Source organism: Pantoea sp. V106_11 (assembly GCF_029967885.1).
GTDB lineage: Bacteria > Pseudomonadota > Gammaproteobacteria > Enterobacterales > Enterobacteriaceae > Pantoea > Pantoea ananatis.
In genome coordinates this window covers 1-54,635 of record NZ_JASCAK010000001.1, presented here as the reverse complement: position 1 = coordinate 54,635, position 54,635 = coordinate 1, and the positions used below count along the sequence as shown (strand labels likewise).

The window sequence follows — 54,635 nt, the reverse complement described above, 5'->3', positions numbered from 1 at the left end:
GAGCGGTAGTTCAGTTGGTTAGAATACCTGCCTGTCACGCAGGGGGTCGCGGGTTCGAGCCCCGTCCGTTCCGCCACTTAATTGGAAAGCCCTGACTTAACGGTCAGGGCTTTTTCCATTTCTGAGCCAAAATAATTGCCATTACTCCTCCACACGGCAACGTCTCACAGGCTGTAGCGAGCACAGCCCTTCAGGGCTTTATAGAGAGGTGTTGCTGCAAATCGTTTTGCACATGCCAGGGCTGTCTGACCACCCACTCACTGAGAAAATCAATAAAGGCACGCACGCGCTGGGTTACGCCGAGATCGCTGTAATACACGGCGTTAAAGGGCATCTCAACCGGCAAACGCTGATCGGCCATGATCTCCACCAGGCTGCCTTCTTCAATTTCTTTATGCACCATGTAATCTGACAGACAGGCGATACCATTCCCTTCCAGGCAAAGCTGCTTGATGGTCTCTCCGCTATTTGAATCGAGCTCAGAACGAATGCCATAAAGTTCGCCGCCTTCACAGGCCACAGGCCAACGATTAAGGCGCGGTGCATCAATAAAACCAAGACACTGATGATTATCCAGATCGGCCGCCCGCAAAGGTATACCGTGTTTTTTCAAATAGTCGGGAGAGGCAATGAGACGGCGATAGCTAATAAAAAGCAGTCGCGCTCTGAGGCCAGAATCCGTCAGGCTGCCTGCCCGAATTGCCACATCGACTTTTCGCTCAATCAGGTTGATAAAGTTTTCAGAAGAAATCAGCGAAAGCGCGATGTCCGGATAGCGTTCCCGAAAGGACTTTATCATCGGCATGATGAGATGCAATATGACTGGCGTAGCTGCGTCTATCCGCAACAGCCCTTTGGGCACATCACGGCTTTCCATCAACTCGTTTTCCGCCGCGGTCATCACCTGAAGAAAATGTTGGACCTGCTGAAAATAACGTTCGCCTTCCTGCGTTAATGCAAGATTGCGGGTCGTTCGCGTAAGTAAGGCCAGCCCCAGCTTAGTTTCCAGCTTCTTAATCGTACGGCTTACGGCAGAGTTGGCCATCTCTAACGTCTCGGCAGCCCGGCTGAAGCTTCCACTTTCAACCACGCTCACAAATACTTTCAGTTCTTCAGACGATGCCTTCATGGTGTCTCTTCACGCCAAATAGCCTGTAGGCCGATAGAACTGTTATTAAAGCACAGCACTGACCTGGCCCCTTGGCGCGAAAGGCTTTTTCCCGATAAGACAGATGATAAATTATGCCGCGCTTGAGCAGACCGGCCCACAAGACAGCGTATCAATACAGCCCGTTATGATTAAAATAAACAGAGTGGGTTTGGAACAATCGGCAGCATCCATTGAAACCGCGTACTAAAATCCCTATAACAGATAAGTCATACGACTTTTTGAACGATTAGCCAGGCGGGAAAGTGCGCAAAAAAACCTACGCGATGAGATATGTAGCCGGACAGCCAGCGGAGAGGATCTTTCCCCCGGGTGCAACGTTTCATCTCGGCCAGGCGCTGCCTCCCGGCGCGCCGCTCCCCGCTCACCCCAATCTTAAAGTGCTGGTATGGAATATCTTTAAACAGCAGCGTGCCGACTGGATGTCCGTACTGGAAGGCTTTGGTAAAGATGCGCATCTGGTTCTGCTCCAGGAAGCGCAAACCACGCCAGAGCTTATCCGGTTTGCGACCAGCAACTATCTGGCGGCCGATCAGGTTCCGGCATTCGTGTTGCCTCAGCATCCCTCTGGCGTGATGACACTGGCTTCCGCTCACCCAGTCTACTGTTGCCCTTTGCGCGAGCGAGAGCCGCTTCTGAGGCTCTCTAAATCGGCTTTAGTCACGGCCTATCCGTTACCCACGGGTGAAACGCTTATGGTAGTCAACATTCATGCCGTAAACTTTAGTCTGGGCGTGGATGTCTACAGTAAACAACTTGGGCCTATTGGCGAACAGATCGTTCACCACCGTGGTCCGGTTATCATGGCTGGCGATTTCAATGCGTGGAGTCGTCAACGGATTAACGCGCTTTACCGGTTTGCTCATCAGATGCAGCTGGAAGAGGTGATGTTCACCGCGGATCATCGACGTAAAGCCTTTGGCCGGCCGTTAGATTTCGTCTTCTATCGCGACATGCACGTTAGTGAGGCGTCAGTGCTGGTGACGCGCGCATCCGATCATAATCCCTTACTGGTCGAATTTAACGCCAGTCGGTGAGGAGAATCGCGGAGAGACGTTCTGTCAGGAGGAGAGGGCGAAACGCCGGGAGATCATGCAAAGTGCAGAAGAATCGAATAAGAAAAAAGGCTGACATTTGTCAGCCTTTTCAACGTATCAGGTATCTGGCGTTGCGTTATTCTTAACAAACAACGTTAGCTCATCGCCAGGCTGAATATCTTTTGCATTACTCACAACACTGTTCCAGCGCATCACGTCTTTAATATTCACGCCGTGACGACGGGCGATACTGTCAAGAGAATCACCCTTACGAACACGATAGGTGATGCTGTTGCCATTATCCGCCAGGCTCGTGCCGCTCGATCCGACGGTCAGTATCTGGCCCGGACGAATGCTGGCACTGCGCAGGTTATTTTGCTGCTTCAGTGTTGCAACGCTGACGCCTAACTTATTGGCAATGCCCGACAGGGTATCGCCGCTTCGCACTTTGTAGCCACCATCATTACTGGCCTTCGCCAGTTGGGTGGGCTGCACTGCAGAGATATCACCGGAAGCCAGTGAATCCCGCAACTGTGCGACGTTAGCTTTCGGCACCATAATGTAGTGTGGCCCATTAGGTGCTGTCGCACCGCCTTTATACCCGGTATTGAAGCTCTTCAACTTAGTGAGCGACATACCGGCCATTTCAGCGGCTTGCGTCAGTTTTATCTGCTGACCCACTTCAACACGTGCCAGTGCACGGTTTTCGTTAGGCGTCGGCAGTTTGATACCGTAACGCTTGTTGTTCTTAAGCAACTCGCTCAAGGCCAACATTTTTGGAACATAAACCGTCGTTTCACGTGGAAGCGAAAGATGCCAGAAGTCGGTAGGCTTACCGCGTGCCTTGTTCTGCTTAATCGCTTTGAGCACGCGTCCTTCGCCACTGTTGTAAGCCGCAACTGTCAGAAGCCAGTCACCACCGAACATGGTATTTAGACGCTGCATCATATCCAGCGCTACTTTGGTTGAAGCGACAACATCGCGACGACCATCGTAGTAACGGTTTTGTTTTAAACCATAGTTTCGACCCGTACTGCCAACAATCTGCCAGATGCCAGCGGCATTTGCAGATGACGTTGCGTGAGGATCAAAAGCGCTCTCCACTATGGGTAGCAGTACTAGTTCCATCGGCATCTTACGTTTCTTAATCTGCTCGACTATCCAGTACATGTACGGCTCTGCCCGTAATGTTACATCGTGGAGATAGCTCTTATTTTTTAAAAACTTTAATTTCTGTTCGCGGATCCGGGGGTTTTCCGGAATCCCCATCTTCAACTCGTCACTAATGAAACTCCAGAGATCACTATCTTCTGCGAGGCCAGTTCCATCTTCCTGCCATCGCGGCGATAAAAGTCGATCACCGTACTTTCCATTTTCACTTTGACCAGCTGAAGACAGACTCTGTGCATGCTGTTCGGGGATATTGGCGTCATTCCGTGATGCCTCACATCCTACCAGCAAGACCGAGGCGAGTAATATCGCTTTAGCCTTCATGTGTGTGTCAATAGTTCGCTTAAAAGACGAGCAACTATACGTGACGGTCCTTCACAACACAACCTGAAAAATCAAAAACGGTCTTTCTTCTCGCGTAGAACGGCAAATGTCTTCCATACAGGCTCTACCTCTGAATCAACGCTCAAAGCATGTTGTAAATCAGGATCTTGCGTTCTGAGAAATAAATTTATCACACGCTCGTGAGCCAGTTTTGTAGGTAAAGTAATGCGATTTTCGGCCCGTAAGTCCTTAATTTTATGGTATTCAGCCGTTATTTGCGGATCGTGGGGTAAAATTGCAGCAGCAAACTTCAGATTGGATAAAGTGTATTCATGTGCACAGCACACCAGGGTATCCTCTGGGAGTTGGTTAAGCTTCTGAAAAGACTCAAACATTTGCTCTGGCGTACCTTCAAATAATCTACCGCAGCCTCCCGAAAACAGAGTGTCACCGCAGAAAAGATAAGGCGAACTGTAATATGAGATATGTCCTAAAGTGTGTCCCGGCGTAGCGATAACCTCGAAAGACAGACCCAGAACGTTAAATTTATCCCCTTCGCTGACCCGAACGGTTGCACCTTTGTCCGCTGTTTCTTGCGGACCATAAACGGCAATGTCAGGAAAATGTTCGCAGAGGGTTTTAACACCGCCTGTGTGGTCATTATGATGATGGGTTAACAAAATCGCTTCAGGCTGCCAGCCGTTAGCTTTGATCTTCTCCAGTACCGGCAGAGCTTCACCGGGATCGACAATAAGGCATTTTCCGTTGTCATCTGTTAACGTCCAGATGTAGTTATCTTGTAATGCAGGAATACTGGTAAGATTCATAGATACCTCTCGCTGGCCGTATAAAAAGGAAAATGGTAAAGCATGAAGCCCGCTAAAACACGCCAAATCCTGAACGCGCCACGCTCATGGCACGATATGCCCTGGGGCGTCTATTTCCGCGATGCGCTTACACAGCAGCTTCAGCCTTACCTGGGAAAGCTGTACGGCTTTCATATGCTTAAGCTTGGCAACCTCAGCGCAGAAATCAATACGGAAAATTGTGCAATCTCACATCAGGTCAGTGTAGGCACTGAAGGGGAACAGCTACAGGTGCTGGCAAATCCGGCACAGCTGCCGTTTGAATCGAAGTCTGTTGATGCCTGTTTACTGGCCCACACGTTATCCTGGAGTCAGGATCCGCACCGGATATTGCGCGAGGTTGATCGCGTTCTGATCGATGACGGTTGGATGATCATCAGTGGCTTTAATCCGTTCAGTCTGCTGGGGATCAGTAAGATGGTGCCGGGCATCCAGCGTAAAGCGCCCTGGAGCAGTCGGATGTTTAGTCAGATGCGATTACTGGACTGGCTGGGCTTGCTGAATTACGAAGTGGTTTATCGCACGCGTTTCCAGGTGCTGCCCTGGCATCGGCAGGGGGGGAAAATGATCAGCGCCCATCTTCCCGCGTTAGGTTGCCTGAACATTGTTGTGGCGCGTAAACGAAGTTTTCCCCTTACGCCCACCAAGGCGCGGATGAGCCTGAGCAAAAGACAATTGCCCCAGACGGTCAACGCGACGCGCCAGTTCCGACACGTCAAAGATCAGGATTCTGGCTGATAGCCAATATCATCAAAGGCCGGGTTGTTCGCTGCGCTGCGCGCCAGTTCATCACAACGTTCGTTTTCGGGATGGCCGGCATGACCTTTAACCCATTCCCACTGAATCTGGTGTGTGCTGAGCGCGGTATCCAGCCGTTGCCACAAATCGACGTTCTTAACCGGCTTCTTCTCAGCCGTTTTCCAGCCACGCTTTTTCCAGTTGTGTATCCATTGTGTAATACCCTGGCGCACATACTGACTGTCGGTACTTAACACCACATCGCAGGGTTGCGTCAGGGCTTCAAGTGACACGATGGCCGCCATTAACTCCATGCGATTATTGGTCGTCAGGCGATAACCCGCACTGAAGGTTTTTTCATGCTGCCCGTAACGCAAAATTGCGCCATAACCACCGGGGCCCGGGTTGCCGAGACAAGATCCATCGGTGAAAATCTCTACCTGTTTACGCATCTCTGGTAGACTTCCTTCTGACAAAACGCCAAGTCTGACATAAAACGAGGCCTATGAGCACTGCAAATAACCGTCAAATTGTTCTCGATACTGAAACCACCGGTATGAATATGATCGGGGTACATTATGAAGGTCACCGCATCATTGAGATTGGTGCCGTCGAAGTCATTAACCGCCGCCTGACGGGCAATAACTTCCATATGTATCTCAAGCCCGACAGGCTGGTGGATCCTGAAGCGTTTGGCGTTCACGGTATCGCCGATGAATTCCTGCTGGATAAGCCGACCTTCAGCGATATTGCCGATGAGTTTCTCGATTACATCCGCGGTGCGGAGTTGGTGATTCATAACGCGTCGTTTGATATCGGCTTTATGGATTACGAATTCGGTAAACTGCAGCGCGGTATCGAGAAAACCGAAACCTTCTGCAAGATTACCGACAGCCTGGCAATGGCGCGCCGCATGTTTCCCGGCAAGCGCAACAGCCTTGATGCGCTGTGCTCACGTTACGAAATAGATAACAGCAAGCGTACGCTGCACGGCGCACTGCTGGATGCCGAGATACTGGCCGAAGTTTTCTTAACGATGACCGGCGGGCAAACTTCGCTGTCGTTCTCATCGGAAGAGGAACGAGCACGTCAGCAGCAGAGCGAAGGTATTCAGCGTATTGCTCGCCCCAACTCGGGATTGCGTGTGGTTACCGCCAGCGATGAGGAAGTTAACCAGCATGAGTCCCGGTTAGACCTGATTATGAAGAAGGGCGGCAGCTGTCTGTGGCGCGCCTGAGTCGCAAAGATTTGTGTGTAAAATCAACATTGGGGCGAAAATAGCAGCAAACAGAATGTTGCACGGGGAAAAGCGTTGACGCGTACTCTTGTTGTGATTAATATGCGCCTCGTTCCCGACGGGGAACAAAGCGCGGAGCGGTAGTTCAGTTGGTTAGAATACCTGCCTGTCACGCAGGGGGTCGCGGGTTCGAGCCCCGTCCGTTCCGCCAAATTTCGACGCCATGCTGGTTATCAGCATGGCGTTTTTGCTTTTCTAGCGTCGAAAACTCCGAAACAATTTCCTTTCATTCAGGCAACCAAAGTATTAATGCTGCCAAATAAAAACGTTGTCTCACGCCAGCACGATTAACATCTTCGCACCACTAAATCATTAACTGCAAACGGTTAAACGCCCGATTCCAGTCATGACTGAAATCATCAATGGCATGCTTTGCCAGAGGGGAGTTAAACATTTCGCACATCACATCGACAGGTAAGGTGACAGCCGCCGCGCCAGAGAGCAGGCAGTCCGCTACCTGCGTCGTGTTTTTAAAGCTGGCTGCTAATATCTTGCACTCCATCTTATGCAGTTGAATAAATTGCTGCATATCTGAAACGGCCTGCTTTGCATTGATATTATTATTTTCCATACGGTTAAAATAGGGCGCAATATAATCAGCGCCAGCAAAGGCCGCCAACATCGCCTGTGAGGTAGAGTAAATCGCCGTGCCTAAAGTAGGAATGTTACGTTGTTTCAACTGGGTAATCGCGGCGAGTCCGGCCCGGTCGACGGGGATTTTCACGACCATATTGGCGCACAGCTCATGGAGGTACTGCGCCTCGCGAATAATCGTTGGTGTATCCTTTGCCAGAACCTGAGCAAAGATAAGCTTCTCGTTCCCTAAAATCGTGCGTAGCTCGCTGATTAACTTCGTCAGTTCGACGCCAGATTTGGCGACGAGCGAAGGGTTGGTGGTCACGCCATTAACGGGTAAAACGTTGACCAGATCGTGAATAGCTAACGTATCTGCACTATCGATATACAATTCCATATTCCCTCCCAGGTGGCTGATAGATTAAAAACGGGCTAAATAAATGTTATTTATGCAAATCATAGAGATTGATGGCTCCAACTAACTGACCCTGTTGATTGACGACTGGCGCCGCGCTAATGCGTCGGTCATATAATTTCTGCGTAGCGGCCGCAACGCTAAGGTGTTCGGCCAGTTTGTAGCCGGGGCGCGTCAGGAGAGGATCAAGCCGATCGTCCAGCTTTTTACCGGCTAACAGCGCGCGGCGCAGATCGCCGTCAGTAAAAATACCCTCGATAGCGTTGTCGTCATCACAGGCAATCACAATCCCCATACCGGTACGGGTCAGTTCTTCCATGGCATCTAACACGGAGGCGTTTTTATTTACGCGAGGAATGCGTTCGCCTTTTCGCATACATTGCGCAACCGAATTAAGCAGGCCTGCGCCCAGGCTGCCTCCGGGATGGGAGCGGGCAAATTGCTCCTCATTAAAATTACGTGAACGCATCAGCGCCATTGCCAAAGCGTCACCCAATAACAGGGTATTCACGGCGCTCGACGTGGGCGCAAGCCCCATCGGGCAGGCTTCCCGATTAACAGCAAGATGCAGTACGTGGTTGGCCTGCTGGGCCAGAAAGGAGTGGGCGACATTAGTGATCGCAATAATGGGAACGTTGAGCGCCTTAAGGGCAGGAACAATAATCTGTAATTCAGCCGCGCTGCCGGAATTCGAGATAAAAATAAACACGTCCTGCGAAGTGATCATGCCCAGATCGCCATGCAAGGCCTCAGCAGGATGCACAAAAAAAGCGGGAGTGCCGGTACTGGCCAGCGAAGCGGCGATTTTTTTTCCAATATGGCCAGATTTACCGATGCCAGAAACAATCGTTTTGCCCTGACATTGCAGAATTAATTCACACGCATTGATAAACGCGTCATCTAAGCTGTAAAACAGATTCTGAGCCTCGGCAATTTCAAGCGACAGCGCCTCTCTGGCATACTCGAGCAGCACCTCATTATTCTTCATCCTCCCCTCCTGCGACAATGACGTTGATTTTTTTGTCCACGAGTCGCTGAAGGTAATGAGGCGTAATACCGGCATCCGTGATAATGGTATCCACTTTATCCAGACTACACACCACATTTGGGCTTTTACGACCAAACTTGGATGAATCAGCAAGAACAATAATCCTGTCAGCCGCCGCGCACATCGACGTGCTGACGGCATGAACTTCGTTAAAGGTGGTGATCCCCATATCCAAATCAATACCATCGGCGCCAATAAATAACTTATCGAAGTTAAAAGAGCGGAAGGCTGACTCGGCAAGTCCGCCATGAAATGAGGCGGACTTTTTTCGTAACGTTCCGCCGGGCATTAAAATGGTCTGATCGCCATCTAATTCCATTAACGCATTCACAATGTGCAGGCTGTTTGTCATGACGGTAATGTTATTGAAGGGTTTGAGATGCCTGACCATTTGAAGCACGGTGCTGCCGGTATCCAGGATTAGCGAATCACCATCGTTAACCAGCTGTATGGCCGATTCAGCAATGTGCCTTTTTCTGTCACTGTTGATATGCGTTTTATGGTCGATAGGTTGATCGCCTTCTTCATGGCTCAGAATGACGCCACCGTGAATACGAATCACCTCGCTGCGCTTTTCCATTTCGGTCAGATCTTTGCGAATCGTCGTGCCTGTTGCTTTGAAATAGTCGATCAGATCGCCAATGGTGGTTTTGCCATTTTTTTGGAGATAGGCAAGGATAGCTTCCTGTCTTTGTTGCGGTTTCATCAGTAACGCCTTATCTGAAAGGGGTTTTGTCAAAATTAAAGCAGCGCTAAAATTTTCATCCTGCTTTCAATTTAACACATCACTCTTTCATTGATATGGCGGAAAGTAAGGCTTTTTGACACGTTTCACGTTCGGGAAAAATTTTTTTCGCATCGATATCATCAAGATAACAGTCGGTTAACAAAGGCAAGGCATGTGGACGCGCAAAAACGGTGAAGCCTTTCATAATGACAGCCGCCAGGATTCGTCCTTCGGGATTGACCGCGACTGCGATAATTACGCGGGGTTTAACGTTGAAGCGGTTTGAAGCCGATCGCCCGATGCCAACCCGACCTTGCTGAAATAACCCCTCCAGCATATGGTTAAAGCGTTGTAACTGATACCAGCCAAACAACGAATGTGCCAGCCACGCCAACAGTGCTACAGCAATTATCCCGCTACTCATCTTCGTCTCCTGAGCAAGGCCAACATACCAGGCCAGCGATATTGAAGGGGGCAATCAGAACATCACCTGGCCGCCCGTGATATTGATAGACTGCCCGGTGCAATATGAGGCCTTGTCACTTGCATAAAACAACAAGACGTTCAGCACATCCTGGTATTCACAACCGCGCTTGAGTGGCACTTTTGCAATATAGCTGGCTTCAACTTCCTCGGGCGAGATGCCCAGTTTTTTTGCATACTGAGGAAGCAGAGACTGAAACATCGGCGATTTAAGCAAATTACCCAGCATCAGCGAATGTACTCTGATGCCATAATCCGCTAAATCGAGGGCCAGTGACTGTGTTAATCCCACGCCGCCAAATTTAGCCGCGCTGTAGCCCGAATTATGTTTACTGCCTGTTTTGCCCGACTTCGAATTGATCTGAATAATGCGGCCCGGAATATTATCGCGAATCATCAGTCGGGAAAATTCACGTGCACAGAGAAAATACCCAACCAGATTGACCTGCAAAGATATTTCAAAATCTTTTAAGGCGAAATCAGTGACAAAGGACGCTTTTGCCATGCCGGCACTGTAAATCATCACATTGACCTGTTTAAAGACCTTATCGATATTGCCAGCAAGCGCAATAACACTCGCCTCATCTGTTGCATCAACCTCAAAACCCACGGCCCGATCGGCGCCATATTCGGCGTTAATTTCTGAGGCGACCTTTCGGGCGTTTTCCCCTTTCAAATCCGCGACGGCAACGCGGTAACCTGCTTCGGCCAGCCCTTTTGCCAGAAATGCCCCTAGCGTTTGCCCACCACCGATAACCACAGCAACTTCAGACATAACTCGCTCCTATGCAAAGAGTTTTACGGATGTTTCCGTCGTAATTCTGTCGGGCGCTTTTCCACTAACATGGATTGAACCAGGCAGTTGCGCGGTTGGCTGCCCGTCGAAAACAACGGTGATATGGCCCAGTTCGCGCAAGTTTTCGATCGCGACCTCACCGATGGCCGTCACGGCATAACACCGTTCTCCCAGCTGCAGGGTTGAACCCGTGACAGGATGCCCCGTCAGCGTGCCATGCTGGTGGATAAAGCAATAATCCTGAATATCGGCGGGTGCGCCTTCCCGAAATAAAATCATCATGTTTTCAAGCAGCGCATCGTGGGCGTTTATGCCCACTTTGATTATTTCGGTTTCAAAGTGCGTCATGACTTTTCTCCAGAAGGGGGGCGTTTAGTGATAAATAAAGGCAGAGACTGCCCAGGCAATCAGCACGGTAGGGGCACCGGTCAGGAAGCGGCCGACCAGAACGGAAGGAACCCCCACGCGCACGGTGTCCTGTTTCGCCTCCGCCAGCGATAAACCCACAGGAATAAAATCTGCAGCGGCTTGTGCATTGATGGCAAACAGGGCTGGCAGGGCAAGATGGGGCGGAATATGACCCAGCCCGATTTGAACGCCAATGAGTACACCAATAACCTGGGCTATCACGGCGCCCGGCCCCAAGAACGGCGACAGGAGCGGAAAGGAACAGATTAAGGCCAGCGTGATTAAGCCAAGCGGATTGGTGGCGAGTGGCGTCAGCCCGTGGGCAATCATGTCGCCCAAACCTGAGGCCATGATGATGCCAATGATGGCCGCCACGAATGCCATAAAAGGGAGGATGGTCTTGAGTACGGTATCAATGGTATCCCGCCCGGCCTGGAAAAATTCGGCAACGACGGTCCCCATTCCTGTGCCAATTTTTGCCAGTAAACCGTCGCTTTGCTCGGTAATTTTTTTACTCGAGTCATAATCTTTCCCCGCGCCAGCGCCACGGGGCGCGGGGGCAGCACGTTTTTCGTCATGGGTGTGAATGACGTCTTTACTGCCGTGATCCTCGCTATTGAAGATGCTGATATTCTCAGGCTTAACGCCAGAGACATAAATGTCTTCCAGGATATATTGTGCCAGCGGTCCGGACTTTCCTGTCGCATGGATATTCACGGTGGGGATACCGCGTTTGGGATAAAGACCACAACGCAGCGTGCCACCACAATCGATGATGGCCAGACCAATTTCATCGGCTGGCGGTTCCCCTTGTTTGAAACCATCTACAGCTTCCCAATGGGTGATTTCACTGATCCTGTCCACGATTGACGGTCGGGCGCCGGCGGTGATGTAAACAATTTTTTTCCCGGGTGTTATATCAAGTTGTAAAGGGCCGCCCCAACCGCTGTTTCCTTTTTCGATACGGATTTGTGTCGTCATTTTATTTTCCGCCTTTATTAGAGCTGAACGTTTTTATCGAGTTTGATGCCCATCTTTTTTTCAAACAGGCTGGTGGTGAGATCGGTAATCCAGCCGCGAAAAAAGTTAGTAAAAAGCCCAACCAGAAAATAGCTGACAGCAAGAGGGCCCAGGGGTAAGCCCAGAGTCGTCAGGCCACTGGCAACCCCTAAATAAACGAAGAGTTCACCCGGATTCACGTGCGGAAATAACCCATTCATTGAATGGCAACTGTATGACGAGGCCGCGTAATATCCTGGCTTATATTTCTCGGGCATAAATCGCCCCAGGCTGAGTGTCATCGGGTTACAAAAAACAAAGGTGCCAATAAGCGGTAAAAGCAAATAGCGTGATACAGGATTGCCCGCACATTTCTGTGCCAGTCGTTCAATTCGATGTTGCCCTACGAATCGTATTAACGCGTTCATTACGACTAATAAACTAATTAACAAAGGTAAAATTCCTGTCACCATGCCGACAAAAACTTCACCTCCTTTCTGGAACAGTCCAATAAACCATTCCGCACCAAAGGTGATTGCATCAATCATGTGCCGCTCCTTTTAAGGTTGCCCGGATTTTCACGTTGGTTAGGTCTTAACACGCAGAAAATATAGTCGTTTAAAAGGCATAAATATTTTATATGGATCACAAATAAATCATTTAACTTTCATTTTGAATCTTTTTTATTTTGAAATGAATGTTATCGGGTGCGGGAATCCCGCGTTCTTTCGTTACCGCGACGCCGGGATACGCAGAGGGTTTAATGACTTATCTCGCTGATTTTAAATGCCTTGTCACTGCAAATTTCTAGCAGGTCAAGACAGGGGGTAACGGGCACACGGCGCTTTTGCACGAAAGGGAGAGGGGCAAACAGGATGAGCGCGTATTCACACGCGAACATTATCTGGGGCGGTAAGGGCTGGCGCGCCAAACAGTCAGCAGTATTCGCCATCAAGGCGATCCGGTGTTCGGCTATTAAAAAAAACGACTCCAGTCAGAGTCGTTTATATGGTTATTGTACAGGCATACTGCGTCTGAACAGGGCGTTATTCCTTCTGCATGACCACCGTGCCGGCAGGCATAGTGAGGTCTTTCTGCTCAGTCTGCTTTTCTCGCGCCACTAACCAGTAGCAGCTTGCCGCCAGCGCCACGCCGATAAACCAGCTAAAGTTGGCCACCTGATGCAGGGAAGGGATAAAACTGATCACCAGACAGATAGCGACTGAGGGCAGCAAAGCGATAATGGCCTTCGGGTTAAATCCACCGCGATACCAGTAGCGCCCCTGCGGTGTGGCATCAAACAGATCGTCTACTGAAATACGGCCGCCCTTAATCAGATAAAAATCGGCTAACAGAATGCCAAACAGCGGGCCGATAAACGAACCCAGTACGTCGAGCGTGTAGTGAATCAGTTCAGGAGACTGAAACAGATTCCACGGTGTGAGCAGGACCGATCCGACTGCCGCAATCATGCCACCGGTGCGGAAACTGATTTTCTGCGGCGAACAGTTTGAAAAATCGAAAGCAGGCGAGACAAAGTTCGCCACGATGTTGATACCGATCGTTGCGGTGATCATGGTCAGTAAGCCAATCGCCACGGCTAAATCGCTGCCGACCATGCTGACGGTTTCAATAGGATCGGTAATCATTTTGCCAAACAGGGATTGAGTGCCCGATACAATGACAACGGTCACGATGGAGAACAGCAGAAAGTTGAACGGCAGTCCCCAGCGGTTACCCCGGCGGATCTCGCCCATGCTTTTGCCATAGCGGGAAAAGTCACCAAAGTTCAGCAGCGGGCCTGAGAAGTAAGACACCACTAATGCCGTTGCCGTAATCATCTGCCAGGTTTGTTCGCCTGCCGACAGCGACTTGCTGGCCAGCGTAAAGGAGATACCGTCGAAACCGGTTTTGTATACAATCCAGCCCGCCAGTGCCAGCATCACCACATACACTGCGGGGCCTGCGATATCGATAAAGCGCTTAATCGCACTCATGCCATGCCAGAACACCATTGCCTGCAGAACCCACATCACGCCAAAGCAGTACCAGCCCAGCTGCGATAAACCAAGCCAGTGGCTGTGGGTCAGGCTTTCAAGCGACGGGTAAAACTTCAGCAGCACCAGCATCAGCGCGTTTGCCGCCAGCCAGGTCTGAATACCGTACCAGGCAAATGCAATCAGGCCGCGGATCACCGCCGGAATATTAGCCCCGAAAACACCGAATGCCTGGCGACAAATAACCGCATAAGGCACACCGGCCATCTGGCTCGGTTTAGCGACCAGGTTGGCGCAGAGCTGAACAATGCAGATCCCCGCCAACAGGCAGAGCAGCACCTGCCAGCTCGCCAGGCCCAACGTGAAGAAGCTCGCCGCTACCACATAGCCGCCCATGCTGTGTACGTCCGACATCCAGAAAGAAAAGATGTTGTACCAGGACCAGTTTTGATGGCGCGTAGGCGCCAGGTCTTCATTACATAGCTTTGGACTGTATGCTTTCCCGGCTTCAGAGGCCGATGTGCTACTCACCGTTGAATGATTTGGCATGAAACCTGCTCCTCTCAAAGACATGAATAAAATAACCTTGTGAAATGACTTTGCAGGATCCAGGCCAAATTTGTTTTTTGTATACAAAATTTATTTTTAACGTATACGATAAGTGACGCAACGCTGTTTACCGGAGCAGGTAATGAAGAGTGAAAAGGGCCAGAGAACGGCGGCCGATCTGCATGATAAAGATGAACCTATCTATCAGGCGTTAATGAACGCCATTGTCGAACACCAACTGCCGCCCGGCAGCAAATTGCCGGAAGAGGCGCTTTCAGAGGTCTTTGGCGTCAGCCGCACGGGCATCCGTAAAGTGTTGCAGCGCCTTGCCGCGGTGCAAATGGTAACGCTTACGCCCAAACGTGGTGCACATGTTGCTACGCCCGGCGTTGATGAAGCCCGTGATATTTTTCGTACCCGCAGTTTACTCGAGTGCGCCAACCTTCCCGCTGTGCTGGAACATATGCAGCCGCCTCACCTTGCCGGGCTGGCTGCGCTGGTCGCCCAGGAAAAGGCGGCCATCGAACATCACGATGGCCCTGCGGCGATTCGTCTCTCGGCGGCATTTCATATTCAGCTGCAGGCGATTTCCGGCAATCAGGTGTTAACCGATCTTGTTACGCGCCTGGCGCAGCGATCGTCTCTGGTGATTGCCGCGTGGGGCGCGCCGTGGCAACGCGGTTGTCGCTGTGATGATCACGATCGTTTGTTACAGCTGCTACGTGAAAAGGCCTTGGTGCCGCTCACTGACTCACTGCAGCACCACTTTGAACACATTGTTTCCAGCCTGCATTTCGAACGCGGCGGCGAAACCTTGCCCGATTTCACCCGACTATTTTCGGGTCACAAAGGAGCCGTATCATGAGCCTGATTCAGGTTATTAATCCTAATACCAGCCAGGCGATGACGGAAACCATCGGTCGGGCAGCCCGCGCCGTTGCCGCGCCGGGTACGGACATCCTCGCCGTGTGCCCTTCGCAGGGCGTGCCCTCCATTGAAGGGCATTTCGATGAGGCGATTGCGGCGATAGGCGTACTGGAGCAGGTGAAACTTGGCAGAGCACAGGGCGTCAGTGGCCACGTGATTGCCTGTTTTGGCGATCCGGGACTGCTGGCGGCACGTGAACTGGCCAGCGGTCCGGTCATCGGCATCGCAGAAGCGGCCATGCATACGGCCACACTGGTGGCAACGCGTTTCTCGATCGTCACCACGTTGCCGCGCACGCTGGTCATCGCACGACATTTACTTCAGCAGTATGGCTTTACCCACCATTGTGCGGCCTTACATGCTATCGATTTACCCGTGCTGGCGCTGGAGGATGGCAGCGGGCTGGCACAGGAGAAAGTGCGCCAGCGCTGTATACAGGCAAAACGGGAAGATGGCTGTGGGGCGATTGTTTTAGGCTGCGGCGGCATGGCAACGTTGGCGGCGTCGCTCACACAGGAGCTGGAGATGCCGGTGATTGATGGCGTCAGTGCGGCGGTAAAAATGGTGGAATCGCTGGTGGCGCTGGGATTTGGCACCAGCAAACAGGGCGATTTGGCTTATCCTTTACATAAACCCCTCTCGGGTGCCTTTCAGCACCTAAACTAAGCAGATGTTCCCGTTCACCGACAGGATGCAAGTTATGACTGAAAGCCAGGATAAGAAAACCTACAGCTTCAATAAAAATTACCCGCGCGATCTAATCGGTTACGGCGCGAATCCTCCTCATGCGGCGTGGCCCAAAAAAGCGCGGGTGGCGGTGCAGTTTGTGCTCAACTACGAGGAGGGGGCCGAGAACAGCGTATTACATGGCGACACGGGTTCAGAGCAGTTCCTGTCTGACATCATTGGTGCCGCCAGCTATCCCGATCGTCACATGTCGATGGAATCGCTGTATGAATACGGTTCCCGAGCCGGTTTCTGGCGCATTCATAACGAGTTTCAGAAACGGGGATTGCCCCTCACCGTGTTCGGTGTGGCGATGGCCCTGGCGCGTCATCCGGAAATCGTAGACGCCATTAAACAGGCGAAGTACGACGTGGTCAGTCACGGCTGGCGCTGGATCCACTATCAGGGCATCGATGCTAAAACCGAGCGTCAGCACATGCAGCAGGCGGTGGATGTGTTAACGGATCTGTTTGGTCAGGCGCCGACGGGCTGGTACACCGGACGCGACAGCCCGAATACGCGTCGTCTGGTGGTCGAACAGGGCGGATTCAGTTACGACAGCGACTATTATGGCGACGATCTGCCCTTCTGGACGCAGGTTACCTGTCAGGATGGTACGGTAAAACCGCATCTGATCATTCCCTATACGCTCGAATGTAACGATATGCGCTTTGCATCGCCCCAGGGCTTTAACACCGCAGAGCAGTTCTTCACATATTTGCGCGATACGTTCGACGTGCTGTATGAAGAGGGCGAGACCGCGCCCAAAATGATGTCGGTGGGGATGCACTGCCGCCTGTTAGGGCGCCCGGGAAAATTCCGCGCGCTACAAAACTTCCTTGACCACATTCAGCAGCATAAGGATGTGTGGATCTGTACCCGGCAGCAGATTGCCGAGCACTGGATAAAAACGCATCCCGCTTCAGAAGCGTAATCGCTTCCGGGCGGCAAGCGCGTGGCGGCAAAAGGCTGTCGCCACGTGCTCTCTCTGTTGCTGTCACCTGCGTGACAGCCGTGCGTGGAAGCGCTCAGTCGCACAGGGCGGGATCGGCCTCAATCATCAACTGCTTCATCTCCTCGAAATGCCGCAGAGAGAAGTCGGGAATACCTTCCCAGTCGCGGGCCGTTTTTTCCGCAACCTCATCGCTCAGGACTTTCAAGGGTTGCCCGGTAGACCAGGCGGTGACCAAAATCTGGCAGGCGCGCTCCAGCGTCCAGATGTCATCAAAGGCCTCGCCAATGGTCTGGGCGGTAACCATGACGCCGTGATTGCCCATTAACAGACGACGCTTATCGGTCAGCAGGCTGGCCAGACGTGCGCCTTCCTCTTTCGTATCGGCCATGCCACCGTATAACGTATCTACCGCGATGCGGTTGAAGTAGCGCGCGCTGTTTTGATCGACAGGCGGAATGTGCGGCTGCGCCAGGCAGGCAACGCTGGTGGTGTAAACCGGATGCAGATGCATCACGACCCGGGTTTCTGGCAGCCGCTGATGAATTTGCCCATGAATGGACCAGGCGGTGGCATCAACATCATCCCACTCTGCACAGGATGCATCCTCAGCATTGAGCAGCAGTAAATCGCTGGCGCGAAGGCGTGAAAAGTGTTTCCACTTTGGGTTCATCAGAAACTGCTTACCATCCGGTGAGACAGCGGCACTGAAATGATTCGCTACCGCCTCATGCATGCCCAGGTGGGCAATAATGCGGAAGGCTGCCGCCAGATCGATACGCGTTTGTTCTTCGAAAGAAAGCGCCATATTACCTCCAGAAAATGAACGCGTGCCCGGCACGCGTTTGAGATTAAGGCTTAGGCATCAAGGTCTTGAGATCGTCCGCCGTCGGCGCTTCAAAATGGTATTTTTTGAGCAGTGCGGCATACTCTGGCGTTTTACTGTAGGCTTCCAGCGCCGCAACCAGGGCCTGTTTCACCTCCGTATTGTCCTTCTTCACGCCGAAACCGTTTAATACGGGATAGATGAGCGTCGGGGAAGATATCTGGATGCGGTCGCCCAGCTTCTGGACAACGCCACGCGCCACCGCGGCATCGGTGATCTGCGCTTCCACCGCATGGGAAAGCATCGCCTGAGTCGTCTGAGGATCGGTCGCATATTCGCTGATCGCGATAGGGGGCTTACCGTTTTTCACACAGTAATCGTCAGACAGTTTATGCAACTGCTGTAGCCAGGAGGTGGCGCCCATCGAGCCAATTTTATGGCCGCAGAATTCTTCAGGCGTCTTGGGTTGATAATCACTTCCCTTCAGCGACAGGATAGCCTCGCCGCTTTTCAGGTAGGGAATCATGTCGATCACTTTCATGCGATCGGCGGTGATATACATCGACGAGTTAGTGATATCGAACCGGTTACTCTGTAAACCGGTGATCAGGTTAGGAAAACGGGTATCAATATTCACGGCCTGACGGCCCATCACTTTTGCCAGGCCATCAAGAAACTCAATGTCAAAGCCGGCAGGTTTATTATCCTTCATGTATTCATACGGAAAGAAGGTCATATCCGATCCGGCGATGATTTTACCTGGTTGTAAAAAGGCTGAGGCGTTAAATGACGCCAGGACAGCGCCTGCGGCAAGCAGACTTAATACACATGTTTTCATCATTATTATCTCTCTGTTAGGCGCAATCAGACGTTGGCAAGATCTTGACCTGCCTGCTGAACAAAGAACGAGGCTCCGCGCGGTTTCTGCGGCAGGCGAAGTTCATTTGGGGTGCTGCGGACCATGCCGCTTTCGTCACCATAAACCAGCGTTCCGGCATCCGGGCTGGGCAAGGGGTTTTCACCGAAAGGCAGCGCGTCTTCCGCCGCGTACACGGCGATAAACAGCGTGCGCGGCCACTCGGTTTCATTGGGGCTGGAGGCGTGCAGCAGCCTTGTGTGCATAAAGCACACGGACCCGGAGGGACCAAAGCAGGCGCTGGGCTGCTGACACTGCTCTTTCACCACCTCAGGCTCGACGGCCCCGGTAAAACGCCCGTCCTGCCAGTGCGAATACAGTGGTCCCCGATGGCTGCCCGGCACCACGTTCAGCGGGCCATTTTCCGGCGTGACCTCACTGACCATCAGCAGCGCGGTCACGATATCGTCGTTGCTGTGCGGGGTGAACAGGAAATCCTGATGCCATTCCACTTTCGTTGCGGTATGGGGCAGCTTCGAGTTGATCTTGCTGTGATGATAGCGTGCGCCGCTGCCACCAATTAACTGCCCGGCAATCTGCGCCATTCGTGACTGCAGTGCCGCATGGCGATAGGCGGCAGAGATGTCGTTTGGTGAGCTCACGCGACGCAAAGAAGGATGGTCGGCACTGTGATCGCTCTCAATGTCGAAACGCGAACGGCCATCCTGAGTATTGCCCCAGGGGGCACTCTGGCTGCGGCTTTCCTCAACCCATTGGTCAAAATCGTGCTGCAGCGCGGCGATTTCCTCGCTTGTCAGGACATGTTCAACTACCAGAAATCCCTGCTGGTGATACTGATCTACCTGCCACTGTTCAATCATGGTCGTGCCCTCGTGTTGAATACATCGTTACGCCAGCGAGACATCCTTCAGAAATGCTTCCACGCGCGGATGCTGGCCATCGCGCAGCGCCTGGGGTGCGTCGTCACAGACCACGCGTCCTTTTTCCATAAAGACAATTCGGTCAGAAACTTTGAAGGCAAAGTTCATCTCATGGGTCACGATCACCATGGTGATGCCCTCGCTTGCCAGGGCTTCAATCACCTGAAGGACTTCATTCACTTTTTCAGGGTCCAGCGCTGACGTGGGTTCGTCGAACAGCATGATTTGGGGGCGCATCATTAAGGCGCGTGCAATAGCCACGCGTTGCTGCTGACCACCGGAGAGCTGATGAGGGTATTTCCACGCATGTTCGAGCATGCCGACTTTGAAAAGCAGCGCGGCGGCCTGCTGCTTTAAGGCCTGGGTGGGCGCGAGCTTGTGATAGCGCGGTGCCAGCATCAGGTTATCCATAACGTTGAGGTGGCTGAACAAGTTGAAGCTCTGAAAAACCATCCCAATGTTGAGGCGGTGCTCGGTATGCTCAATGAAGCGTGGCTTACGTTGTTCTCCCTGCTGACGAAGGTGAATAAAAGGTTTTCCGTTAATACGAATCTCACCGTTATCGATCTGCTCCAGGCCGTTGAGCAGGCGAATCAGCGTGGTTTTTCCCGAGCCTGAAGGCCCGATCACCGAGACCACCTCACCAGCGTGGATCTGCAGGTTCACTGCGCCCAGTACTTCAACATTGTTGTAAGCCTTGTGAAGACGCAGGGCCTGCAACGCTGGCCCGCTGTCGTGCACTGCCTGACGAACCGGGCTCACCGCCGTGCGTTGTGCGAGGTCGAACAGTTGCGCATCGGGTTTGCCGGAAGGCTGACGCTGCGTGACGTCAAGATAGCGCTCCAGCTGCTTTAACAGGAAATCAAAGACGGTGACGATCAGCACGTAATAGAAGGCCACGGCAGCCATGGTTTCCATGACCAGAAAGTTCTGCGAGTAAAGCCGCTGGCCGACCATCAAAATTTCGGTAAGTGAGATAACAGAGACCAGCGACGTCAGCTTCACGATCGCGATGTATTCGTTCGCCAGCGCTGGCAAGGCCACACGCAGAGCCTGCGGAATAATAATGCGCCACTGAATACCGGCATAGCGTAGTCCCAGTGCCCGGGCAGCCTCGCTCTGGCCCCTGGGAATTGACAGCAGCCCACCGCGGTGAATCTCCGCGATGTAGGCGCTCTCACAAATGGTCAGCGCGATAAACCCGGCCCAAAACGGATCGCTCAATATCGCCGACGTGGCGGGCACTGCCTGAGGCAGGTTGTAAACAAAGATCAGCAGAACCAGTAAGGGCAGGCTGCGAAAGAGCCAGATATAAAATCGGGCAGGCAGTGTCAACAAGGGATGGCGCGACTGCTTGGCCAGCGCCAGAATAAATCCCGCGATAATGCTCATTCCCCAGGTCAGCAGGCTCAGTTTGATGACGGTCCAGGTCGCCAGCCAAAAGTTAGCGTCGCTAAACAGACTGAACATATAGTTCCAGTTAAATGTCATGGGCTTGCTCACATTAAACAGAAGAGGGTTAGTCATTTAATTCTGTAATTCACTATGGCGGCATGACGGGAACGATAGCAATTAGTAATTTCTTTGGTTCTGATTTTAAAAAAACTATCCAATGGCTATCTGCCTTTTTAAATGACGTCTTTTTAATATCACAGGGGAATATTTTGCGTATTGCTTCCCTTTTTGCGCTTATTTAGGGCAGGGCGCTGATCATTAAGACGCAACGTGAGAGTTATTGGTGCAATTTCTTTTTTTGAGCGTCGCGATCGGTTGCGGCTAAAAAAACAGGCGGGCGGTATTTTTGAATAAAGGGCACGCAGGCTAACTGAACGTGATGTGGCACAGCATTTGCAGCGCTACTTAGTCGAAAACGAAGCAAGGCTTCCGGGTAGCCATAAAAAACAGAGGTAACGCTATGAGTCGCTTTACACTTAAACAGCTCAGGTATTTTGTCGCCGTCGTAGAGACAGAAAGCATTGCTGAAGCTTCGCGCCAGCTGCATATCGCACAGCCCTCTATCTCTGTCTCCATTAAAAATCTGGAAGACGCCTTCGATCAGCAGCTGTTGATCCGTCATCATGCTCAAGGGGTTTCTCTGACGCCCGGTGGCCGCCGTTTTTATGAAAAAGCCCAGGAGCTGTTACGCCTGACGCATGAGTTTGAGCAAAATTCACGTGCAGATAACACGCTGATTTCAGGAACGATTGCAATAGGTTGCTTCGAATCTGCGGCACCGCTGTACATGCCAAAACTGATTGCGGGCTTCAAAAAGCGTTATCCCGACATCACCATTGAACTTTACGATGGCGAGCAGCATGAACTGATGCACGGGCTCCATCGCGGACGTTTCGACCTGGCTTTCCTGTACGATCTTGAGCTGGATAACACGATACAAAAAGCGGCGTTGAACGCGCCGCATAAACCCTATGCGCTCTTGCCAGTAAAGCATCCGCTGGCGCAAAAATCCCTCGTCACATTGCGTGAGCTGAGTCAGGAACCCATGATTTTACTGGATGCTGTACCCAGCAGGAATTACTTCATCAATATTTTCAAAAGCAAAGGTTATCACCCGCAGGTTGCCTACAGTTCGCCCTCCATCGAAATGGTACGGTGCATGGTGGGGCAGGGATTAGGCTTTTCCGTGCTGGTCACCCGGCCTTACACGGATATGACTTATGACGGTGAAAAACTTGCGCAGATTGATATTGAAGATGAGATGGAAGCCTCGACGTTAATCATGGCCTGGTTAAGTCATAATGAACCGACGCGCCCAACAAAACTTTTTATGGACTATTGCCAGAATAGTGCATTAGGGCCGACGGCGTGAAAAGCAGGGTGCATTTATCGTGCAGTTCGGTAAGAAAAGGAAAAGTATTTTTGACCACGGTGTTGAGTCATTCCGCGTTGTAATCGTTGGGTGGCCATAATAATCGGCTGCACATCCTTTGCTTATTAATTTCTTATTCAGATATTAGCTTTATAATATTTTACCCATTCACTTGCCTCAAATAGTCTTGGCGCTATCGCGTGTCAGGAACACGTCATTGAAACGGCGGGCTTGAGGATGGTGGAATGACAATAACAGAGCAAGAAACAGACACCCTGGTGATTGGGGCAGGACAGGCCGGTATCGCCATGAGCGAGCATCTGGGGCGGCTCGGCATTCCGCATTGCGTGTTGGAAAAAAAACGTATTGCTGAGGCATGGCGGACCCGCCGCTGGGATTCGCTGGTCGCCAACGGCCCGGCCTGGCACGACCGGTTTCCCGGCATGACGTTTTCGGGGCAAGATCCCGACAGCTTTGTGCCTAAAGAACAGATCGCGGACTATTTTGAAGCCTATGCGCAACACATTAAAGCCCCTGTCAAGACGGGCGTCGAGGTCATCAGCGTGGCGCCCCGTGCCGGGCGCAGCGGGTTCGATGTCCTCACCTCTGAAGGCCCGCTCGTCGCTCAACGCGTGGTCGTTGCCACAGGCCCCTTTCAGAAGCCCATTATCCCCGCGATTGCGCCCACGGATGCGGGATTCACTCAATTGCATTCAGCAGACTATCGCAACCCGCAACAACTGCCTGAAGGCGGCGTGCTGGTGATCGGCGCAGGCTCGTCAGGGGTGCAGATTGCCGATGAGCTGCAGCGTGCAGGAAAAGACGTCTGGCTCTCTGTTGGGCCGCACGATCGGCCGCCGCGCCGTTATCGCAACCGGGATTTTTGCTGGTGGTTAGGTGTGCTCGGCCTGTGGGATGCTGCTGCCAGTCAACCGGGTAAAGAGCACGTCACCATTGCGGTCAGCGGCGCGCGAGGCGGCCACACCGTTGACTTTCGCAGGCTGGCGGAACAGGGCATCAACCTGGTCGGGTTAACGGAGCGCTTTTCCGGTGATGTCGTGACCTTTAAGCCCGATCTGGCGCAAAACATCGCCTCGGGTGATGAAAACTATTTATCCCTGCTTGACGCGGCAGATGCCTGGGTAAAACGGCATGGCCTCGATTTGCCCGAGGATCCGGCCGCGCGCGCGTTTCTGCCCGATCCGGAAAGCATCTCGCATCCTGTGCAGTCGCTCAATCTCGTCCGCGCAGGGATCACCACCCTCATCTGGGCAACGGGCTATGCCACCGATTACAGCTGGCTGAAGGTTAACGCCTTTGACGAGAAGCGCAGACCCGTTCATCAACGCGGCGTGTCCACCGAGTCCGGGCTCTATTTTCTCGGGCTTCCCTGGCAGTCGCGCCGGGGGTCCTCGTTTATCTGGGGCGTGTGGCATGACGCAAAATATGTCGCCGACCATATTGCTATCCAGCGCCAGTATCAGGATTACCGTGCCGCTTCAGAAAACTGAACCAGGAGACTGTCTTTATGCCAACCCATACACGTATTCGGATGTTTAACACCAAAGAAACCTATCCCAATCAAACGCTGGACAACGATCTCTGCCAGGCCGTGCGTGCAGGTAACACGGTGTATCTGCGGGGCCAGGTCGGCACTGACTTCGACGGCAATCTGATTGGCCTGGGCGATCCGGCTGCGCAGGCGGCGCAGGCGATGAAAAATGTGAAGCAACTGCTGGAAGAGGCAGGAAGCGACTTGTCGCATATCGTCAAAACCACCACCTATATTATCGATCCGCGCTATCGCGAGCCGGTGTACCGTGAAGTGGGAAAATGGCTTAAAGGCGTTTTCCCCGTCTCGACTGGTCTGGTGATTTCAGCCCTGGCGCAGCCGCAGTGGCTGATGGAAATAGATGTCATTGCGGTGATTCCGGATGACTGGAAAGGTGGAGCGACCCAATGACCTTATCGGTAACGGCACGTTGTGAAGAAACCGGTCAACTTGGCATCGCCATCAGTTCATCCAGCATCGCCGTGGGCGCGCGCTGCCCCTGGCTGCAGGCTGGCGTGGGGGCCGTATCCAGCCAGAACATTACGTTGCCTTCTCTGGGGCAGCAGATTCTGGTGTATCTGGATCAGGGCCGCGCGCTCGATGTGGCGCTCAAGCTGGCGCTGGCTGAAGACAGATTCAGTGACTACCGTCAGGTCGCCGCAATCGATATCCAGGGGAATACGGCGTTTTTCAGTGGCAGCCAAACCCTGGGGATCTGGAGCGTGGCTGAAGGAAAAAACTGTATCGCCGCAGGTAATATGTTGGCGGACAAAGGCGTGACGGCAGCAATGTGTGCGGCTTTTGCTGCGGCCTCCGGTGAACTGGCCAGCAGGCTGCTTGCGGCCCTTCAGGCCGGTGTAGCGGCGGGCGGAGAAGCCGGACCGTTACATTCTGCCGCGCTCAAACTGGTGGATGACTACACCTGGCCATTGGTGGATCTGCGCATCGACTGGACAGAGGGCGATCCTGTTGGACAACTGACGCAACTGTGGCTTGCCTATGAACCGCAGATGGAAGCCTATGTCACGCGCGCGTTGGATCCGCGTGAGGCTCCCTCCTATGGCGTGCCCGGCGATGAATGATCGTTTAAGGGCGATTCTGGCCTCACTGCTGGCCGTTGACACAACCAGTCGGGCGTCAAATCTGGCCCTGATTCAGTTTATTGACGACTACCTGACTGACAGAGGCGTGACGACGCAGTGGCTGCTTGATGAGAGCGGTAAAAAAGCCAATCTGTATGCGCGTCTGGGGCCGGACGGCGAGGGCGGGGTCATGCTGTCAGGGCACACGGACGTGGTGCCGGTTGAGGGACAAAACTGGTCCGTTCCGCCTTTCGCCCTGACGGAGCGTGACGGGCGATGTTATGGGCGGGGAAGCGCCGACATGAAAGGCTTTATTGCCTGCGTGCTGGCGTCGCTGGATGACTTTCTGCAACAGCCCCTCCGCATGCCCTTACATCTTGCTTTTTCCTATGACGAAGAGGTCGGCTGCCTGGGCGTGCGCTCGCTGGTGGCGATGCTCAATGCCTCAGCGGCAAAGCCTGCGATGTGTATCGTGGGTGAGCCGACCGGCATGCAGCCGGTTTACGGACATAAGGGAAAGCGGGCGGTGCGCTGCCGGGTACAGGGCCTTGCCTGCCATTCCGCCTATACGCACCAGGGCGTCAACGCGATTCACTATGCCGGGCGGCTAATTGCGCATCTGTTGCATCAGGAAGCGGCGCTCAGGCAGCAACGTGATGAACGGTTCGAACCGCCCTACAGCACGCTGCAGGTGGGCACGATTCAGGGCGGAACAGCACTCAATATTGTGCCTGAAACCTGCCAGTTTGATGTGGAGTGGCGAACGCTGCCCGATACGGATGTCCAGAACCTGTATGACAGTGTGCGCCACTTCGCCGAAGCTGAGCTGATGCCTGAAATGCAGCGCATTGATCCGGTATGTCACATTGTCTTTCAGCCGCTGAGCGACTATCCCGGCTTGCTGACGGATCCGCAGACCGACTTTGCCCGCTGGCTGGCGCAGTGGAGTGGGCAAGACGACTTCACCACGGTGGCCTTTGGCACCGAAGGCGGGTTATTTAACGAGATGGGAATAGCGACCCTGGTTTGTGGGCCGGGAAGTATGGAACAGGGACACAAAGCAGATGAGTTTGTCAGTGTTGAACAGCTTGAACGCTGTATGACGATGTTAAAAAATCTGCGCCAGTGGATGCACGCGGCCGGTTAAGCCACGCAGGGCGGAACGCCCCGTGTGGCCTGAGCCTATCCGCTCGCAGGTGCCGTTTACAACCGACCGTAAAATGTCATCCGGGCCGTCTCAGACAAGGCGATGCCGGGCGCGGTATTGTAAGCCAGCACCGCCAGCATCCGGGTCACGTCGCCTTCGGTAGGCGTCACGCGATGCAGGGAATTACGTCCGCGAAACAGTACCAGGTCACCGGCTTCAATTGCCAGCTCTTCGACGGGCTGCTGTTCATCCAGCACGTCGGCCACGCCCGGATAATTCATCTCGCCCGCATCGGCATCCCGCAGATCTTTCACATACTGAAACCGCCCGCCGCCGGTTGGTTTCTGCACCAGTAACGTGATGGCAAACGACGAGTTATCGAAATGCCATCCCAGCTCTTTCCCGTGCGAGGCATAGTGAAGGTTAATGGACGACAAAGGATCGGCGTAGGGATACAACGCCTCTTCATCAAGCACCTCACACAAAAAAGACTGAAAAAGTGCATCGTCATAGAGCTGACGCAGCGGAGAATCCGGCGCGATGACGTCATCAGTAATACAGCCCTTAGTGCTACTGACTTCGCGGTTCCGGGGATGCGTATCGCTAAACGCAGGGTCCGTTTTCATCAGGTAGACGTTATGCTTACTTTGGGTATGGTAAGCACGGTGGCGTTGCGCATCGCCTTCTGCGACGATGGCCGCTAAGGCGGCGGGCTGTAAAAAATTGCGCAGCACCAGCGCGCCCTGCTGATGAAGTTGCGTCCGACACTGTTGACGCCAGGCGTGACTGGACAGAGGATGTAAGTCAGTGCGTACCAGAGATTCAGACATCGTTTATTTCCTACGCGTGATTATTTAGTCATCACTGTAACGAGGCCCGATTGTACTGAATACCAATAAATATTTAAGACCCTGATAAGGAAGCCTTAATGCCCACGCCGTCGTTGCGCCTGCCTAAAATTAACGTTATTCAGTCATTTAAGGTCGCTGCGGAAACCGGCAGCCTGACAAAGGCGGCGGCGCAGTTGGCCTTGACGCCAGCCGCGGTGAGCCAGCAGATTCGTCAGCTGGAAGATCACCTTGGCTGCGTCCTGTTTTTACGGACTCAGCATGGCGTCATGCTGACTGAGATGGGCAGGCAGTATCTCCGCTACGTGTCGGAAGCCTTCGATATACTGCAGCTTGGTCAACGGAATATCGGGCGAAAAGATACCGCCGCTCAGCTTACGCTGTATGCGCTTCCCGCACTGGCATCAAAATGGGTCCTGCCGCATTTGTCTGACTGGCGCGCGCGCTGCCCGCATGTCGGCCTCTCTCTTCATGGCACGCACGCCGACGTGGACTTCAGTAAAACCCCGGCTGATTTTGTTATTTGCTTTGGGGAAGAGGCCTATCCCAGGCTGAACAAACAGTATCTGTTCCATGATGAGGTTTTTCCGGTCGCCAGTCCCGCGCTGATCAATACCTTTGCTGCCGCAGACAGATTAAACCAGGCTCCGTTGATTCATCTCGACTGGGGGAAAGAGGGACGTTTTCTGCCGGACTGGCCTGCGTGGTTTGAGGCAAAAGGACTCCCTGAGCCCGTGGCGCAGCCCGGCCTGACGTTTAATCTGACCTCACTGGCGATTGATGCGGCGGTGGCAGGCGCGGGGATGCTGTTAGGGCAACGTCACATGATTGCCGGGGAACTGGCCCGGGGCGAGTTGCTGGCGATCGATTCCTTATGTCTGCCGCTCAGTAAACCCTATTATCTTGCCTGGCCTGCGCGGACAACCAGCCAGGAGGGAAGTGAAGAGATGATTGCCTGGCTGCGGGAACGCGCGGCAGAGCACGGTCCCGCCGGAAAGCCAACTGGGGATGCCGCCTCCCTTTCCTGAGGGGCCTGCACTGGTCACCGGGACGATGATCGACCAGCATGAAGGTGAGGCATCCTTGCCTCTGGCGCAAGGGTTCGGTTTAACTCATCAGACTGACCTGGGCCGCGACGATGCGCCAGCCTGAGGGGAATTTCACCCAGGTTTGTTGCTGACGGCCAATTTTCTCCGTGCCTGCACGGGTGAATTCGGTACTGCACACGGCAAAGGCATCGCCAAAGGTAGTGATCACCGTATTCTGTAAGGTGCGATCCAGCCCCGCCGAAGGGCGGGCGGCACGGAAAGCGCGAATCTCATCAATGCCGTACAGGTTCTCTCCGGCACCCAGCCGCACCGTTCTGGCATCGTGCCAGAACAGCGCATCCAGAACGGCAATATCGTTGCCCGTCAGCGCCTGTTCGTAACGGTTAAAGGCGGCGGTTACGGCATCCAGCACGTCGGGGCGGTTAATCTCTTCAGTATTCATCAGGCTCCAGCCATACAGGTAGGCGAAAATGTCAGGCCTTGTTGTTCAAGGGCAAAGGCGGCTCGTAATACCGCCTGTTCGTTAAACGGCGCACCGATAAGCTGCACGCCAATCGGCAAGCCGCTTGCCGTGGCCAGTGGAACAGTACAGACGGGCAGGCCGAGAAAAGAGATCGGTTGGGTTAACATGCCCATGCTGGCCTTGGTCGGCAAGTTCTGCCCGTTGATGGCAATAGTTTCCTGACCTATCAGCGGCGCGCTGCAAGGGGTGGCGGGGGCGATCAGGACATCAAACCGCTCAAACAACGGCAGTATTTGCTGTTGGAAATGACGACGGAAGCGTTGCGCCTGCACATACCACGCACCCGGCAGCATCGCGCCCGCCAGCAGGCGCTCACGGGAATGAGGTTCGAACCGTTCAGGTTGCTGACGCAGCGCCGGCAGATAGTGATTGCCGCCTTCTGACGCGGTCATAATAAAGGCGGCTGAGCGGGCCAGTTCGGCTTCCGCCATAATCACTTCCTCACTAGCCTGCAACGCGGTCGCGATTTGAATCTGCGCGGCACGGGCATCATGATCACACCACGTCGAAAAGAAGCCGCCCAGAACCGCACAGCGCAAATCCTGTGCCCCCCGTTCCAACTGAGGCCGCGTGGGTGCCTGAGGCCGATCGGCCTGAAAGGCATCCATGCTGTCTTTACCCTGCAGGAGATCGTAAACCTGCGCCAGATCGTCAACGCGGCGGGCAAAGGGACCGATGTGATCCAGACTGGCGACAAACGGATGGCTACCGCTGCGGGACAGGCGACCAAAGGTTGGCTTCAGGCCAAAGATGCCGCACAGGGAAGCCGGCACGCGTATCGATCCATTGGTATCCGTGCCCAGCGAGAAAGGCACCAGTCCGGCCGCCACGGCTGCCGCTGAACCGCCGGAGGATCCCCCGGCGATCCGCGCCAGATCATGCGGGTTGCGCGTGGCGCCATAGTGGCTGTTTTCAGTGGTAAAACCGTAGGCATAGGCATCCATATTCACCATGCCAGAAAGCAGGGCGCCGGCCTGCTGCAGTTGGGCGATGGCAAAGGCGTCACGGTTGGCTGCCGGGCGCTGACCAAATAATTCAGCCCCAGCCAGGGTTGAGTAACCCTGCACATCAAACAGGTTTTTTACCGCATAGGGAATGCCCGCCAGCGGCGGTAACATCTCACCGCGCAGGCGCTGTTTATCAATCGCATCCGCTTCCTGCAACATTCGCGTTGAAGTGATATCCGTCCAGGCATTCAGCTGCGGATTCTGTTTCTCAATCGCGGTCAGCGTCTGCTCCGCCACTTCGCGCGCACTGATCTCTCCCTGCTGAATCTTCTGCTGAAGTGCCTGAATGGAAACCTCGCTCAGCCTCATGCGTTGTACACTCCTGCAACTTCAAGACGATCGTCCAGCGGATAAGCCATCAGCGGGGCCGCCATATCGGCAATGCGCGTCATCTGGACCAGCAGGGCTGCACGGCGTGCGTCGTCCAGCTCCAGATGAAGAATGTGTTCCATTTGGGCGATATAGGTTGCCCACTCAATGTGATTCATAACGTACTCCTGTCAAAAACCGGCGGCGCTGCCGTTGCTACGCGGATCGCTTGCGCCTTCGAACATACCGTTGTTGTGACGAACAATCGCACCTGCATGGCCGACGACTTCACTGAATGGCGGAAGTGACTCCACCTCATGGCCTAACTGACGTAACCGCTCCAGCGTTTCTGGCGCGAAGCGACTCTCCAGCTTGAGGGAATCCGAGGTCTGTCCCCACGTTCGCCCCAAAAGCCAGCGGGGTGCGCTGACCGCCTGTTGCAGCGGCAGGCGCTGGATCACATGGCGGGTAAAAATGGCAGCCTGGGTCTGGGGCTGTCCGTCACCGCCCATGGATCCATATACCATCGTCCGGCCGTCTTTCAGGCGCGCCGCGGCAGGGTTCAGCGTGTGGAAAGGTTGTTTACCCGGGGCGAGTGCCAGCAGGTGATCGGGATCGAGGCTGAAAGCCGCTCCGCGGTTTTGCCAGACGATCCCGGTGCCGGGCATCACCACGCCACTGCCAAATTCATGATAAATGCTCTGGATAAAAGAGACGGAAAGGCCGCTGCTGTCCATGACGCCCATCCAGACGGTATCGCCGGGGCCTCGTCCGGTTCCCCATGGCGCGGCGCGGTTATCATCAATCTGGCTGGCGATCGTTGTGAGCAGATCGCTGTCGAGCAGCGCCTGCAGATCGTCCACCACATGACGGGGATCGGTGATGTGCCGATCGCGTAAAGCAAACGCTTTTTTTGTCGCCTCAACGATGCGGTGAATGGTTTGTGCTTCATCGGCATTCGCCATATCCAGATGATCGGTAATGCCCAGGATCGCCAGAGAAACCAGCCCCTGCGTCGGCGGTGTGATATTCCAGATATCGCCTTCACTATGTCTGACATGCAACGGCTTGACCCGACTGGCCCGCTGCTGCTGCAAATCGGCCAGGGTAACGGGAATGCCCAGGTTGACCATCTCGCGTGCCAGATGGTGCGCCAGCGTGCCGCGATAAAAGCTTTCCAGCCCTTCTTCACTTAGCAGGCTGAGCGTGCGCGCCAGGTCGGGTTGGGTGAAACGACTGCCTTCCGCCGGAACATCTCCGTCCGGCAAAAACAGGGCGGAAAAGCCGGGCTGATGCTGGAGCTCTTCGCGCTTGCTGCGGGTGGCCGCGGCCTGCGAGGCCGTGACCGGAATGCCGTCTGCTGCGTAACGCACCGCGTCACGCAGTAATCGTGCCAGGGGCAGGGGCGTGCCGCCCAGCTCGGCTGACAGCGCCAATGCCTCATGCCAGCCGCTCACCGTGCCCGCCACCGTTAATGCGGCTTTTGGCCCGCGATGTGGAATTTGCGTTTCACCCTGATAGAAGTCGATATTTGCAAGAGAACCCGCTCTGCCGCTGGCGTCGATAGCAATGGGGTCGCCCTTACCCGGCATTATCAGCCAGAAACCGTCCCCGCCCAGGCCGTTCATATGCGGATAGACGACGGCAATAGTCGCAGCAGCGGCCACCATGGCCTCAATCGCATTGCCGCCTTCACGCAGCACCGCCAGCGCACTTTCACTGGCCAGATGATGAGGCGTTACCGCCATGCCCAGCGGGGCCATATTGCTCTGAATCATGCTCTTCTCATTGTGTTATTCAGGGTACAGAACCAATAACTAAGCAAGAGCCGTTCCAGTTTTTATCGCCGCGAAGGATCGGAACCGGTTTATCTGGCCCAAATTATGCTAGCTTCTGTTAAACCCCGCGGTTGAAACAAAAGTTACAGGACCTGAATGAAACAGCTTGATGAACGGCTCAAAACCCACTACCCCCAGCTTTCGCCGCAGGAGCAGCGCATTGCCGACTTTATCTTTGACCACTTCGACGATCTGATTAGCTATAACAGCGCCGAGCTGGCGCGCCTGAGCGGCGTGTCAAAAGCGACCGTCAGCCGGCTATTTAAACGGCTCGGTTATGACAAGTACAAAGATATGCGCGATGAGCTGCGTACCCTGCGCCAGAGCGGGATGCCGCTGACGGATAACCGCGATGCCGTGCAGGGCAATACCTTACTGTCGCGCCATTACAAGCAGGAGATGGCCAACCTGACACAGTGGGTAAACAGCATTGATGCCCGGCAGTTTACTGAGGTGATCGCTCAACTGGCTCAGGCGAAACGTATCTACATTGTCGGCATGCGCAATGCCTATCCGGTGGCGCTGCACCTGCGCCAACAGCTGATCCAGACGCGTTCGCAGGTGCATATCCTGCCCCAGCCGGGACAGACGCTGGCCGAGGACCTGGTGGATATAACGCCTGAGGATATGGTCGTGGTTATCGCCTTCCGGCGGCGCACCCGCATTATCCAGCCGCTGATGCAGCAGTTGCAAAGCGCCGCTATTCCCGTGCTGGCGCTGTGCGAGCCTCAGGCGCAGAGCGTTATCGCCCTGGCGCGCTGGCAGTTTTGCGCACCGCTGGACAGCGTGTCAGCGTTTGACAGTTACGCGTCGGCCATGAGCCTGATCAACCTGCTTGCCAATGCCTTGCTGCATGAACTGCTGTCAGACGGACGCCAGCGCATTCACCATATTGCCGATCTTTATCACCAGCTTGACGAGCTGGAGCACCGTTAACAGGCACCGTTTTGGTGCTTTGCCCCGTTTTGGAACGTCCTGCGGGGCAACGTCTGATGCCTCTGTATTGCTATAAATAGCGCTTATCAGCCATTAAGTCGCATTTTTCAGCGTGCGTCCGCGTTGGCACATTAGTTGCAGAATGCCTTCAATAAGAATCTTTTGTTTCACATAATCTCACCGGGGTGCATAATGAAAAAAGTTCTGATGGCGGTCGCAGCAGCGGCAGTATTGATGGTGCAGGCGGGCAACGTGTTGGCCGATCAACTGCAGGATATCCAGAAACGCGGCGTGCTGCGGGTTGCGGTACCGCAGGATTTCCCGCCGTTTGGCTCAGTGGGAACCGATCTGCAACCCCAGGGCTATGACATCGACATGGCGAAGTATCTGGCTAAGCAGATGAAACTTAAGTTGCAGCTGGTGCCGGTCACCAGCGCGAACCGCGTACCTTACTTGCAAACGGACAAAGTTGACCTGGTGATCTCCAGCATGGGGAAAAACCCGGAACGCGAAAAGGTGATCGACTTTAGCCGGGCCTATGCGCCGTTCTTCCTGGGCGTTTTCGGTCCTAAAGGCGATCATCTGAAGGATGCCGCAGCACTGAGCGGTAAATCTGTTGGCGTCACCCGCGGTGCGGTAGAGGACATGGTACTGAGTGAGGTAGCCCCTAAGGATGCGCAGGTGAAACGTTATGAAGATAACAACACCACCTTATCCGCTTACCTCTCCGGCCAGGTGCAGTACGTGGCAACGGGTAACCTTGTGGTCGCGGCCATTACGCGTCAGAACCCGGCAAAAGCCCCTGTTGCGCAATTTATGCTGAAAGACTCTCCGTGCTATATCGGATTGAAGAAAGACGAGCCGGCGCTGAAAGACAAAGTGAATACGCTGATCGAGCAGGGCATTAAAGACGGCACGCTGAATAAAATGTCCGAAGAGTGGCTGAAAGCGCCGCTGCCAGCCAACCTGGGCGCATAAGGACGGAGCAATGACCGGGCAACTTAATTTCCCTGCATTGTGGCCGTACTGGCCGGAGTTGCTCTCCGGCCTGTGGGTAACGATCCAGTTAACCGTGCTGGCAACGGTCGGGGGCGTCAGTATCGGTATCATCGGCGCGGCGCTGCGCAGTGGTAAACCCAGTTGGTTAAGCCGCCTGTGGGGCCTCTATGTTGAACTGATACGCAACACGCCGTTTGTGGTGCAGCTGTTCTTTATTGTGTTCGGCTTGCCGAACCTGGGGCTGAAACTCACGGCGGGTGAAGCCGCGCTGCTGGCCATGCTGGTTAACCTGGGGGCTTACAGTACGGAAATTATCCGTGCCGGTATTCAGGTCACGCCAAAAGGGCAGTGGGAAGCCGGTCGGGTTCTGGGGTTGACGCGCAGCCAGACGTTTTTACGCGTGGTTTTGCCGCCGTCGCTGCAGCGGATTTATCCGGCGCTGGTGAGCCAGTGCATCATTGTCATGCTGGGATCGTCGGTGGTTTCGCAGGTCTCCTACGAGGAACTGACCTTCGCCGCCAACCTGATTCAGTCGCGCACCTTTTTGAGTTTTGAAGTCTACTCGGTGACCACGCTGATTTACCTGGCGTTGTCGATTGTGATGCGTCAGCTGCTGCTGGCGATTGGCCGCAAATGGCTGGGGGTGCAGGCATGATGACAACCTTTACTGACTGGGACATCCTGCGCAATCTGCTGCTGGCGGCTCGCTGGACCATCGCGCTGTCGCTGGTGGCCTTTTTAGGCGGCACGCTGGTCACGCTGCCGCTGCTGTTTTTACGCCTGTTAAAGCGTAAATGGCTGACGCGCGTGATCCGTGCCTATACCGAACTGTTCCAGGGCACGCCGCTGCTGATGCAGCTGTTTCTGGCTTTCTTTGGCGTCGGACTGTTCGGTATCGACGTCGCGCCCTGGACCGCCGCCTCGCTGGCGCTGACCTTTTATACCAGCGCGTTTCTGCTGGATATCTGGCATGGCAGTATTCAGGCCCTGCCCAAGGGCCAGTGGGAAGCATCACGCTGCCTCGGGCTTGATTTTGGTCAGACGCTGACGCGGGTCATCGCACCCCAGGCGATTCGCATTGCGATTGCCCCCACGGTGGGATTTGCGGTGCAGGTGATCAAAGGCACGGCGCTGGCATCCATTATCGGGTTCGTCGAGCTGACCAAGGCCGGCACCATTCTGAATAACGTGACCTATCAGCCCTTTAAAGTCTTTGGGCTGGTGGCACTGGGCTATTTCCTGCTGTGTTATCCGCTGTCGCGTTACAGCCAGTATCTGGAGAAAAAATTTAATGCCGCTCATCACCATTAATCAGGTGCAGAAGTATTACGGCACCAACCACGTTCTCAAAGGCGTGGATCTGGATATCGATATGGGAGAAGTGATCTCCATTATCGGGCGCAGCGGTTCAGGCAAAAGTACGCTGTTGCGCTGCATGAACGGGCTGGAAGGCTATCAGGATGGCAGCATTAAACTCGGCGGTATGACGATTACCGACCGTGATTCCCAGGCGCGGGAAATCAGCCGCTCAGTCGGCATGGTGTTTCAGAACTTCAATCTGTTCCCGCATATGACGGCGCTGGAAAACGTCATGCTGGCGCCGCGTCGGGTGCTGAAAAAAAGCCAGGCGGAGTGCCGCGAACTGGCGGCGCGCATGCTGGAGAAAGTGGGGCTGGGCGAGCGGCTGGATTATTACCCTTCCAGCCTGTCTGGTGGTCAGCAGCAGCGCGTTGCCATTGCCCGCGCGCTGGCGATGGAACCCCGCGTCTTACTGTGTGATGAGATTACCTCTGCACTGGATCCTGAGCTGGTCGGTGAAGTGCTAAAAGTGCTGGAACAGCTTGCCGCCGAGGGCATGACGTTGATTCTCGTCACCCATGAAATGAACTTCGCCCGCGACGTGGGCGATCGTGTGGTCTTTATGCATCAGGGGCGCGTCTGGGAGCAGGGCGACAGTAAAACGCTGTTCGCTTCTCCACAGACGGCGGAGCTAAAGCAGTTTATTTCCTCTGTGCGTCTTTGAGTGCTTAACAAGGAATTCACTATGGATATCTCTCAATTTCCGCAAATTAATCCTCCTCAGCGTCTGTTAATGGGGCCTGGCCCTATCAATGCCGATCCGCGCGTGCTGCGTGCGATGTCGAGCCAGCTGCTCGGGCAATACGATCCGGCCATGACGCACTATATGAATGAGGTGATGGCGCTGTATCGTGGCGTGTTTCGCACGGAAAACCGCTGGACGTTACTGATTGACGGCACCTCACGCGCTGGTATTGAGGCAATTCTGCTGTCGGCGATTCGCCCCGGCGATAAAGTGCTGGTGCCGGTCTTTGGCCGTTTTGGTCATCTGCTGTGTGAAATTGCCCGCCGCTGCCGTGCCGATGTGCACACGATTGACGTGCCATGGGGCGAGGTCTTTACGCCAGACCAGATTGAAGACGCCATCAAAAAAGTCAAACCGCGCCTGTTGCTGACCGTGCAGGGCGATACCTCGACCACCATGCTGCAGCCGCTGGCTGAGTTGGGTGCCATCTGCAAAAAATATGGCGTGCTGTTCTATACCGATGCGACGGCGTCGCTGGCGGGCAATGCGCTGGAAACCGATGCATGGGGACTGGATGCGGTCTCCGCGGGCATGCAGAAATGCCTGGGCGGCCCGTCCGGAACCTCCCCGATTACGTTGAGCGATGAGATGGCGGCGATAGTCCGCAAGCGCAAATGCGTGGAGCAGGGGATCCGCACCGACGCGCATCAGGATGGTGACGACGAGATGATCTACTCCAACTATTTCGATCTCGGCATGATCATGGACTACTGGGGCCCGGAACGGCTCAATCACCATACTGAAGCCACCAGCGCCCTGTTCGGCGCGCGTGAGTGTGCGCGTCTGATTCTGCAGGAAGGGCTGGACAACGGCATTGCCCGCCACCAGCTTCACGGCGAGGCGATGCTGAAAGGCATTCAGGGAATGAGGCTGGAAACCTTTGGCGATCTCAGTAACAAGATGAGCAATGTCCTGGGCGTGGTGATTCCCCAGGGCGTCAATGGCGATGAAGTGCGTAAGCTCATGCTGGAGGATTTTGGCATTGAGATCGGCACGTCCTTTGGCCCGCTGCATGGCAAAGTGTGGCGCATCGGCACCATGGGTTATAACGCGCGTAAAGACTGCGTGATGCAAACGCTGGCGGCGCTGGAAATGGTCCTGTCCCATGTCGGTTATCGTACGCCACAGGGGGCCGGTTCGCAGGCGGCATGGAACCACTATGGGAGCCATGCATGATGATGAATGCCAGCGAGGCTCAGATTGCCGCCCGGCGCGTGATGGCGCGCTGTGACGCGCTGGCTGAGATCAGTGAAAGCGATCAGGGCCTGACACGGGTTTACCTGTCGCCAGAGCACCTGCGGGCCAATGCGCGCGTGGGCGAATGGATGCAGGCTGCCGGTATGACGGTCTGGCAGGATGAGGTGGGCAATATCTGCGGTCGCTATGAGGCCGCGCAGTCCGGCGCTCCCGCACTGTTATTGGGTTCGCATCTGGACACGGTACGCAACGCCGGCCGCTATGACGGGATGCTAGGCGTGCTGAGCGCCATTGAAACCGTCCAGTGGCTGCACGATCGCCAGCGTCGATTGCCGCTGGCCATTGAAGTCATCGGCTTCGGGGATGAAGAGGGCACGCGCTTTGGCATCACGTTGCTGGGCAGTCGCGGCATTACCGGCACCTGGCCTGACAGCTGGCCGACACATCCTGACGGCAACGGCATCACGGTTTCCCAGGCGATGAGCGACGTGGGGCTGGATGCCAGTCAGATCCAGCGTGCCGCGCGCAACGTCAGCGATATCGTGGCCTATCTGGAGCTGCACATTGAGCAGGGACCTTGCCTGGAGCAGGAAGATCTCGCGCTCGGGGTGGTCACGGCGATCAACGGTGCCCGTCGTCTGAACTGCTGCTTTACGGGCGAGGCGGGCCATGCCGGTACGGTGCCGATGAAGCATCGTAAAGATGCCCTGGCGGCCGCGGCGGAATGGATGGTGTTTATTGAACACACGACGCGCGAACAGCCGGGGCAGTTAGTGGCAACGGTAGGCACGCTCAACTGCGCACCGGGCGCGGTCAACGTCATTCCGGGCGAGGTGAATCTGTCGCTGGATGTGCGCGGACCCGAGGACGCACCGCTTGAAGCGCTGCTGTCCGCCTTGCTGACCCAGGCGGAAGCCATTGCGCTGCGTCGGGGATTAACCTTCGAATCTCATGAGTATTACCGCATTGCGGCGACGGCCTGCGATGCCGGATTGCAACAGGCGTTGAGCCACGCGGTTGAAACCGTACAGGGGCGCAGCCTGGCCCTGCCCAGTGGCGCAGGCCATGATGCTATCGCAATCGCAGAACGCTGGCCGGTAGGCATGCTGTTTGTGCGTAACCATCGCGGTATCAGCCACCATCCGGCCGAATCGGTCAATGAAGCCGATGTCGCCCCGGCGGTTCAGGCCTATTTGCAGACGATATGTCACCTTGCGGAGCAGCATTAAGATGGATTTAGGCACCTTTAACCAGCTACCGCAAGCCGTCGCTCAGCTTGCGCTCTCGCACTGCGTCGCGATTCCTCGCTGGCAGCAGGCGCTGGTGGCGGCCCGCCCGTTTCACAGCGTTGAGGCCCTGCTGGCTGAGGCACAACGGCTGGCCCAGGCCTGGCAGGAAGACGATCTGAATCAGGCGCTTTCAGCTCATCCGCGCATCGGGGAAAAGGCACAGGGCGACGAGAAGGAAAAACGGTTATCACGCAGCGAACAAGCGGCCATGCAACAGGCAGACGATGCGTTACAGCAGGCGATGGTGCAGGGCAACCAGGCTTATGAGGCGCGCTTTAACCGGGTCTTTTTGATCCGGGCGAAAGGGCGCAGCGCACAGAATATGCTTGATGAACTTACACGGCGGCTGGACAACAGCCCGGAAAGCGAGCGCCAGGAATCTCTGGAACAACTGCGGGAAATCACCCTGCTGCGCCTTAAGGAGAGTTTTTCATGAGCACTATCAGCACCCATATTCTGGATACCGCGCTGGGTAAACCCGCGCCAGGCGTAGCCATGTTGCTGGAACAGCACGGGGCACAAGGGTGGGTAACCTGTGCCCGGGGCATCACGGATAACGATGGTCGCCTGAAGGATCTGACACCCGAGCCGCTTGCGCCGGGACAGTACCGCCTGACGGCCGCGATTGGCGAATACTTCCGCGCAGGCGGACGAGAAACATTGTACGTCAGTGCGCAAATTGATTTTGTGCTGACGGAAAGCGCCAGCCATTATCATCTGCCATTTTTAATCTCGCCCTGGAGCTGGTCTACCTATCGCGGCAGTTAACAGGTGCATCAGGCGCAGCGTTTTTCCGCTGCGCTTGAGAGCTATCGGCTATCAATACCTTCGGCCCATCCGACTATATTCCTGCTAACGCCAGGGTTATCTTAAGGTCAATAATGTGAAGGCAACGGAGCCGATAATGAGCACGCCAAAAGATAATGATGTAGCCGCTTCAGGTAAATGTCCCTTTCATCACGGTAAATCGGAAGAAGAAAGCGTTCTGGCTCGTGGAGCCGGCAGTGGTACCAGCAATCGCGACTGGTGGCCAAACATGTTGCGCGTGGATCTGCTAAACCAGCACTCCAACCGTTCTAATCCCCTCGGCGAAAACTTCAACTACCGCGAAGCGTTCAGCACGCTGGACTACTCCGCACTGAAAGCCGACATCCGGGCGTTGCTCACCGACTCCCAATCCTGGTGGCCAGCCGACTGGGGCACCTACATTGGCCTGTTTATTCGTATGGCGTGGCACAGTGCCGGTACTTACCGCACCGTCGACGGGCGCGGTGGCTCAGGCCGGGGTCAACAGCGTTTCGCACCACTGAACTCCTGGCCAGATAACGTCAGCCTTGATAAAGCCCGCCGCCTGCTGTGGCCGGTAAAACAAAAATACGGTCAGAAAATTTCCTGGGCCGATCTCTATATCCTCGCCGGCAACGTTTCGCTGGAAAATTCAGGTTTCCGTACCTTTGGTTTTGGTGCCGGTCGTGAAGACGTCTGGGAACCGGATATGGACGTGGATTGGGGTAACGAAACCGAGTGGCTGGCCCATCGCCATCCGGAAAGCCTGGCTAACGCACCGCTGGGCGCGACCGAAATGGGGCTGATCTACGTGAACCCAGAGGGGCCTGAAGCCAGCGGCGATCCCGCTTCTGCCGCGCCAGCGATTCGCGCGACATTCGGCAACATGGGCATGAACGACGAAGAGATCGTGGCGCTGATTGCGGGTGGACATACCCTGGGCAAAACCCATGGTGCCGCCGCCGCCAGTCACGTGGGCGTCGATCCTGAAGCCTCACCTATCGAAGCACAGGGCTTTGGCTGGAACAACAGCCACGGCAGCGGTGTGGGTGCAGATGCGATTACCTCCGGCCTTGAAGTCGTCTGGACGCAAACGCCAACCCAGTGGAGCAACTACTTCTTTGAGAACCTGTTCAAATATGAGTGGGTGAAAACGCACAGCCCGGCGGGTGCGATTCAGTATGAAGCGGTCAACGCTGACGACATTATTCCGGATCCGTTCGATCCTGCGAAAAAGCGCAAACCGACCATGCTGGTGACGGATCTGACGTTGCGTTTCGACCCCGAGTTCGAGAAGATTTCTCGCCGCTTCCTGAACGATCCGCAGTCCTTTAACGAAGCCTTTGCCCGCGCCTGGTTTAAGCTGACCCACCGCGATATGGGGCCAAAAGCGCGTTACATCGGTCCGGAAGTGCCAAAGGAAGATTTACTGTGGCAGGATCCGTTACCGCAGCCAACGCATCAGCCGACGGCCGATGATATCAGTGAACTGAAGGCGAAAATCGCTGCATCAGGTTTGACGGTAAGCCAGCTGGTTTCGGCGGCCTGGGCTTCGGCTTCAACCTTCCGTGGTGGCGACAAACGCGGCGGCGCAAACGGTGCCCGTCTGGCGCTGGCGCCCCAGAACAGCTGGGCGGTGAACGCCAGCGTCATTAACGATGTGTTACCGAAACTGCAGCAGATCCAGCAGGAATCCGGTAAAGCTTCATTAGCTGACGTCATTGTCCTGGCGGGCAGCGTCGGCATCGAAATGGCCGCAGCCGCAGCCGGCGTCAGCGCACAGGTGCCCTTTACCCCAGGCCGCGTGGATGCTCGTCAGGATCAAACTGATGTAGAATCCTTTAACGTACTCCAACCGCTGGCAGATGGTTTCCGTAACTATCGTCGCGTACAGGGAGGATCATCCACTGAAACCCTGTTGCTGGATAAGGCGCAGCAACTGACGCTGAGTGCCCCAGAGCTCACCGTCCTGCTGGGTGGCCTGCGTGTCCTGGGCACCAACTTTGACGGCAGCCATCACGGCGTGTTCACCGACCGCGTGGGCGTGCTGAGTAATGATTTCTTTGTGAATCTGCTGGATATGCGCACCGCATGGCGTGCGACCGACGGCAGTGAAGAGATCTTCGAAGGCCGCGATCGTCAGAGCGGAGAAGTGAAGTACAGCGCGACGCGCGCCGATCTGGTGTTCGGTTCCAACGCCATCCTGCGCGCTCTGGCCGAAGTTTATGCCAGCAGCGATGCAAAACAGAAGTTTGTTACCGACTTCGTGGCGGCCTGGACGAAAGTGATGAACCTGGACCGTTTCGACCTGCAGTAAACGCCTGAATCGCCCCCGGCCTGGCCGGGGGCGATTTTATTCTGCCAACGTAAAGCCATCCGCATCGCGCCATGCCGGAAACCGCTCGCGATAAGCCTGCAACTCGGCTAGCGACAGCGACGCCTCAACCTGACCGGCTTTGAACGGCTCGCCCGCCGCCAGAATCTCCCCCTGCGGAGAAATAATTCGACTGTCCCCACTGTACTGATGCTGATTACCATCGCTGCCCACACGGTTGCAGCCTGCTACATATGCCTGATTTTCGATAGCGCGAGCCAGCAGCAGGGCCTGCCAGTGAAGGGCGCGCGCTGCAGGCCAGTTGGCGACATACAGCGCCAGATCGTAGTCATTTTGATTGCGTGAGAACACCGGAAAGCGCAGGTCGTAACAGATTTGCGGCAGAATACGCCAGCCGCGCCACGGAATCACCGTACGCGCCTTGCCCGCAACATAATGCTGCTGTTCATCGGCCATGCGAAACAGATGACGTTTGTCATACTGGTGCAGCGTGCCATCCGGCTCGACCAGCAGAAAACGGTTCACGGCGCCCTCAGCGGTATGAACGGCGGCGCTACCGCCCACCAGCGCATTGCTGCGCTTAGCATGGTGCTGTAACCATTCCACGACCTGCGGCTGCGGCAAGGCCTGCTGTGCGGCCTCCATGGCAAAACCGGTGGTGAACATTTCGGGCAGAATAATGACATCCCGTTGCGTGAGGTCGGCTAAGATCCGATCGAAATGGCGCAGGTTGGCCTCGCCATCCATCCACGTCAGTGGCTCCTGTAGCAGCGTTATCGCTAGAGTCGACATAACCGCTCCGCTGCCGCATCAAGTGTGGCTTCCTGTTTTGCAAAGCACAGCCGAATCAGTTTGTGCGGGAAAGGCGCCTCGCAGAATACCGACAGCGGAATGGCGGCTACGCCCACTTCACGCGTCAGCCACTGGCAAAAACTGACATCGTCCAGGTCCGAAATGGCACTGTAGTCCGCCAGCAGGAAGTAGGTGCCTTCACAGGGCAACAGGTGAAAACGACTGCTGCGCAAGGCCTGTATCAGTCGGTCACGGCGCGCGCGATAAAACTCGGGCAGTTCACGATAGTGTTCGGGATGCTGGCGCAGCATATCGGCAATCGCCAGTTGCGCAGGCGTGTTGACTGAAAACGTCAGGTACTGATGGATCTTACGGATCTCGGCGCTAATGGCCGCCGGTGCCACGCAGTAACCGACTTTCCAGCCCGTCATATGAAAGGTTTTGCCAAAGGATGACACCGCCACCGCACGTTGACGCAGCTCAGGGTGCGCCAGCACGCTGGCATGACCCTCCTGTGCAAAGCAGATGTGTTCATAGACTTCATCGCTCAGCACGTAGATTTCCCGGTCGGCGACAGCCTGCCATAACGCGGCATAGTCCGCGTGATGCCAGACGCTGGCCGAGGGATTATGCGGCGTGTTTAAGATGACCAGGCGGGTTTTGTCGCTTAGCAGCGCGGAGAACGCAGGCCAGTCAACCGTAAACAACGGTGGCTGCAAGGTGAGGCGTTTCAGTGTGCCGCCCGCCAGCTGTACCGCGGGCGCATAGCTGTCGTAACTGGGATCGAAACAGATGACCTCGTCACCGGGCCGCACCAGGGCGGTGATGGCGGCATACAGGGCTTCAGTAGCCCCTGCCGTCACGGTGATATCGCTGTTCACATCGGGCCGATAGCCATAGATCGCGGCGGTTTTATCCGCAATGGCTTCGCGAAGCGGTTGTGCGCCGGTCATGGGTGCGTACTGATTCGCGCCCTGACTGACGTGGTAAGCCAGCCTTTCCTGCAGGTAAGACGGACCATCAAAATCCGGAAATCCCTGAGAAAGATTAATCGCATTATGCTGCTGTGCCAGCGTGCTCATTTGCGTGAATATGGTGGTGCCGAGTGCAGGCAGCTTGCTCTCGGGCGTCAGGTTGGACTGCGTCATGATTAGGTAGCCTTACGCGCAAAAACGGTAGCGGAAAAACCCTTAGTTGATGCCACTATAAACAGGATGCTAGTATTTGGCAATCAAGACGCTTAGACGGCTAAAAGGAACGATGATGTCCGATTCTTCTGCAGTAGATCAGCTGGTGCAAGCCTGTCACTGGATAGGCGCGAAGGGCTGGGCACCGGCCACCGGTGGCAATATGTCGGTGCGCCAGGATGCACATGTTTGCCTGCTGAGTGAGTCGGGCAAAGACAAAGGCAGCCTGACGCGGGATGATTTTATTCAGGTCCACATTGCCACTAATCTGGCCCCCTCGGGCCGCAAGCCTTCGGCAGAAACCGCGCTGCACACGCTGATTTACCGTCTGTTCCCGGAGGCGGGCGCGGTACTGCACACGCACACGGTCAATTCCACGGTGCTGTCGCGGGTCGAGCAGGGCGCCGCCGTGCTGCTCTACGGCTATGAGATGCAAAAGTCGCTGAGCGGGCAAACGACCCACGATGCTACCGTGGCGATTCCCCTGTTCGACAACAGTCAGGATGTGGCGGCGCTGGCGTCAGAGATCGAGGATTATGCCGCCCGTTTTCCCCTGCGCTATGGCTTTCTGCTGCGCGGACATGGCCTGACCTGCTGGGGCAAAGATGTCGCTGAAGCCCGTCGTCATCTTGAAGGTCTGGAATTTTTATTTGAATGCGAGCGCCAACGTCGCCTGCTGGAGAAAGCATGATAAAGGCCATTGTTACCGATATTGAAGGGACCACCAGCGATATCCGCTTTGTACATAACGTTCTGTTTCCCTATGCCCGAGCGCATCTGGCTGATTATGTTCGCAAGAATCAGACGCAGACTGAGGTGCAACAGGCGCTAAACGCCGTGCGTACCGAAGCGGGGCAACCCGATGCCGATACAAACGAGGTCATCGCTATTCTGTTTTCTTACATGGATGCGGATCGCAAATCGACCGGCCTGAAGGCGCTGCAGGGAATGATTTGGCGCGAGGGCTACCTGAGCGGTCGCTTTACCGGGCACCTTTATCCTGATGTGCTGCCCGCGCTTACGGCCTGGCACGTGCAAGGCATTAAATTATATATATATTCCTCTGGCTCGGTTGCCGCGCAGAAATTGTTATTTGGCTACAGCGACGAAGGTGATATTACTGGTTTGTTCAGCGGCTATTTTGATACCCACGTGGGCGCCAAGCGTGAGAAGACGTCGTATCAGAACATCGCTGCGCAAACGGGCTTGCCCGCCGAACAACTGCTGTTTCTTTCTGATATTCATCAGGAGCTGGACGCAGCAGAGCAGGCCGGCTGGCACACGCTGCAGCTGATTCGTGACGCGGCAGATGATGACAGCCATCATCGTCAGGTCGCCGATTTTTCCCAGATTAACCCGGAGTCGATTTGAGATGAGTGCACTGACCATTTTTAGCGATAGCGATCCCAGCCAGCCGATATGGCACAGCACCGATGCTGAGGCGATTCGCGCGCGGCTGAATGCCAAAGACGTCCGTTTTGAACGCTGGCAGGCCGACCGCGATCTGGGCGAAAACCCGGATGCGGAAACGGTCATCAACGCCTATCAGCATGCCATCGACCGGCTGGTGGCCGAAAAAGGCTATCAGAGCTGGGACGTGATTAGCATGCGTGCCGATAACCCGCAGAAGGACGTTCTGCGCCAGAAGTTTCTGTCGGAACACACGCACGGCGAAGATGAAGTGCGCTTCTTTGTCGAGGGCGCAGGGCTGTTTTGTCTGCATCTGGACGGTGAAATTTTGCAGATCCTGTGCGAAAAGAACGATCTGATTTCGGTGCCCGCCGGCACGCCGCACTGGTTTGATATGGGATCGTCCCCGCACTTCACCGCGATTCGCATTTTTGATAATCAGGAAGGCTGGATCGCTAATTTCACTGGCGACAAGATTGCCGATGCTTATCCGCGCCTCGCGTAATCACGGCGCATTCTGCGGGCGGCTGACGCAATATGCCGCCCGTCCTGCTTACTGTGGCTGGAAGATGCCAGCGGCAACCTGAGCCGGTGCGATCACGCCGGTATCCAGCACCCAACCGCTGATCAGCGCGGCAGGCGTAACATCAAAGGCGGGATTGTAGACCTGCGCCTCTTCAGGGGCCCACTGCACGCTGCCGAAGCTTCCGGACACACCGGTGACTTCACTGGCGGCACGCTGTTCAATAGGAATGGCCGCGCCCGTCGGGCAGAGCCGATCCAACGTGGTATGCGGGGCCGCAACGTAGAACGGAATACCGTGATAGTGCGCTAACACCGCCAGGCTGTAGGTGCCGATTTTGTTCGCTACGTCACCATTGGCGGCGATACGGTCCGCGCCCACCCAGATAGCGTCCACGTTGCCCGCAGCCATCAGGCTGGCGGCCATCGAATCGGTGATCAACTGGTAAGGTACGCCGAGTTCGCCGAGTTCCCAGGCGGTTAAGCGCCCGCCCTGCAACAGGGGACGCGTTTCATCGACCCAAACATTTCGGACCTTGCCTTCTTGATGCGCGCGCGCGATAACGCCCAAGGCTGTGCCGACGCCTGCGGTCGCCAGGCCGCCCGTATTGCAGTGGGTTAACAGCTGGCTGCCGGGTTTGACCAGCGAGTTTCCGGCTTCGGCGATGCGATCGCAGAGCTGTTTATCCTCCTGCACCAGCCGCAAGGCTTCTTCTGCCAGGCTCGTCACCCTGTCTGGCTGCTCCAGCGCCTGTTTCATACGATCGAGGTTATTCATCAGGTTGACCGCGGTCGGGCGGGCGGCCCGCAATATTTCCAGCGACTGCACCAGCTGCTCGCGCGTTTCACCCTGTTCCGCTAGCAATGCCAGCAGCAGGGATGCAGACAGGCCAATTAACGGCGCACCGCGCACCCGCAGCGCATGAATATGTTCAACCAACTGCGCGACCGAATGGGCAGGCAGCCAGTTCTTTTGCTGGGGCAGGGCCTGCTGATCCAGTATCCAGAGCTGGTTGTTACGAACCTGTAAGCTGGTAGTTTGGAATGTCTGCATTGTTGGTGAAATCCATGTTGCGTTAATAGCGGATATTGTGCCAACATGCTTAACGGATGTATAGACGTCTGAACGGCTTATTACGAAAGATTAATCAGGTCCGGCTTGCACCGGCGTTTGTTGATGAGGAAAGGTCAATGTCGCAATACCGTACGTTCACTGCAGCCGATGCTGTGGAATATGCCAAAACGTTTGGCGGCATGGATGATCCTTCTGTTCTAAGCAGCGCGGAAGAGATTGGCGATGGTAACCTCAATCTGGTCTTTAAAATTTACGACAACCAGGGTAAAAGCCGCGTGGTAGTCAAACAGGCGCTGCCCTATGTTCGCTGCGTCGGCGAATCGTGGCCGTTAACCCTGGATCGTGCGCGTATCGAAGCGCAAACGCTGGTTGAGCACTACAAATATTGCCCCCAGCACACGGTTAAGGTTACGCATTACGATGCGGATCTGGCGGTGATGGTGATGGAAGATCTTTCCAGCCACCGCATCTGGCGCAGTGAGCTGGTGAAAGGCGCCTACTACCCTGAAGCGCCGCGTCAGCTCGGTGAATATCTGGCGCAGACGCTGTTTCACACCTCAGACTTTATTCTGCACCCGCATCACAAGAAAGCCGAGGTGGCGCGCTTTATCAACCCTGAGCTGTGCGAAATCACCGAAGATCTGTTCTTTAACGATCCCTACACTGACCACGAGCGCAACAGCTATCCTGACGCGCTGGAGCCGCTGGTCGCATCCCTTCGCACTGACGACGCGTTGCGTATTGCTGTGGCCGGGCTCAAGCACGTTTTCTTCAGCCATGCCGAGGCGTTACTGCATGGGGATATCCACAGCGGCTCGATTTTTGTGGCTGACGGCAGCTTGAAAGCGATTGATGCCGAGTTTGGTTATTTTGGACCCATCGGCTTTGACGTGGGCACCGCGCTGGGTAACCTGCTGATCAACTACTGTGGTTTACCGGGCCTGTTGCCTCCCCGCGAAGCCGTTGATGCCCGTGAGCAGCGCCTTAGCGACGTGCGTGATGTCTGGAATACCTTTGCGACGCGCTTCCTGGCGCTGGCAGAAAGTCACACCCAGGATGTGGCCATGGCGTATCCGGGTTATGCACAGGCGTTTCTGCGCAAAGTCTGGGCGGACACCATTGGCTTTTGTGGAACGGAGTTGATCCGTCGAACGGTGGGCATGTCGCACGTGGCGGACATGAAACTGATTCGGGATGATGAAATGCGCACCGATTGTATTCGCAATGCGATTACCCTAGGCCGCACCCTGATTCTGGCCGCCGGGCACGTGGACGATGTCGAGGCATTGATTGCCCGCATTCGTCAGGCAGGATAAAAAAAGGCCGACATGATGTCGGCCTGATTGTTTATGCCGCCTCACTGGGGCGGGCGGGTTTTGAGACATCCTGCTTTGCCGGCACGGCCAGCGCATCAGCCTCAAACTCATCCACGTTAATGGAACGCAGACGGCTCTGCTCGGCGCGTTTCAGCACTTCAGCTTCTTTGTCGTCAATCCAGCCCTGTTCCAACGCCTGTTTAGCCAGCGCATCCAGTCGGGTGAATGAGAAGTGTTTTTTATGCTGCTTGCACAGGCGGTCGTGAATCACTTCCGCCGCCATCACGTCCTGCAATGCCTGCTCTAACTGACCTGCAGGATTATGCTGGCTCGGCGCAAGATACTGACCGCGGCCCAGGCGCGTACGCGTCGCTGAAGGCACCTGCAGCATTTTTGCCAGTTTGTGATCAAGACGATCGGACGGTGCAGGGCAGTGCTGACCACCGGCAAACACCATCAGTCGAATAACGCCAGCCACCAGGCGGTTCGGGAAGTTACTCAGCAGATCGTCCATGGCTTTCTCTGCTTTATTCAGTGCATCCTGCACGCCCCAGTGCACCAGCGGTAAATCGGCTTCGTGGCGTCCTTCATCGTCATAGCGTTTCAGAGTGGCAGACGCCAGGTAGAGCTGACTCAGCACATCACCCAGGCGGGCAGACATCCGTTCGCGACGTTTCAGGCTGCCGCCTAAGACCGCCATAGAGACATCTGACAGCAAGGCCAGGTTGGCACTAATGCGGTTCATGTGCTGATAATAGCGACGCGTTACATCGCGGGTTGGCGCGGCGCTGGTGCGACCGCCCAGCAGGCCTAGCCACAGGCTGCGCATCGCGTTGCTGCCAACGTGACCAATATGGCTAAACAGCGCCTTATCGAAGGCGGCAACATCGTTGCTGGCGGCGGCGGCCATTTCCTGCAGGACATAAGGATGGCAACGAATTGCCCCCTGACCAAAGATAATCATGCTGCGGGTCAGAATGTTCGCGCCTTCCACGGTGATAGCGATGGGCGCACCCTGATAGGCACGCGCCAGGAAGTTGCTGTCACCCAGCATGATGCCCTTACCACCCGCGATATCCATCGCATCGATGATTGACTGTTGAGCGCGATGGGTACAGTGATATTTGACGATGGCTGACAGAACCGCGGGTTTTTCACCCTGCATAATCCCGGTGGTGATTAGCGTAGCGGCCGCGTCCATTACATAGGCATTACCTGCGATGCGCGCCAGCGGCTCTTCAATACCTTCCATTTTACCGATAGACAGTTTGAACTGACGACGGATGTGCGCATAGGCGCCGGTCGCCAGTGCCACCGTTTTCAGGCTACCGGTTGAGTTTGACGGCAGCGTGATGCCACGGCCGACGGACAGACATTCCACCAGCATCCGCCAGCCCTGACCGGCCATTTCCGGGCCGCCAATGATGAAATCAATGGGGACAAAAATGTCTTTCCCCCGGGTTGGACCATTCTGGAACGGTACGTTGAGCGGGAAGTGGCGATGACCGATTTCCACGCCCGGCGTGCTGGTTGGGATCAGGGCACAGGTAATGCCCAGTTCCTCTTTCTCGCCCAGCAGGTGCTCGGGGTCGGAAAGCTTAAAGGCCAGACCCAGTACGGTGGCGATTGGGGCTAACGTGATATAGCGCTTGTTCCAGGTCAGTCGCATGCCCAGCACCTGCTGGCCCTGCCATTCGCCCATGCAAACGACGCCGGTATCGGGGATTGCCCCGGCATCGGAACCCGCTTCCGGGCTGGTAAGGGCGAAACAGGGAATCTCATCGCCCCGCGCCAGACGCGGCAAATAATGGTCTTTCTGTTTTTCCGTTCCGTAATGTTGCAGCAGTTCGCCCGGACCCAGTGAGTTAGGCACCCCCACGGTAATCGCCAGAATACCCGATACGCCCGACAGTTTTTGCAACACGCGTGCCTGGGCATAGGCGGAGAATGCCAGTCCGCCGTACTCTTTTTTAATGATCATGGCGAAGAAGCGGTGCTCTTTCAGATAGGCCCACAACTCTGGCGGCATATCCGCCAGTTCATGGGTGATCTGGAAATCATTCGCCATGCGGCAGGCTTCTTCCACCGGGCCATCAATAAAGGCCTGTTCTTCCGGCGTCAGGCGCGGTTGCGGGTAGTTGTGCAGTTTCTGCCAGTCAGGTTTGCCCTGAAAAAGATCGCCTTCCCACCAGGTTGTGCCCGCCTCAATCGCCTCTTTTTCCGTACGAGACATCGGCGGCATGACCTGCTGAAAGCGCTGCAGCACCGGTTTGGAAAACAGTTTGCGGCGCAGGCTGGTCAGGTTCAGCGGCAGCAGGATGATCGCCAGCGGCAACAGCAGCCACGGCGTCCACAGGTGGGCCACCGCCATCGCAGCGGTCCACAGCAGCAGGATTGCGCTACTGAGTGACAGAGAGATGCGGTGATAAAACAGGGCGCCAATTAGCACCACTGTCGCAAGAATCGAGACAACCATCATAATGAAGTGCTCCGTTAAGTAGTAAGAGGTCTGACCTGTTATAAAGAGAGGTTTAAATCACCTGCTGGCATTTATCAATTTGTTTACATCGCAATTACAACCTGACTCACAAAATCAGCGAAACAGCGCCCGTAATGAAAATAACGAACGTGAAAAAAACGGCGGGCACACGGCTATCTGACCCTGTGGTGCTTTGCGCAGGTCAACCATTCCGTTAAACTTGCTGCGATTAACCTCCCCTACAAAGGACAAGTCTATGTATCAGGACATTATTCGTTCAGAGCTCAATGAAGCGGCAGAGACGTTGAATCACTTTCTGAGTGACGACGCGAACATTCACACCATCCAACGGGCGGCGGTGATGTTGGCTGACAGCTTCAAAGCGGGCGGCAAAGTGCTTTCCTGCGGCAACGGTGGTTCTCACTGTGATGCGATGCACTTTGCTGAAGAACTCACGGGCCGCTACCGTGAAAATCGTCCTGGATATCCGGCTATTGCCATTTCAGACGTCAGCCACCTTTCCTGCGTGAGCAATGACTTCGGCTATGACCACGTCTTTTCCCGTTACGTTGAAGCGGTAGGGCGTTCAGGCGACGTGCTGCTCGGGATCTCGACGTCAGGAAACTCGGCCAACATCATCAAGGCCGTTGAGGCTGCGCGTGCGCAGGGGATGAAAGTGATCACTCTGACGGGTAAAGATGGCGGCAAGATGGCTGGCAGCGCGGACATTGAAATCCGTGTGCCGCATTTTGGCTATGCCGATCGCATTCAGGAGATCCATATTAAAGTGATTCATATCCTGATGCTGCTGATTGAAAAAGAGATGGTCAGGTAACAGCACGACTGGCCTCCTGAGCGGCAGGAGGCGTTTTGACATAAGGCGGTTGCTATGTGCGAATTGCTCGGGATGAGCGCCAATGTTCCCACCGACATTTGTTTCAGTTTTACCGGATTAGTGCAGCGCGGCGGCGGAACAGGGCCGCATAAAGACGGCTGGGGTATTACGTTTTACGAAGATAAAGGTTGCCGCACCTTTAAAGATCCCTTGCCAAGTTTTAATTCCCCCATTGCGCGTCTGGTGCAGGAATACCCGATCAAGTCCCATTCCGTCGTGGCGCATATTCGCCAGGCGAACCGTGGGCCGGTCTCTCTGGAAAACACCCATCCGTTTACGCGGGAACTGTGGGGGCGAAACTGGACCTATGCGCACAACGGGCAGCTTAAAGGCTACAGGCAACTGGAGACCGGAACCTTTCGTCCGGTTGGTGAAACCGACAGCGAAAAGGCATTCTGCTGGATCCTGCACAAGCTGGCCACGCGCTATCCGCGTACGCCAGGTAACTGGCCTGCGGTCTTTCGCTATATCGGCGAACTGGCGGGCGAACTGCGGCAGAAGGGCGTGTTTAACATGCTGCTGTCGGATGGTCGCTACTTAATGGCGTTCTGCTCGACCAATCTGTTCTGGATTACCCGCCGAGCCCCTTTTGGCCGGGCGCAGCTACTTGATCAGGATGTGGAAATTGATTTCCAGAAACATACCGGCGCGAACGATGTGGTCACTGTCATTGCGACACAGCCGTTAACGGGGAATGAAACCTGGCACCGGATCGTGCCAGGTGAATGGGCTTTATTTTACCTTGGAGAGCGCCAGGAACGACTGTGAGGCCGCCTCAGGTTGTGTGATGACCGGGCTGCTGTTCATCACATATCTGCCGCTGGCAACATTTACCGTTGGCGGCTGATGATATTGCGCAAAGTAGGCATAGCCGGGCTGAAGCTGCTTCCAGAAATCCGCATAGGTGGAATAGCGATGACGCTGCATATTGCTCTCCGTCATACGAAACGGATAAATGGCAATATTCACTTCCTGCTGGCCATTGCGTAATGCGGCGTTCACATAAGTGAAAATCTGATCCATGTAAGCATTGGTCATGGCATAGCAGCCGATAGACTTGCAGTCGCCATGAATCATCAGGTAGTTACCGCTGTAGCCCTGATCGCGGTCATATTGGTTGGGAAAGCCAATATTAATCGCGCGGTAAAAACGGCTGTCTGGCTTCAGCTGATTCATTTTTACGCTGTAAAAACCTTCCGGGCTTTTAAAATCGCCTTCACGACGTTTAGGGCCAAGGCCGCCAGAAAAGTTGCAGATGCGGTAGGTATCCAGCAAACGGTACTCATTACCAATTTTGCCGTATAGCTCAAGCGTACGCTCTTCCTTAAAGATCTGAATATAAACCGGTGTACCAATTAGCTGTTTCTTTAATTCTTTACTGACCGGGGCCAGTTGCTGAACCGGCTCAGGAGTCATTGCCATGCTGAGGGCTGGCAGTAAAATCATCGCAAACAGAAGTGCGATTTTGCCCATGCTGTGTATACCTTGAAGTGAAGAAGAACAATGGCGCGGTAAGTGCGCCTCTGTTTGCATTATCGGAACTTTCCGCTACCGCAGCGCAACATTAAACATTGTGTGTTTTTTTAGCAATACAGCGCAGAGCAAAATGTCCATTTCTTTGATGGAATAGCGCTGAAAATTTGTAAAGTTTGTTAGCAACTGCAAGAAATATTGCACAAGTCTCTTCTGACTGTATACTTATCCAGTACTGGAGGGGCGATGCGTAAGATCATTCATGTCGATATGGACTGCTTTTTTGCAGCAGTGGAAATGCGTGATGACCCTTCATTACGTGATATTCCCATGGCCATTGGCGGCAGCCGCGATCGCCGCGGCGTGATCAGTACCGCTAACTATCCGGCACGTAAATATGGCGTGCGCAGTGCGATGCCGACCGGTATGGCATTAAAGCTTTGCCCCCATCTGCGTTTATTGCCTGGGCGCTATGAAGTCTATAAAGAAGCCTCCAGCCAGATTCGCGCCATCTTTTCCCGTTTTACCTCCCTTATTGAGCCGCTGTCGCTGGATGAAGCCTATCTGGACGTTACCGACAGTACGCACTGCCAGGGCTCTGCCACGTTGATCGCCCAGGAGATCCGCGCCACTATTTTTCGCGAAACGCAGCTCACCGCCTCGGCGGGCATCGCACCGATCAAGTTCCTTGCGAAGATCGCCTCTGATTTAAATAAGCCGGATGGTCAGTACGTCATCACGCCTGCGCAGATGTCTGACTTTTTGCTGGCGTTACCCTTGGCAAAAATCCCCGGCGTGGGGAAAGTCTCGGCAAAAAAGTTGGAAGAGATGGGCCTGCACACCTGCGCCGACGTGCAAAATGCCGATTTGGCGCTGCTGCTAAAACGGTTTGGTAAGTTTGGCCGGATATTATGGGAGCGCAGCCACGGTATTGATGAACGCGGTGTGGTGGTGGAACGCGAACGGAAATCATTAGGCGTTGAGCGTACGCTGGCTGACGATATCGACAGCTGGGAGCGCTGCCTGGAAATCATTGATTACCTCTATGCCGAGCTTGATCGGCGCCTGACGCAGATTCGCCCCGATAAGCATATTGCGCGCCAGGGCGTGAAGCTGAAGTTCAGTGATTTCCAACAGACGACTCAGGAGCATGTCTGGCCGGTGCTAAATAAAGAAGACATGATTGCCGTGGCGCGTAAAACCTGGGATGAGCGCCGGGCGGGTCGCGGTGTGCGGCTGGTGGGATTGCATGTGACGCTGGTGGATCCGCAGCTGGAGCGGCAGCTGTTGCTGGGCATATAGAGGGAGTTCCGCCGCTGGCGGGGATGGGTTTTGCTCTGAGTATGTTCCGCCCGCCAGGCGGCAGGGAGTTTCAGCCTGCCCGTGCAGGCGGTCGGGTTAAGGGGCTCGCGCCAGCCCCTTAACAATCCCGGCGTCCGGCAGCCGCCGCTGTTCCTTCGTCGTTTGCTGCGGCCTGACGGACCGTCCGGATGCGCCCTCCCTGGCGCAGCCGTCCTCGTCGCGGCGTCCCTGCCGCGCCGTCCTGGCCTTCGCTCTCTCCTCAGCGCGGCGGATGCCTCAGGAAAACCCCCGCCTGTGGGATCTTGTTCTTTGTTTGGTGGGGTTTTGCCTGGAGGGTTTTTCTTTAATGAGTTTGCCCTTAAGGCTGGCGCATACTTTGCCTGCCTGCGGGTATTTACGGTTTTGCTCCGTGCAGATTCCGCCCGCCAGGCGGTGGGGAGTTTCAGCCTGTCTGTGCAGGCGGTCGGGTTAAGGGGCTTGCGCCAGCCCCTTAACAATCCCGGCGTCCGGCAGCCGCCGCTGTTCCTTCG

General features: G+C 55.1%; 56 protein-coding genes and 1 tRNA gene. 30 read left to right on the top strand and 27 right to left on the bottom strand.

What is annotated here, in order from left to right; genetic code table 11:
• Nucleotides 1–190 precede the first annotated feature (190 nt).
• On the bottom strand, nucleotides 191–1,129 hold the full coding sequence (gene yafC, locus QLG08_RS00285) for a DNA-binding transcriptional regulator YafC (protein ID WP_014592977.1): 939 nt from the start codon (nucleotides 1,127–1,129) through the stop codon (nucleotides 191–193).
• A gap of 284 nt (nucleotides 1,130–1,413) precedes the next feature.
• Between yafC and QLG08_RS00280 the strand changes: the two genes are divergently transcribed.
• On the top strand, nucleotides 1,414–2,205 hold the full coding sequence (locus QLG08_RS00280; RefSeq protein ID WP_110286389.1) for an endonuclease/exonuclease/phosphatase family protein: 792 nt from the start codon (nucleotides 1,414–1,416) through the stop codon (nucleotides 2,203–2,205).
• A 117-nt stretch (nucleotides 2,206–2,322) separates the two neighbouring features.
• Here the strand turns inward: QLG08_RS00280 and mltD are convergent, their stop codons facing one another.
• Both mltD and gloB read right to left on the bottom strand, forming a co-directional pair.
• A complete protein-coding gene (mltD, locus tag QLG08_RS00275) occupies nucleotides 2,323–3,699 on the bottom strand; it encodes a murein transglycosylase D (protein ID WP_282472765.1) in 1,377 nt (458 codons plus the stop codon).
• 71 nt (nucleotides 3,700–3,770) lie between these two features.
• Complete coding sequence (gene gloB / locus QLG08_RS00270) at nucleotides 3,771–4,526, bottom strand: hydroxyacylglutathione hydrolase (RefSeq protein WP_110286390.1); 756 nt, start codon at nucleotides 4,524–4,526, stop codon at nucleotides 3,771–3,773.
• Between the two features lie 42 nt (nucleotides 4,527–4,568).
• Between gloB and QLG08_RS00265 the strand changes: the two genes are divergently transcribed.
• A complete protein-coding gene (locus QLG08_RS00265) occupies nucleotides 4,569–5,303 on the top strand; it encodes a class I SAM-dependent methyltransferase (protein ID WP_013024720.1) in 735 nt (244 codons plus the stop codon).
• Here the strand turns inward: QLG08_RS00265 and rnhA are convergent.
• Nucleotides 5,288–5,755: a ribonuclease HI gene (gene rnhA, locus QLG08_RS00260; protein WP_014606540.1), complete on the bottom strand. Its 468-nt coding sequence runs from the start codon at nucleotides 5,753–5,755 to the stop codon at nucleotides 5,288–5,290. The two genes, QLG08_RS00265 and rnhA, sit on opposite strands and share 16 nt — an antisense overlap.
• Nucleotides 5,756–5,808: 53 nt before the next feature.
• On the opposite strand from rnhA, the gene dnaQ reads away from it, so the two are divergent.
• Nucleotides 5,809–6,540, top strand: coding sequence for a DNA polymerase III subunit epsilon (gene dnaQ, locus QLG08_RS00255; protein ID WP_110286391.1), 732 nt, complete (start codon nucleotides 5,809–5,811; stop codon nucleotides 6,538–6,540).
• A 134-nt stretch (nucleotides 6,541–6,674) separates the two neighbouring features.
• Nucleotides 6,675–6,751: transfer RNA gene (locus tag QLG08_RS00250), tRNA-Asp, on the top strand.
• Nucleotides 6,752–6,904: 153 nt separating this feature from the next.
• Here the strand turns inward: QLG08_RS00250 and QLG08_RS00245 are convergent.
• From QLG08_RS00245 to QLG08_RS00205, 9 genes are all read right to left on the bottom strand, one after another.
• Nucleotides 6,905–7,573, bottom strand: a complete 669-nt coding sequence (locus QLG08_RS00245) for a transaldolase family protein (RefSeq protein ID WP_013024723.1) — start codon at nucleotides 7,571–7,573, stop codon at nucleotides 6,905–6,907.
• A gap of 46 nt (nucleotides 7,574–7,619) precedes the next feature.
• Nucleotides 7,620–8,579 carry a KpsF/GutQ family sugar-phosphate isomerase gene (locus QLG08_RS00240; RefSeq protein ID WP_019106319.1) on the bottom strand — a complete coding sequence of 320 codons (960 nt, stop codon included), beginning with the start codon at nucleotides 8,577–8,579 and terminating at the stop codon, nucleotides 7,620–7,622.
• The gene (locus tag QLG08_RS00235) at nucleotides 8,569–9,345 is read right to left on the bottom strand and encodes a DNA-binding transcriptional repressor (protein ID WP_014606536.1); all 777 of its coding nucleotides are present in this window, start codon (nucleotides 9,343–9,345) and stop codon (nucleotides 8,569–8,571) included. The genes QLG08_RS00240 and QLG08_RS00235 overlap by 11 nt, the downstream gene beginning before the upstream one ends.
• A 79-nt stretch (nucleotides 9,346–9,424) precedes the next feature.
• A complete protein-coding gene (locus tag QLG08_RS00230; protein WP_042676324.1) occupies nucleotides 9,425–9,790 on the bottom strand; it encodes a transcriptional regulator GutM in 366 nt (121 codons plus the stop codon).
• A gap of 54 nt (nucleotides 9,791–9,844) precedes the next feature.
• The gene (srlD, locus tag QLG08_RS00225; protein WP_014606534.1) at nucleotides 9,845–10,624 is read right to left on the bottom strand and encodes a sorbitol-6-phosphate dehydrogenase; all 780 of its coding nucleotides are present in this window, start codon (nucleotides 10,622–10,624) and stop codon (nucleotides 9,845–9,847) included.
• Between the two features lie 9 nt (nucleotides 10,625–10,633).
• Nucleotides 10,634–10,993 (bottom strand): PTS glucitol/sorbitol transporter subunit IIA, encoded by a 360-nt coding sequence (locus tag QLG08_RS00220; RefSeq protein WP_014606533.1) that lies wholly within the window; start codon nucleotides 10,991–10,993, stop codon nucleotides 10,634–10,636.
• Between the two features lie 24 nt (nucleotides 10,994–11,017).
• Nucleotides 11,018–12,034 carry a PTS glucitol/sorbitol transporter subunit IIB gene (locus QLG08_RS00215; RefSeq protein ID WP_207806391.1) on the bottom strand — a complete coding sequence of 339 codons (1,017 nt, stop codon included), beginning with the start codon at nucleotides 12,032–12,034 and terminating at the stop codon, nucleotides 11,018–11,020.
• A 17-nt stretch (nucleotides 12,035–12,051) separates the two neighbouring features.
• On the bottom strand, nucleotides 12,052–12,600 hold the full coding sequence (locus QLG08_RS00210) for a PTS glucitol/sorbitol transporter subunit IIC (RefSeq protein ID WP_013024730.1): 549 nt from the start codon (nucleotides 12,598–12,600) through the stop codon (nucleotides 12,052–12,054).
• Nucleotides 12,601–13,098: 498 nt separating this feature from the next.
• Nucleotides 13,099–14,598 (bottom strand): NCS1 family nucleobase:cation symporter-1, encoded by a 1,500-nt coding sequence (locus QLG08_RS00205; RefSeq protein WP_014606530.1) that lies wholly within the window; start codon nucleotides 14,596–14,598, stop codon nucleotides 13,099–13,101.
• Nucleotides 14,599–14,740: 142 nt separating this feature from the next.
• Here QLG08_RS00205 and QLG08_RS00200 point away from each other — a divergent pair, with 142 nt between their 5' ends.
• Genes QLG08_RS00200 through puuE form a run of 3 tightly spaced genes read left to right on the top strand, consistent with a single transcriptional unit; the run spans nucleotide 14,741 to nucleotide 17,185 of the window.
• Nucleotides 14,741–15,463 carry a GntR family transcriptional regulator gene (locus QLG08_RS00200; RefSeq protein WP_014592984.1) on the top strand — a complete coding sequence of 241 codons (723 nt, stop codon included), beginning with the start codon at nucleotides 14,741–14,743 and terminating at the stop codon, nucleotides 15,461–15,463.
• The gene (gene hpxA, locus QLG08_RS00195) at nucleotides 15,460–16,191 is read left to right on the top strand and encodes an allantoin racemase (RefSeq protein ID WP_013024733.1); all 732 of its coding nucleotides are present in this window, start codon (nucleotides 15,460–15,462) and stop codon (nucleotides 16,189–16,191) included. Before QLG08_RS00200 ends, hpxA begins: the two co-directional genes overlap by 4 nt.
• A 34-nt stretch (nucleotides 16,192–16,225) precedes the next feature.
• Nucleotides 16,226–17,185, top strand: coding sequence for an allantoinase PuuE (puuE, locus tag QLG08_RS00190; protein ID WP_014606528.1), 960 nt, complete (start codon nucleotides 16,226–16,228; stop codon nucleotides 17,183–17,185).
• 94 nt (nucleotides 17,186–17,279) lie between these two features.
• Here puuE and QLG08_RS00185 read toward each other — a convergent pair whose 3' ends face one another.
• From QLG08_RS00185 to QLG08_RS00170, 4 genes are read right to left on the bottom strand one after another with little or no spacing between them, the layout of a single operon-like run.
• Entirely contained in the window at nucleotides 17,280–18,011 is a 732-nt protein-coding gene (locus QLG08_RS00185; protein ID WP_014592986.1) for a class II aldolase and adducin N-terminal domain-containing protein, read from the bottom strand.
• 43 nt (nucleotides 18,012–18,054) lie between these two features.
• Entirely contained in the window at nucleotides 18,055–18,870 is an 816-nt protein-coding gene (locus tag QLG08_RS00180; protein ID WP_282472764.1) for an ABC transporter substrate-binding protein, read from the bottom strand.
• Nucleotides 18,871–18,893: 23 nt separating this feature from the next.
• Nucleotides 18,894–19,766 (bottom strand): phytanoyl-CoA dioxygenase family protein, encoded by an 873-nt coding sequence (locus tag QLG08_RS00175; protein WP_282472763.1) that lies wholly within the window; start codon nucleotides 19,764–19,766, stop codon nucleotides 18,894–18,896.
• A gap of 27 nt (nucleotides 19,767–19,793) precedes the next feature.
• Nucleotides 19,794–21,317, bottom strand: a complete 1,524-nt coding sequence (locus QLG08_RS00170; protein ID WP_014606526.1) for an amino acid ABC transporter permease/ATP-binding protein — start codon at nucleotides 21,315–21,317, stop codon at nucleotides 19,794–19,796.
• Between the two features lie 424 nt (nucleotides 21,318–21,741).
• On the opposite strand from QLG08_RS00170, the gene QLG08_RS00165 reads away from it, so the two are divergent.
• From QLG08_RS00165 to argE, 5 genes are all read left to right on the top strand, one after another.
• A complete protein-coding gene (locus QLG08_RS00165; protein WP_013024740.1) occupies nucleotides 21,742–22,653 on the top strand; it encodes a LysR substrate-binding domain-containing protein in 912 nt (303 codons plus the stop codon).
• A gap of 245 nt (nucleotides 22,654–22,898) precedes the next feature.
• On the top strand, nucleotides 22,899–24,164 hold the full coding sequence (locus QLG08_RS00160) for an NAD(P)/FAD-dependent oxidoreductase (protein ID WP_078829222.1): 1,266 nt from the start codon (nucleotides 22,899–22,901) through the stop codon (nucleotides 24,162–24,164).
• Nucleotides 24,165–24,181: 17 nt separating this feature from the next.
• Nucleotides 24,182–24,616, top strand: a complete 435-nt coding sequence (locus tag QLG08_RS00155; RefSeq protein WP_013024742.1) for a RidA family protein — start codon at nucleotides 24,182–24,184, stop codon at nucleotides 24,614–24,616.
• Nucleotides 24,613–25,287 carry a DUF1028 domain-containing protein gene (locus QLG08_RS00150; RefSeq protein ID WP_014606524.1) on the top strand — a complete coding sequence of 225 codons (675 nt, stop codon included), beginning with the start codon at nucleotides 24,613–24,615 and terminating at the stop codon, nucleotides 25,285–25,287. The genes QLG08_RS00155 and QLG08_RS00150 overlap by 4 nt, the downstream gene beginning before the upstream one ends.
• Entirely contained in the window at nucleotides 25,265–26,434 is a 1,170-nt protein-coding gene (gene argE, locus QLG08_RS00145; protein WP_072138588.1) for an acetylornithine deacetylase, read from the top strand. The genes QLG08_RS00150 and argE overlap by 23 nt, the downstream gene beginning before the upstream one ends.
• Nucleotides 26,435–26,490: 56 nt before the next feature.
• Here the strand turns inward: argE and QLG08_RS00140 are convergent, their stop codons facing one another.
• Nucleotides 26,491–27,264, bottom strand: a complete 774-nt coding sequence (locus QLG08_RS00140; RefSeq protein WP_015700904.1) for a 2OG-Fe(II) oxygenase family protein — start codon at nucleotides 27,262–27,264, stop codon at nucleotides 26,491–26,493.
• A gap of 98 nt (nucleotides 27,265–27,362) precedes the next feature.
• Between QLG08_RS00140 and QLG08_RS00135 the strand changes: the two genes are divergently transcribed.
• Nucleotides 27,363–28,310, top strand: coding sequence for a LysR substrate-binding domain-containing protein (locus QLG08_RS00135; protein WP_028714844.1), 948 nt, complete (start codon nucleotides 27,363–27,365; stop codon nucleotides 28,308–28,310).
• Nucleotides 28,311–28,389: 79 nt separating this feature from the next.
• Here the strand turns inward: QLG08_RS00135 and hpxZ are convergent, their stop codons facing one another.
• From hpxZ to QLG08_RS00115, 4 genes are read right to left on the bottom strand one after another with little or no spacing between them, the layout of a single operon-like run.
• Nucleotides 28,390–28,773, bottom strand: a complete 384-nt coding sequence (hpxZ, locus tag QLG08_RS00130; protein WP_013024747.1) for an oxalurate catabolism protein HpxZ — start codon at nucleotides 28,771–28,773, stop codon at nucleotides 28,390–28,392.
• Nucleotides 28,773–30,170, bottom strand: a complete 1,398-nt coding sequence (locus tag QLG08_RS00125) for an AtzE family amidohydrolase (protein ID WP_273761041.1) — start codon at nucleotides 30,168–30,170, stop codon at nucleotides 28,773–28,775. The genes hpxZ and QLG08_RS00125 overlap by 1 nt, the downstream gene beginning before the upstream one ends.
• The gene (hpxX, locus tag QLG08_RS00120) at nucleotides 30,167–30,349 is read right to left on the bottom strand and encodes an oxalurate catabolism protein HpxX (protein ID WP_013024749.1); all 183 of its coding nucleotides are present in this window, start codon (nucleotides 30,347–30,349) and stop codon (nucleotides 30,167–30,169) included. Before hpxX ends, QLG08_RS00125 begins: the two co-directional genes overlap by 4 nt.
• Before the next feature lie 12 nt (nucleotides 30,350–30,361).
• Nucleotides 30,362–31,948 (bottom strand): gamma-glutamyltransferase family protein, encoded by a 1,587-nt coding sequence (locus tag QLG08_RS00115; protein WP_019106330.1) that lies wholly within the window; start codon nucleotides 31,946–31,948, stop codon nucleotides 30,362–30,364.
• 156 nt (nucleotides 31,949–32,104) lie between these two features.
• Between QLG08_RS00115 and hpxU the strand changes: the two genes are divergently transcribed.
• The 10 genes from hpxU (at nucleotide 32,105) to katG (ending at nucleotide 41,636) form a co-directional block, all read left to right on the top strand.
• A complete protein-coding gene (gene hpxU / locus QLG08_RS00110; RefSeq protein ID WP_013024751.1) occupies nucleotides 32,105–32,944 on the top strand; it encodes a MurR/RpiR family transcriptional regulator HpxU in 840 nt (279 codons plus the stop codon).
• A gap of 192 nt (nucleotides 32,945–33,136) precedes the next feature.
• Nucleotides 33,137–33,922: a transporter substrate-binding domain-containing protein gene (locus tag QLG08_RS00105; protein ID WP_014592993.1), complete on the top strand. Its 786-nt coding sequence runs from the start codon at nucleotides 33,137–33,139 to the stop codon at nucleotides 33,920–33,922.
• 10 nt (nucleotides 33,923–33,932) lie between these two features.
• Entirely contained in the window at nucleotides 33,933–34,598 is a 666-nt protein-coding gene (locus tag QLG08_RS00100) for an amino acid ABC transporter permease (RefSeq protein WP_013024753.1), read from the top strand.
• Entirely contained in the window at nucleotides 34,598–35,254 is a 657-nt protein-coding gene (locus QLG08_RS00095; RefSeq protein ID WP_024471625.1) for an amino acid ABC transporter permease, read from the top strand. The genes QLG08_RS00100 and QLG08_RS00095 overlap by 1 nt, the downstream gene beginning before the upstream one ends.
• Nucleotides 35,235–35,966 (top strand): amino acid ABC transporter ATP-binding protein, encoded by a 732-nt coding sequence (locus tag QLG08_RS00090; protein WP_014592994.1) that lies wholly within the window; start codon nucleotides 35,235–35,237, stop codon nucleotides 35,964–35,966. Before QLG08_RS00095 ends, QLG08_RS00090 begins: the two co-directional genes overlap by 20 nt.
• A 21-nt stretch (nucleotides 35,967–35,987) precedes the next feature.
• Nucleotides 35,988–37,223: an alanine--glyoxylate aminotransferase family protein gene (locus QLG08_RS00085; RefSeq protein WP_273761040.1), complete on the top strand. Its 1,236-nt coding sequence runs from the start codon at nucleotides 35,988–35,990 to the stop codon at nucleotides 37,221–37,223.
• Complete coding sequence (hpxK, locus tag QLG08_RS00080) at nucleotides 37,220–38,473, top strand: allantoate amidohydrolase (RefSeq protein WP_273761039.1); 1,254 nt, start codon at nucleotides 37,220–37,222, stop codon at nucleotides 38,471–38,473. Before QLG08_RS00085 ends, hpxK begins: the two co-directional genes overlap by 4 nt.
• Nucleotide 38,474: 1 nt before the next feature.
• Nucleotides 38,475–38,969, top strand: coding sequence for a 2-oxo-4-hydroxy-4-carboxy-5-ureidoimidazoline decarboxylase (gene uraD, locus QLG08_RS00075; RefSeq protein WP_014606512.1), 495 nt, complete (start codon nucleotides 38,475–38,477; stop codon nucleotides 38,967–38,969).
• Complete coding sequence (gene uraH, locus QLG08_RS00070; protein ID WP_013024759.1) at nucleotides 38,966–39,301, top strand: hydroxyisourate hydrolase; 336 nt, start codon at nucleotides 38,966–38,968, stop codon at nucleotides 39,299–39,301. The genes uraD and uraH overlap by 4 nt, the downstream gene beginning before the upstream one ends.
• Before the next feature lie 136 nt (nucleotides 39,302–39,437).
• Nucleotides 39,438–41,636 (top strand): catalase/peroxidase HPI, encoded by a 2,199-nt coding sequence (gene katG, locus QLG08_RS00065; protein ID WP_014592998.1) that lies wholly within the window; start codon nucleotides 39,438–39,440, stop codon nucleotides 41,634–41,636.
• 36 nt (nucleotides 41,637–41,672) lie between these two features.
• On the opposite strand, the gene QLG08_RS00060 is transcribed toward katG, so the two are convergent.
• Together QLG08_RS00060 and QLG08_RS00055 are read right to left on the bottom strand one after the other, a co-directional pair.
• On the bottom strand, nucleotides 41,673–42,446 hold the full coding sequence (locus QLG08_RS00060) for an amidohydrolase (protein WP_013024761.1): 774 nt from the start codon (nucleotides 42,444–42,446) through the stop codon (nucleotides 41,673–41,675).
• Nucleotides 42,434–43,594 carry a pyridoxal phosphate-dependent aminotransferase gene (locus QLG08_RS00055; RefSeq protein WP_014606510.1) on the bottom strand — a complete coding sequence of 387 codons (1,161 nt, stop codon included), beginning with the start codon at nucleotides 43,592–43,594 and terminating at the stop codon, nucleotides 42,434–42,436. Before QLG08_RS00055 ends, QLG08_RS00060 begins: the two co-directional genes overlap by 13 nt.
• A gap of 115 nt (nucleotides 43,595–43,709) precedes the next feature.
• Here QLG08_RS00055 and QLG08_RS00050 point away from each other — a divergent pair, with 115 nt between their 5' ends.
• From QLG08_RS00050 to QLG08_RS00040, 3 genes are read left to right on the top strand one after another with little or no spacing between them, the layout of a single operon-like run.
• A complete protein-coding gene (locus QLG08_RS00050) occupies nucleotides 43,710–44,324 on the top strand; it encodes a methylthioribulose 1-phosphate dehydratase (protein WP_014606509.1) in 615 nt (204 codons plus the stop codon).
• Nucleotides 44,321–45,004, top strand: coding sequence for an acireductone synthase (gene mtnC / locus QLG08_RS00045; RefSeq protein WP_041930710.1), 684 nt, complete (start codon nucleotides 44,321–44,323; stop codon nucleotides 45,002–45,004). Before QLG08_RS00050 ends, mtnC begins: the two co-directional genes overlap by 4 nt.
• A gap of 1 nt (nucleotide 45,005) precedes the next feature.
• A complete protein-coding gene (locus tag QLG08_RS00040; protein WP_014606507.1) occupies nucleotides 45,006–45,548 on the top strand; it encodes an acireductone dioxygenase in 543 nt (180 codons plus the stop codon).
• 48 nt (nucleotides 45,549–45,596) lie between these two features.
• Here QLG08_RS00040 and mtnA read toward each other — a convergent pair whose 3' ends face one another.
• On the bottom strand, nucleotides 45,597–46,619 hold the full coding sequence (mtnA, locus tag QLG08_RS00035; protein WP_210495068.1) for an S-methyl-5-thioribose-1-phosphate isomerase: 1,023 nt from the start codon (nucleotides 46,617–46,619) through the stop codon (nucleotides 45,597–45,599).
• A gap of 137 nt (nucleotides 46,620–46,756) precedes the next feature.
• Between mtnA and mtnK the strand changes: the two genes are divergently transcribed.
• Nucleotides 46,757–47,956 carry an S-methyl-5-thioribose kinase gene (mtnK, locus tag QLG08_RS00030; RefSeq protein WP_014606506.1) on the top strand — a complete coding sequence of 400 codons (1,200 nt, stop codon included), beginning with the start codon at nucleotides 46,757–46,759 and terminating at the stop codon, nucleotides 47,954–47,956.
• A gap of 31 nt (nucleotides 47,957–47,987) precedes the next feature.
• On the opposite strand, the gene fadE is transcribed toward mtnK, so the two are convergent.
• Nucleotides 47,988–50,435: an acyl-CoA dehydrogenase FadE gene (fadE, locus tag QLG08_RS00025; RefSeq protein WP_013024768.1), complete on the bottom strand. Its 2,448-nt coding sequence runs from the start codon at nucleotides 50,433–50,435 to the stop codon at nucleotides 47,988–47,990.
• A gap of 256 nt (nucleotides 50,436–50,691) precedes the next feature.
• On the opposite strand from fadE, the gene lpcA reads away from it, so the two are divergent.
• Nucleotides 50,692–51,270, top strand: coding sequence for a D-sedoheptulose 7-phosphate isomerase (gene lpcA / locus QLG08_RS00020; RefSeq protein WP_014593004.1), 579 nt, complete (start codon nucleotides 50,692–50,694; stop codon nucleotides 51,268–51,270).
• Between the two features lie 54 nt (nucleotides 51,271–51,324).
• Nucleotides 51,325–52,098, top strand: coding sequence for a class II glutamine amidotransferase (locus QLG08_RS00015; protein ID WP_013024770.1), 774 nt, complete (start codon nucleotides 51,325–51,327; stop codon nucleotides 52,096–52,098).
• Here QLG08_RS00015 and dpaA read toward each other — a convergent pair.
• Entirely contained in the window at nucleotides 52,063–52,803 is a 741-nt protein-coding gene (gene dpaA / locus QLG08_RS00010; protein WP_014606503.1) for a peptidoglycan meso-diaminopimelic acid protein amidase, read from the bottom strand. The genes QLG08_RS00015 and dpaA overlap by 36 nt on opposite strands.
• Nucleotides 52,804–53,049: 246 nt before the next feature.
• Here dpaA and dinB point away from each other — a divergent pair, with 246 nt between their 5' ends.
• On the top strand, nucleotides 53,050–54,105 hold the full coding sequence (dinB, locus tag QLG08_RS00005; protein ID WP_014593005.1) for a DNA polymerase IV: 1,056 nt from the start codon (nucleotides 53,050–53,052) through the stop codon (nucleotides 54,103–54,105).
• The last annotated feature ends 530 nt before the right edge of the window (nucleotides 54,106–54,635 follow it).

Excerpts from the sequence above, each read along its gene's own strand:
- yafC (WP_014592977.1), bottom strand. The coding sequence starts at position 1,129 with ATGAAGGCATCGTCTGAAGAACTGAAAGTATTTGTGAGCGTGGTTGAA.
- mltD (WP_282472765.1), bottom strand. The coding sequence starts at position 3,699 with ATGAAGGCTAAAGCGATATTACTCGCCTCGGTCTTGCTGGTAGGATGT.
- gloB (WP_110286390.1), bottom strand. The coding sequence starts at position 4,526 with ATGAATCTTACCAGTATTCCTGCATTACAAGATAACTACATCTGGACG.
- QLG08_RS00265 (WP_013024720.1), top strand. The coding sequence starts at position 4,569 with ATGAAGCCCGCTAAAACACGCCAAATCCTGAACGCGCCACGCTCATGG.
- rnhA (WP_014606540.1), bottom strand. The coding sequence starts at position 5,755 with ATGCGTAAACAGGTAGAGATTTTCACCGATGGATCTTGTCTCGGCAAC.
- dnaQ (WP_110286391.1), top strand. The coding sequence starts at position 5,809 with ATGAGCACTGCAAATAACCGTCAAATTGTTCTCGATACTGAAACCACC.
- QLG08_RS00245 (WP_013024723.1), bottom strand. The coding sequence starts at position 7,573 with ATGGAATTGTATATCGATAGTGCAGATACGTTAGCTATTCACGATCTG.
- QLG08_RS00240 (WP_019106319.1), bottom strand. The coding sequence starts at position 8,579 with ATGAAGAATAATGAGGTGCTGCTCGAGTATGCCAGAGAGGCGCTGTCG.
- QLG08_RS00235 (WP_014606536.1), bottom strand. The coding sequence starts at position 9,345 with ATGAAACCGCAACAAAGACAGGAAGCTATCCTTGCCTATCTCCAAAAA.
- QLG08_RS00230 (WP_042676324.1), bottom strand. The coding sequence starts at position 9,790 with ATGAGTAGCGGGATAATTGCTGTAGCACTGTTGGCGTGGCTGGCACAT.
- srlD (WP_014606534.1), bottom strand. The coding sequence starts at position 10,624 with ATGTCTGAAGTTGCTGTGGTTATCGGTGGTGGGCAAACGCTAGGGGCA.
- QLG08_RS00220 (WP_014606533.1), bottom strand. The coding sequence starts at position 10,993 with ATGACGCACTTTGAAACCGAAATAATCAAAGTGGGCATAAACGCCCAC.
- QLG08_RS00215 (WP_207806391.1), bottom strand. The coding sequence starts at position 12,034 with ATGACGACACAAATCCGTATCGAAAAAGGAAACAGCGGTTGGGGCGGC.
- QLG08_RS00210 (WP_013024730.1), bottom strand. The coding sequence starts at position 12,600 with ATGATTGATGCAATCACCTTTGGTGCGGAATGGTTTATTGGACTGTTC.
- QLG08_RS00205 (WP_014606530.1), bottom strand. The coding sequence starts at position 14,598 with ATGCCAAATCATTCAACGGTGAGTAGCACATCGGCCTCTGAAGCCGGG.
- QLG08_RS00200 (WP_014592984.1), top strand. The coding sequence starts at position 14,741 with ATGAAGAGTGAAAAGGGCCAGAGAACGGCGGCCGATCTGCATGATAAA.
- hpxA (WP_013024733.1), top strand. The coding sequence starts at position 15,460 with ATGAGCCTGATTCAGGTTATTAATCCTAATACCAGCCAGGCGATGACG.
- puuE (WP_014606528.1), top strand. The coding sequence starts at position 16,226 with ATGACTGAAAGCCAGGATAAGAAAACCTACAGCTTCAATAAAAATTAC.
- QLG08_RS00185 (WP_014592986.1), bottom strand. The coding sequence starts at position 18,011 with ATGGCGCTTTCTTTCGAAGAACAAACGCGTATCGATCTGGCGGCAGCC.
- QLG08_RS00180 (WP_282472764.1), bottom strand. The coding sequence starts at position 18,870 with ATGATGAAAACATGTGTATTAAGTCTGCTTGCCGCAGGCGCTGTCCTG.
- QLG08_RS00175 (WP_282472763.1), bottom strand. The coding sequence starts at position 19,766 with ATGATTGAACAGTGGCAGGTAGATCAGTATCACCAGCAGGGATTTCTG.
- QLG08_RS00170 (WP_014606526.1), bottom strand. The coding sequence starts at position 21,317 with ATGACATTTAACTGGAACTATATGTTCAGTCTGTTTAGCGACGCTAAC.
- QLG08_RS00165 (WP_013024740.1), top strand. The coding sequence starts at position 21,742 with ATGAGTCGCTTTACACTTAAACAGCTCAGGTATTTTGTCGCCGTCGTA.
- QLG08_RS00160 (WP_078829222.1), top strand. The coding sequence starts at position 22,899 with ATGACAATAACAGAGCAAGAAACAGACACCCTGGTGATTGGGGCAGGA.
- QLG08_RS00155 (WP_013024742.1), top strand. The coding sequence starts at position 24,182 with ATGCCAACCCATACACGTATTCGGATGTTTAACACCAAAGAAACCTAT.
- QLG08_RS00150 (WP_014606524.1), top strand. The coding sequence starts at position 24,613 with ATGACCTTATCGGTAACGGCACGTTGTGAAGAAACCGGTCAACTTGGC.
- argE (WP_072138588.1), top strand. The coding sequence starts at position 25,265 with ATGGCGTGCCCGGCGATGAATGATCGTTTAAGGGCGATTCTGGCCTCA.
- QLG08_RS00140 (WP_015700904.1), bottom strand. The coding sequence starts at position 27,264 with ATGTCTGAATCTCTGGTACGCACTGACTTACATCCTCTGTCCAGTCAC.
- QLG08_RS00135 (WP_028714844.1), top strand. The coding sequence starts at position 27,363 with ATGCCCACGCCGTCGTTGCGCCTGCCTAAAATTAACGTTATTCAGTCA.
- hpxZ (WP_013024747.1), bottom strand. The coding sequence starts at position 28,773 with ATGAATACTGAAGAGATTAACCGCCCCGACGTGCTGGATGCCGTAACC.
- QLG08_RS00125 (WP_273761041.1), bottom strand. The coding sequence starts at position 30,170 with ATGAGGCTGAGCGAGGTTTCCATTCAGGCACTTCAGCAGAAGATTCAG.
- hpxX (WP_013024749.1), bottom strand. The coding sequence starts at position 30,349 with ATGAATCACATTGAGTGGGCAACCTATATCGCCCAAATGGAACACATT.
- QLG08_RS00115 (WP_019106330.1), bottom strand. The coding sequence starts at position 31,948 with ATGATTCAGAGCAATATGGCCCCGCTGGGCATGGCGGTAACGCCTCAT.
- hpxU (WP_013024751.1), top strand. The coding sequence starts at position 32,105 with ATGAAACAGCTTGATGAACGGCTCAAAACCCACTACCCCCAGCTTTCG.
- QLG08_RS00105 (WP_014592993.1), top strand. The coding sequence starts at position 33,137 with ATGAAAAAAGTTCTGATGGCGGTCGCAGCAGCGGCAGTATTGATGGTG.
- QLG08_RS00100 (WP_013024753.1), top strand. The coding sequence starts at position 33,933 with ATGACCGGGCAACTTAATTTCCCTGCATTGTGGCCGTACTGGCCGGAG.
- QLG08_RS00095 (WP_024471625.1), top strand. The coding sequence starts at position 34,598 with ATGACAACCTTTACTGACTGGGACATCCTGCGCAATCTGCTGCTGGCG.
- QLG08_RS00090 (WP_014592994.1), top strand. The coding sequence starts at position 35,235 with ATGCCGCTCATCACCATTAATCAGGTGCAGAAGTATTACGGCACCAAC.
- QLG08_RS00085 (WP_273761040.1), top strand. The coding sequence starts at position 35,988 with ATGGATATCTCTCAATTTCCGCAAATTAATCCTCCTCAGCGTCTGTTA.
- hpxK (WP_273761039.1), top strand. The coding sequence starts at position 37,220 with ATGATGATGAATGCCAGCGAGGCTCAGATTGCCGCCCGGCGCGTGATG.
- uraD (WP_014606512.1), top strand. The coding sequence starts at position 38,475 with ATGGATTTAGGCACCTTTAACCAGCTACCGCAAGCCGTCGCTCAGCTT.
- uraH (WP_013024759.1), top strand. The coding sequence starts at position 38,966 with ATGAGCACTATCAGCACCCATATTCTGGATACCGCGCTGGGTAAACCC.
- katG (WP_014592998.1), top strand. The coding sequence starts at position 39,438 with ATGAGCACGCCAAAAGATAATGATGTAGCCGCTTCAGGTAAATGTCCC.
- QLG08_RS00060 (WP_013024761.1), bottom strand. The coding sequence starts at position 42,446 with ATGTCGACTCTAGCGATAACGCTGCTACAGGAGCCACTGACGTGGATG.
- QLG08_RS00055 (WP_014606510.1), bottom strand. The coding sequence starts at position 43,594 with ATGACGCAGTCCAACCTGACGCCCGAGAGCAAGCTGCCTGCACTCGGC.
- QLG08_RS00050 (WP_014606509.1), top strand. The coding sequence starts at position 43,710 with ATGTCCGATTCTTCTGCAGTAGATCAGCTGGTGCAAGCCTGTCACTGG.
- mtnC (WP_041930710.1), top strand. The coding sequence starts at position 44,321 with ATGATAAAGGCCATTGTTACCGATATTGAAGGGACCACCAGCGATATC.
- QLG08_RS00040 (WP_014606507.1), top strand. The coding sequence starts at position 45,006 with ATGAGTGCACTGACCATTTTTAGCGATAGCGATCCCAGCCAGCCGATA.
- mtnA (WP_210495068.1), bottom strand. The coding sequence starts at position 46,619 with ATGCAGACATTCCAAACTACCAGCTTACAGGTTCGTAACAACCAGCTC.
- mtnK (WP_014606506.1), top strand. The coding sequence starts at position 46,757 with ATGTCGCAATACCGTACGTTCACTGCAGCCGATGCTGTGGAATATGCC.
- fadE (WP_013024768.1), bottom strand. The coding sequence starts at position 50,435 with ATGATGGTTGTCTCGATTCTTGCGACAGTGGTGCTAATTGGCGCCCTG.
- lpcA (WP_014593004.1), top strand. The coding sequence starts at position 50,692 with ATGTATCAGGACATTATTCGTTCAGAGCTCAATGAAGCGGCAGAGACG.
- QLG08_RS00015 (WP_013024770.1), top strand. The coding sequence starts at position 51,325 with ATGTGCGAATTGCTCGGGATGAGCGCCAATGTTCCCACCGACATTTGT.
- dpaA (WP_014606503.1), bottom strand. The coding sequence starts at position 52,803 with ATGGGCAAAATCGCACTTCTGTTTGCGATGATTTTACTGCCAGCCCTC.
- dinB (WP_014593005.1), top strand. The coding sequence starts at position 53,050 with ATGCGTAAGATCATTCATGTCGATATGGACTGCTTTTTTGCAGCAGTG.